The sequence below is a fragment of the Pseudoflavonifractor phocaeensis genome, assembly GCF_016901955.1.
GTDB lineage: Bacteria > Bacillota > Clostridia > Oscillospirales > Oscillospiraceae > Flavonifractor > Flavonifractor phocaeensis_A.
This window is the reverse complement of sequence record NZ_JACJLC010000010.1, coordinates 1-56127: the sequence shown is the minus strand read 5'-3', so window position 1 is coordinate 56127 and position 56127 is coordinate 1. Positions and strand designations below refer to the sequence as shown.

The 56127-nt window shown below is 61.4% G+C and carries 51 protein-coding genes, 1 other RNA gene and 2 other annotated features (1 of these 54 only partly in view); of the genes, 21 read left to right on the top strand and 31 right to left on the bottom strand.

From position 1 onward, the window contains the following. The 5 genes from H6B51_RS03990 to H6B51_RS03970 form a co-directional block, all read right to left on the bottom strand. Nucleotides 1-189, bottom strand: partial view of a ribosomal L7Ae/L30e/S12e/Gadd45 family protein gene (locus tag H6B51_RS03990; protein ID WP_204882448.1) — the 5' portion only. Its footprint begins 54 nt before the window's first position; the window shows 189 of its 243 coding nt (coding positions 1-189); the start codon lies at nucleotides 187-189; its stop codon lies off the left edge, out of view. 223 nt (nucleotides 190-412) lie between these two features. Continuing rightward, nucleotides 413-1807, bottom strand: a complete 1395-nt coding sequence (locus tag H6B51_RS03985; RefSeq protein ID WP_204882447.1) for a YfcC family protein — start codon at nucleotides 1805-1807, stop codon at nucleotides 413-415. A gap of 47 nt (nucleotides 1808-1854) precedes the next feature. Continuing rightward, the gene (locus tag H6B51_RS03980) at nucleotides 1855-3081 is read right to left on the bottom strand and encodes a M20 metallopeptidase family protein (RefSeq protein WP_207753834.1); all 1227 of its coding nucleotides are present in this window, start codon (nucleotides 3079-3081) and stop codon (nucleotides 1855-1857) included. Nucleotides 3082-3119: 38 nt separating this feature from the next. Further along, entirely contained in the window at nucleotides 3120-4709 is a 1590-nt protein-coding gene (locus H6B51_RS03975; RefSeq protein ID WP_243421122.1) for an amidohydrolase, read from the bottom strand. A 193-nt stretch (nucleotides 4710-4902) separates the two neighbouring features. Further along, nucleotides 4903-6243 (bottom strand): sigma-54 interaction domain-containing protein, encoded by a 1341-nt coding sequence (locus tag H6B51_RS03970; protein WP_204882446.1) that lies wholly within the window; start codon nucleotides 6241-6243, stop codon nucleotides 4903-4905. A 327-nt stretch (nucleotides 6244-6570) separates the two neighbouring features. Between H6B51_RS03970 and rpoB the strand changes: the two genes are divergently transcribed. The 5 genes from rpoB to H6B51_RS03945 all read left to right on the top strand — a co-directional run bounded on the left by rpoB (nucleotide 6571) and on the right by H6B51_RS03945 (nucleotide 16861). Next, the gene (gene rpoB / locus H6B51_RS03965) at nucleotides 6571-10281 is read left to right on the top strand and encodes a DNA-directed RNA polymerase subunit beta (RefSeq protein ID WP_204882445.1); all 3711 of its coding nucleotides are present in this window, start codon (nucleotides 6571-6573) and stop codon (nucleotides 10279-10281) included. Between the two features lie 22 nt (nucleotides 10282-10303). Continuing rightward, nucleotides 10304-14092, top strand: a complete 3789-nt coding sequence (gene rpoC / locus H6B51_RS03960; RefSeq protein WP_204882444.1) for a DNA-directed RNA polymerase subunit beta' — start codon at nucleotides 10304-10306, stop codon at nucleotides 14090-14092. Nucleotides 14093-14157: 65 nt separating this feature from the next. Then, a complete protein-coding gene (locus tag H6B51_RS03955) occupies nucleotides 14158-15531 on the top strand; it encodes a glycosyltransferase 87 family protein (RefSeq protein ID WP_207753833.1) in 1374 nt (457 codons plus the stop codon). Between the two features lie 85 nt (nucleotides 15532-15616). Next, the gene (locus H6B51_RS03950) at nucleotides 15617-15907 is read left to right on the top strand and encodes a hypothetical protein (protein WP_204882443.1); all 291 of its coding nucleotides are present in this window, start codon (nucleotides 15617-15619) and stop codon (nucleotides 15905-15907) included. Nucleotides 15908-15943: 36 nt separating this feature from the next. Then, nucleotides 15944-16861 carry a C40 family peptidase gene (locus H6B51_RS03945; RefSeq protein ID WP_204882442.1) on the top strand — a complete coding sequence of 306 codons (918 nt, stop codon included), beginning with the start codon at nucleotides 15944-15946 and terminating at the stop codon, nucleotides 16859-16861. A gap of 135 nt (nucleotides 16862-16996) precedes the next feature. Here H6B51_RS03945 and H6B51_RS03940 read toward each other — a convergent pair whose 3' ends face one another. The 4 genes from H6B51_RS03940 to H6B51_RS03925 all read right to left on the bottom strand — a co-directional run bounded on the left by H6B51_RS03940 (nucleotide 16997) and on the right by H6B51_RS03925 (nucleotide 19073). Then, nucleotides 16997-17347, bottom strand: coding sequence for a serine proteinase (locus H6B51_RS03940; RefSeq protein WP_204882441.1), 351 nt, complete (start codon nucleotides 17345-17347; stop codon nucleotides 16997-16999). A 98-nt stretch (nucleotides 17348-17445) separates the two neighbouring features. After that, nucleotides 17446-17862: a GtrA family protein gene (locus tag H6B51_RS03935; RefSeq protein ID WP_204882440.1), complete on the bottom strand. Its 417-nt coding sequence runs from the start codon at nucleotides 17860-17862 to the stop codon at nucleotides 17446-17448. After that, a complete protein-coding gene (locus tag H6B51_RS03930) occupies nucleotides 17843-18811 on the bottom strand; it encodes a glycosyltransferase family 2 protein (protein ID WP_204882439.1) in 969 nt (322 codons plus the stop codon). The genes H6B51_RS03935 and H6B51_RS03930 overlap by 20 nt, the downstream gene beginning before the upstream one ends. A gap of 58 nt (nucleotides 18812-18869) precedes the next feature. Then, a complete protein-coding gene (locus tag H6B51_RS03925) occupies nucleotides 18870-19073 on the bottom strand; it encodes a helix-turn-helix domain-containing protein (RefSeq protein ID WP_204882438.1) in 204 nt (67 codons plus the stop codon). A gap of 119 nt (nucleotides 19074-19192) precedes the next feature. Here H6B51_RS03925 and H6B51_RS03920 point away from each other — a divergent pair, with 119 nt between their 5' ends. Continuing rightward, nucleotides 19193-19471, top strand: coding sequence for a hypothetical protein (locus H6B51_RS03920; protein ID WP_204882437.1), 279 nt, complete (start codon nucleotides 19193-19195; stop codon nucleotides 19469-19471). Nucleotides 19472-19552: 81 nt separating this feature from the next. On the opposite strand, the gene H6B51_RS03915 is transcribed toward H6B51_RS03920, so the two are convergent. From H6B51_RS03915 to pyrB, 6 genes are all read right to left on the bottom strand, one after another. Continuing rightward, the gene (locus tag H6B51_RS03915) at nucleotides 19553-20263 is read right to left on the bottom strand and encodes a sigma-70 family RNA polymerase sigma factor (protein WP_204882436.1); all 711 of its coding nucleotides are present in this window, start codon (nucleotides 20261-20263) and stop codon (nucleotides 19553-19555) included. Further along, nucleotides 20263-20703 carry an anti-sigma F factor gene (spoIIAB, locus tag H6B51_RS03910; RefSeq protein ID WP_204882435.1) on the bottom strand — a complete coding sequence of 147 codons (441 nt, stop codon included), beginning with the start codon at nucleotides 20701-20703 and terminating at the stop codon, nucleotides 20263-20265. Before spoIIAB ends, H6B51_RS03915 begins: the two co-directional genes overlap by 1 nt. Nucleotides 20704-20718: 15 nt before the next feature. Next, nucleotides 20719-21024, bottom strand: a complete 306-nt coding sequence (locus tag H6B51_RS03905; RefSeq protein WP_204882434.1) for an STAS domain-containing protein — start codon at nucleotides 21022-21024, stop codon at nucleotides 20719-20721. 93 nt (nucleotides 21025-21117) lie between these two features. Beyond that, nucleotides 21118-21933, bottom strand: a complete 816-nt coding sequence (locus H6B51_RS03900; RefSeq protein ID WP_204882433.1) for a hypothetical protein — start codon at nucleotides 21931-21933, stop codon at nucleotides 21118-21120. 164 nt (nucleotides 21934-22097) lie between these two features. After that, nucleotides 22098-24743, bottom strand: a complete 2646-nt coding sequence (locus H6B51_RS03895; protein WP_207753832.1) for a valine--tRNA ligase — start codon at nucleotides 24741-24743, stop codon at nucleotides 22098-22100. A gap of 49 nt (nucleotides 24744-24792) precedes the next feature. Continuing rightward, nucleotides 24793-25006 (bottom strand) — a binding site (T-box leader). 76 nt (nucleotides 25007-25082) lie between these two features. Beyond that, nucleotides 25083-26141, bottom strand: a complete 1059-nt coding sequence (gene pyrB / locus H6B51_RS03890) for an aspartate carbamoyltransferase (protein ID WP_204882432.1) — start codon at nucleotides 26139-26141, stop codon at nucleotides 25083-25085. Between the two features lie 206 nt (nucleotides 26142-26347). Here pyrB and H6B51_RS03885 point away from each other — a divergent pair, with 206 nt between their 5' ends. After that, the gene (locus H6B51_RS03885) at nucleotides 26348-26890 is read left to right on the top strand and encodes a putative ABC transporter permease (protein ID WP_204882431.1); all 543 of its coding nucleotides are present in this window, start codon (nucleotides 26348-26350) and stop codon (nucleotides 26888-26890) included. Between the two features lie 46 nt (nucleotides 26891-26936). On the opposite strand, the gene H6B51_RS03880 is transcribed toward H6B51_RS03885, so the two are convergent. Continuing rightward, nucleotides 26937-27149, bottom strand: coding sequence for a hypothetical protein (locus tag H6B51_RS03880; RefSeq protein WP_204882430.1), 213 nt, complete (start codon nucleotides 27147-27149; stop codon nucleotides 26937-26939). A 125-nt stretch (nucleotides 27150-27274) separates the two neighbouring features. Here H6B51_RS03880 and H6B51_RS03875 point away from each other — a divergent pair, with 125 nt between their 5' ends. From H6B51_RS03875 to H6B51_RS03865, 3 genes are all read left to right on the top strand, one after another. Continuing rightward, entirely contained in the window at nucleotides 27275-27805 is a 531-nt protein-coding gene (locus tag H6B51_RS03875; RefSeq protein ID WP_204882429.1) for a gamma carbonic anhydrase family protein, read from the top strand. Further along, nucleotides 27802-28635, top strand: coding sequence for a DUF2238 domain-containing protein (locus H6B51_RS03870; protein ID WP_204882428.1), 834 nt, complete (start codon nucleotides 27802-27804; stop codon nucleotides 28633-28635). The genes H6B51_RS03875 and H6B51_RS03870 overlap by 4 nt, the downstream gene beginning before the upstream one ends. A 77-nt stretch (nucleotides 28636-28712) precedes the next feature. After that, entirely contained in the window at nucleotides 28713-28883 is a 171-nt protein-coding gene (locus H6B51_RS03865) for a DUF1540 domain-containing protein (protein ID WP_204882427.1), read from the top strand. Nucleotides 28884-28943: 60 nt separating this feature from the next. On the opposite strand, the gene H6B51_RS03860 is transcribed toward H6B51_RS03865, so the two are convergent. The 7 genes from H6B51_RS03860 to H6B51_RS18035 form a co-directional block, all read right to left on the bottom strand. Further along, nucleotides 28944-29822, bottom strand: coding sequence for an RnfABCDGE type electron transport complex subunit B (locus H6B51_RS03860; RefSeq protein WP_204882426.1), 879 nt, complete (start codon nucleotides 29820-29822; stop codon nucleotides 28944-28946). A gap of 15 nt (nucleotides 29823-29837) precedes the next feature. Further along, nucleotides 29838-30428 (bottom strand): electron transport complex subunit RsxA, encoded by a 591-nt coding sequence (rsxA, locus tag H6B51_RS03855; protein WP_204882425.1) that lies wholly within the window; start codon nucleotides 30426-30428, stop codon nucleotides 29838-29840. Then, nucleotides 30428-31072 (bottom strand): electron transport complex subunit RsxE, encoded by a 645-nt coding sequence (gene rsxE, locus H6B51_RS03850; RefSeq protein WP_204882424.1) that lies wholly within the window; start codon nucleotides 31070-31072, stop codon nucleotides 30428-30430. The genes rsxA and rsxE overlap by 1 nt, the downstream gene beginning before the upstream one ends. A gap of 14 nt (nucleotides 31073-31086) precedes the next feature. Next, a complete protein-coding gene (locus H6B51_RS03845) occupies nucleotides 31087-31641 on the bottom strand; it encodes an RnfABCDGE type electron transport complex subunit G (protein ID WP_204882423.1) in 555 nt (184 codons plus the stop codon). Between the two features lie 3 nt (nucleotides 31642-31644). After that, nucleotides 31645-32700 (bottom strand): RnfABCDGE type electron transport complex subunit D, encoded by a 1056-nt coding sequence (locus H6B51_RS03840; protein WP_204882422.1) that lies wholly within the window; start codon nucleotides 32698-32700, stop codon nucleotides 31645-31647. Next, nucleotides 32697-34043 carry an electron transport complex subunit RsxC gene (gene rsxC, locus H6B51_RS03835; protein ID WP_204882421.1) on the bottom strand — a complete coding sequence of 449 codons (1347 nt, stop codon included), beginning with the start codon at nucleotides 34041-34043 and terminating at the stop codon, nucleotides 32697-32699. Before rsxC ends, H6B51_RS03840 begins: the two co-directional genes overlap by 4 nt. 113 nt (nucleotides 34044-34156) lie before the next feature. Continuing rightward, nucleotides 34157-34285 carry a hypothetical protein gene (locus H6B51_RS18035; RefSeq protein ID WP_275967499.1) on the bottom strand — a complete coding sequence of 43 codons (129 nt, stop codon included), beginning with the start codon at nucleotides 34283-34285 and terminating at the stop codon, nucleotides 34157-34159. A 105-nt stretch (nucleotides 34286-34390) separates the two neighbouring features. Beyond that, nucleotides 34391-34610 (top strand) — a binding site (T-box leader). Between the two features lie 54 nt (nucleotides 34611-34664). Between H6B51_RS18035 and ilvB the strand changes: the two genes are divergently transcribed. The 3 genes from ilvB to ilvC all read left to right on the top strand — a co-directional run bounded on the left by ilvB (nucleotide 34665) and on the right by ilvC (nucleotide 38326). Beyond that, complete coding sequence (ilvB, locus tag H6B51_RS03830; protein ID WP_204882420.1) at nucleotides 34665-36374, top strand: biosynthetic-type acetolactate synthase large subunit; 1710 nt, start codon at nucleotides 34665-34667, stop codon at nucleotides 36372-36374. Nucleotides 36375-36388: 14 nt separating this feature from the next. Beyond that, on the top strand, nucleotides 36389-36946 hold the full coding sequence (gene ilvN / locus H6B51_RS03825) for an acetolactate synthase small subunit (RefSeq protein WP_087187708.1): 558 nt from the start codon (nucleotides 36389-36391) through the stop codon (nucleotides 36944-36946). Nucleotides 36947-37306: 360 nt separating this feature from the next. After that, nucleotides 37307-38326 carry a ketol-acid reductoisomerase gene (gene ilvC, locus H6B51_RS03820; protein ID WP_204882419.1) on the top strand — a complete coding sequence of 340 codons (1020 nt, stop codon included), beginning with the start codon at nucleotides 37307-37309 and terminating at the stop codon, nucleotides 38324-38326. A gap of 71 nt (nucleotides 38327-38397) precedes the next feature. Here the strand turns inward: ilvC and H6B51_RS03815 are convergent, their stop codons facing one another. Next, on the bottom strand, nucleotides 38398-40146 hold the full coding sequence (locus H6B51_RS03815; RefSeq protein ID WP_204882418.1) for a carbon starvation CstA family protein: 1749 nt from the start codon (nucleotides 40144-40146) through the stop codon (nucleotides 38398-38400). Between the two features lie 515 nt (nucleotides 40147-40661). Here H6B51_RS03815 and H6B51_RS03810 point away from each other — a divergent pair. The 3 genes from H6B51_RS03810 to H6B51_RS03800 are packed head-to-tail and all read left to right on the top strand — an operon-like array spanning nucleotide 40662 to nucleotide 45410. Beyond that, nucleotides 40662-42401: a zinc ribbon domain-containing protein gene (locus H6B51_RS03810; RefSeq protein ID WP_204882417.1), complete on the top strand. Its 1740-nt coding sequence runs from the start codon at nucleotides 40662-40664 to the stop codon at nucleotides 42399-42401. Then, nucleotides 42391-43053, top strand: coding sequence for an ABC transporter ATP-binding protein (locus tag H6B51_RS03805; RefSeq protein WP_204882416.1), 663 nt, complete (start codon nucleotides 42391-42393; stop codon nucleotides 43051-43053). Before H6B51_RS03810 ends, H6B51_RS03805 begins: the two co-directional genes overlap by 11 nt. After that, a complete protein-coding gene (locus H6B51_RS03800; RefSeq protein ID WP_204882415.1) occupies nucleotides 43041-45410 on the top strand; it encodes an ABC transporter permease in 2370 nt (789 codons plus the stop codon). The genes H6B51_RS03805 and H6B51_RS03800 overlap by 13 nt, the downstream gene beginning before the upstream one ends. Before the next feature lie 68 nt (nucleotides 45411-45478). Here the strand turns inward: H6B51_RS03800 and sdaAA are convergent, their stop codons facing one another. The 6 genes from sdaAA to H6B51_RS03770 all read right to left on the bottom strand — a co-directional run bounded on the left by sdaAA (nucleotide 45479) and on the right by H6B51_RS03770 (nucleotide 49477). Further along, nucleotides 45479-46348, bottom strand: coding sequence for an L-serine ammonia-lyase, iron-sulfur-dependent, subunit alpha (sdaAA, locus tag H6B51_RS03795; protein ID WP_204882414.1), 870 nt, complete (start codon nucleotides 46346-46348; stop codon nucleotides 45479-45481). 16 nt (nucleotides 46349-46364) lie between these two features. Beyond that, nucleotides 46365-47033 carry an L-serine ammonia-lyase, iron-sulfur-dependent subunit beta gene (gene sdaAB / locus H6B51_RS03790; protein ID WP_204882413.1) on the bottom strand — a complete coding sequence of 223 codons (669 nt, stop codon included), beginning with the start codon at nucleotides 47031-47033 and terminating at the stop codon, nucleotides 46365-46367. A gap of 324 nt (nucleotides 47034-47357) precedes the next feature. Further along, nucleotides 47358-47705: a transfer-messenger RNA gene (gene ssrA, locus H6B51_RS03785) on the bottom strand. A gap of 184 nt (nucleotides 47706-47889) precedes the next feature. After that, nucleotides 47890-48411 carry a peptidylprolyl isomerase gene (locus tag H6B51_RS03780; RefSeq protein ID WP_204882412.1) on the bottom strand — a complete coding sequence of 174 codons (522 nt, stop codon included), beginning with the start codon at nucleotides 48409-48411 and terminating at the stop codon, nucleotides 47890-47892. Between the two features lie 36 nt (nucleotides 48412-48447). Further along, on the bottom strand, nucleotides 48448-48921 hold the full coding sequence (smpB, locus tag H6B51_RS03775; RefSeq protein ID WP_204882411.1) for an SsrA-binding protein SmpB: 474 nt from the start codon (nucleotides 48919-48921) through the stop codon (nucleotides 48448-48450). A gap of 61 nt (nucleotides 48922-48982) precedes the next feature. Next, entirely contained in the window at nucleotides 48983-49477 is a 495-nt protein-coding gene (locus tag H6B51_RS03770) for a hypothetical protein (RefSeq protein WP_204882410.1), read from the bottom strand. A 376-nt stretch (nucleotides 49478-49853) separates the two neighbouring features. Here H6B51_RS03770 and H6B51_RS03765 point away from each other — a divergent pair, with 376 nt between their 5' ends. From H6B51_RS03765 to H6B51_RS03745, 5 genes are all read left to right on the top strand, one after another. Next, nucleotides 49854-50390, top strand: a complete 537-nt coding sequence (locus H6B51_RS03765; RefSeq protein WP_204882409.1) for an NUDIX domain-containing protein — start codon at nucleotides 49854-49856, stop codon at nucleotides 50388-50390. Between the two features lie 16 nt (nucleotides 50391-50406). Further along, complete coding sequence (locus H6B51_RS03760; RefSeq protein ID WP_204882408.1) at nucleotides 50407-51120, top strand: response regulator; 714 nt, start codon at nucleotides 50407-50409, stop codon at nucleotides 51118-51120. A gap of 130 nt (nucleotides 51121-51250) precedes the next feature. Then, on the top strand, nucleotides 51251-53041 hold the full coding sequence (locus H6B51_RS03755) for an ATP-binding protein (RefSeq protein ID WP_204882407.1): 1791 nt from the start codon (nucleotides 51251-51253) through the stop codon (nucleotides 53039-53041). After that, a complete protein-coding gene (locus tag H6B51_RS03750; protein WP_204882406.1) occupies nucleotides 53028-54374 on the top strand; it encodes a hypothetical protein in 1347 nt (448 codons plus the stop codon). Before H6B51_RS03755 ends, H6B51_RS03750 begins: the two co-directional genes overlap by 14 nt. Nucleotides 54375-54395: 21 nt before the next feature. Next, nucleotides 54396-55220 (top strand): hypothetical protein, encoded by an 825-nt coding sequence (locus tag H6B51_RS03745; protein ID WP_204882405.1) that lies wholly within the window; start codon nucleotides 54396-54398, stop codon nucleotides 55218-55220. Nucleotides 55221-55269: 49 nt separating this feature from the next. On the opposite strand, the gene H6B51_RS03740 is transcribed toward H6B51_RS03745, so the two are convergent. After that, the coding region (locus H6B51_RS03740; protein ID WP_204882404.1) for a transglutaminase domain-containing protein at nucleotides 55270-56127 on the bottom strand (858 nt) is incomplete at its 5' end.

The window sequence follows — 56127 nt, the reverse complement described above, 5'->3', positions numbered from 1 at the left end:
CAGTTCCTTCATCTGGGCCACCCGTTCCACGGGGATCCCCTTTTCCGCGCACAGGGTCTCCACCGGGGCGGTCACTCTGGGATCGGCGTCGCCCGCCAGGTAGACACAGGCGGCTTTCCCGTCGTTGATGGCTCTTTTGGTCTGCTTGACGCCGACCACCCTTGGTCCTTGCTTCAGCGCCGTCAACATCAGGACGCCTCCTTCCGGTCTCATGGGCCAAATCAGGAACTTTTCTCCTCTGTTCGGCCCTGGCAGGCACACCTGCGCAATTCCGGATTATATCATACCCCAAAAGGGAAGTCAATCAGAAAATCACTGGATTTCCAAGGCTTTTCCGCCTTTTCCCCGTCGGAATGCCGGAAGGGCGGCCCGCACGGAGCGGACCGCCCTTCCGGGGGGAGTCGGGAGGAAATCAGAAGGGCCCGTAGCCGATGGCGTTGGCGATGACGATCAGGATGAAGCCGGAGGCGATCAGGCAGGCGTAGACCTTCCAGGCGAACTTGAACCAGCGGCCGTAGTCCATGCCGCACAGGGAGAGCTGCAGCAGAGCGGCGGTGGGCCAGAAGGTGTTGGTGAAGCCGTCGCCGTACTGGTAGGCCAGCACCAGCACCTGCTGGTTGATGCCCAGCACCTGGCCCAGGGGCTGGAGGATGGGCATCATGACCACGGCCTTGCCGCTGCCGGAGGCCACGAAGAAGTTGAAGCCGGTGACGAACAGGAAGATGATGAGCAGGGTGATAACGGGGCTCTTGCCCTCCAGCACGCCGGAGACGGCGTGGATGATGGTGTCGGTGATGTTGCCCTCGGTGAGGAGCACGGACACCGCCCGGCTGAAGCCGATGACCATGGTGGGGGCGATGGTGCCCGCCATGCCCTTGCCGAACTCCACGCAGGCCTGGGAGGGGTTGATCCTGAAGAGGATGACGCCGATGATGGTCACGGGGAAGTAGATGGCGGCGATCTCCGGCAGGCCCCACTTCCACTGGAGGGAGCCCACCACGGTGAGCAGCACGGTGGCCAGGAAGAGGACGATGAGGACCACCCGCTTGCCGTCAAAGACCAGGCCCTTCTCAAACTCCATGGGAGCGGTCTGCTCCTCCAGATAGTTCTCGCCCATGATGCTGTTCTTGGGGTCCTTTTTGATCTGGATGCAGTAGCGCAGCAGGAAGAACAGGGCGATGACATAGAACACCACCAGGCCCACGGCGCGGAAGCCGATGCCGGAGTACATGGGCAGGCCCACCAGAGTCTGGGCCACGCCGGTGGTGTAGGGGTTGACCATGCCGCAGGTGAAGCCCACGGCGGTGGACAGCAGGATGACCGCGGTGCCCACCATCTTATCATAGCCCAGGGTGATGAACAGGGAGATGATAATGGGGTAGAAGGGATACAGCGCGTCCAGGTAGCCGATGACGCCCAGGCCAACGAACAGGGTGAAGAACAGCACCACCATGATGATGCCCTTGCCGTTGGTCTTCTGGATCAGGGCCTGGATGCCGGCGGAGAAGGCGCCGGTCATGTTGATGATCTGGATGCAGCCGCTGATCAGCAGCACGGAGCCGATGATGTTGGAGCTCTCCACGATGCCCTGATGCAGCGAAGTGAAGAACTGCAGAAAGCCCACAGGGGTCTGGTCGATATAGGTGAAGTTGTCGGGGTCCACGGCGCCGGTGACGGCGTCCCGGGCGTAGGTGCCGGCGGGGATGATGTAGGTCATCGCGGTGATGATGAGCATCAGAATCAGGATGACGATGTACACGTGGGGCAGACTAAAGCCTCTTTTCTTCTTTTCCAGTGTGTTTCCCATTCTCAAAAACCTCCTCTTGCGTGTTTCCGGCGGAGCCGGAGGGGTGGTTACTTACCGGCGTGTTTCTTCAGCCACTCCACGGCGCAGTTGGCCAGGATGGCGGAGCCCAGGGGGAAGGCGCTCTCGTCCAGCACCATGTTGGGGTTGTGCAGGGGGTAGTGGTCGGGGGCGCCGGCGCCCATGAAGGCGTAGAAGCCGGGCACCAGCCGGGTCACGTGGCCGAAGTCCTCGGCCCCCTTCATGGGAGGCACGGGCTTGACGTTGCCCTGGCCCAGGATCTCCTCCACGAAGGGGACCAGCTCCTCGGAGAAGGTCTGGTCGCACACGGTGCTGGGGGTCTTGAGCACCCGGGTGGTGTAGCTGCCGTGCCAGGCCGCCACGTAGTGGTCCAGAATTTCGGGGATGCGCTCGATCAGGTGGTCGTAGGCCTCAGGGCTCAGGGTGCGGAAGGAGACCATGATCTCCGCGGTGTCGGGGATGATGTTGGAGGCGTGGCCGCCGTTGAGGGCGCCCACCGTCATGGTGGCGAAGGCCTCCGGGTCCACCTCCCGGGGGATGAGCATGTTCAGGGCGGAGCACACCTGGGTGGCAATGTTCACCGGGTCCACCGTCTTCTGCGGCTCGGAGGAGTGGCCGCCCCGGCCCTGGATGCTGACGATAAAGGTGGCCATGGCGCCGGAGGCCACGCCGGGAGAATAGTCCAGCTTGCCCACTTCCACCTGGGGCCCCACGTGCAGGGCCATGGCGGCGTCCACCTTCGGATTCTCCAGCAGGCCGTCCTCCACCATGGTGCGGGAGCCGTAGCCCATCTCCTCGCCGGGCTGGAACATGAGCTTTACCGTGCCGGGGAGCTGATCCTCCATGTCCTTGAGGATGCGGGCCGCGCCCAGCAGCATGGCGGCGTGGGCGTCGTGGCCGCACATGTGGGCGGTATTCCCTTTGGCGGCAAAGTCCAGGCCGGTGGTCTCCTCCATAGGCAGGCCGTCCATATCGGCCCGCAGCAGGATGCAGGGTCCTTCCCCCTTGCCGATGAGGCCCACCACGCCGGTGGAGGTAGGGGCGTCGGGGTAGCCGGCGAACACCATCTTCTCCCGGTCCTCCTGGGAGTGGACCCCGCAGTCCCGGCAGGGGATCCCCATCTCCTTCAGCTGCCCCTTCACGTACTCCGCCGTTTTGGGGGTGTACACGCCCACTTCGGGGATCTGGTGCAGGCACCGCCGGTGGGCGATGATCTGCTCCTGGATGGCTTTGGCCTTCTCCAGCATCTGGTTCATAGAAAAACGCTCCTTTCTATGGTTCGCGGCGGCCCGCGTTACGCATGATACACAGTGATCCCGTTGAGCACGGTCTCCAGTACCTTCACCTGAGGGAAGGTCGCGGGGTCAATGGCAAACAGGTCCTGATCCAATACCACCAGGTCAGCCTGACGGCCCAGCTCCAGGGTGCCCCGGACCCCCTCGTCCCGGCTGGGCCAGGCGGCGTCGGAGGTGAACAACCGCACCGCCTGCTCCACAGTGAGGGCCTGCTCCGGCAGGTAGGTCTTGTCCCCCGCCCGGTTCTGCCGGGTGATGGCGGAGCGCATGTTGTCCAGCACGTCGAAGGGCTCCACCGGGCAGTCGGAGCCGCCGCTGACCCGGAGGCCCAAATCCTCCATTGCCTTCCAGTTATAGCAATCCTTTGCATGCTCCTCCCCCACCCGCTGGGCGATGATGTTCATATCGGCGTCGATGAAGATGGGCTGGATATAGGCCTGGAGCCCCAGAGCCTTCATCCGATCCAGCAGAGCAGGGGTGGTGGTCTGGGCGTGGACGATGCCGTGGCGATGATCCGGCCAGGGGTTTGCCTGCTCCGCCCCCTCCACCGCGTCGCACACCTTTTTCAGGGCCAGATCTCCGATGGCGTGGACCGCCACGTCCATGTGGGCGTCGTGGGCGGCTTTCACCCGGCGGAGCAGCTCCTCCTCGGTGTAAATGGGGATGCCGTGGTTGTCCCGGTCGTCCACATAACCGTCCACCATCTCGGCAGACTTGGCCCCCAGGGAGCCGTCCTGGAGCAGCTTGCGGGGGCCGGTACGGAAAAAGCTGGTGCGGTCGGCGGGATCGCTGCGCACCCCCTTGAGTCGCTCGAAGTCCTCCGGCTCCACCAGGCACTGCTCGTAAACCCGCACTGTCAAGGCCCTGTCGGCCTCCATCTCCCGAAAGATACCGATAAGTCGGATGGGATCCATGCCGGCAATGGCCATCAGGTCGTCGGAGTGGACGCAGGTGATGCCGGCGGCGTTGAGGGCCCGCTGGCCCTCGGTGATGAGCTGGCGCACATAGGCGTCGTCAGCCTGGGGCAGCACGTCCATGTACAGCCGGGCAGCATTCTCCCGGAGGATTCCCTTCTCAAAGTCCACCAGGGCCATCACCTCCGGATCCACATCTTTCAGCGCCCGGATACGCTCCAGCATTACCGAGTTGCAGGCGGCAATGTGGATGCAGGTGCGCAGCATGCACACCGGGATATCAGTGGAGATCCGGTCCATGTCCGCCCGGGTCAGCAGCCGACCCTCCTCCATGGTCTCCTGGTTCCAACCCATGCCAATGAGGTAGTCCGGGCGCTCCGCCTGGATCCGGGCCTTGCAGCGGTCCACCACCTCATCAATGGTCTTGACCCCGAAGAGGGGCACGTTCCGGCGGAACATAGCGTAGTGGAGCAGGTGCATGTGGGTGTCGTTGAAGCCGGGCAGCACCATGGCCCCGCCCAGGTCTGTGGTCTGATCCCAGCTCTGGGCCAGGCCCTCCCGGCTGGAGCCCAGAAAGACAATCTTGCCCTCCTCGGTGCCGATGGCCTCATAGCGGGTCATGGCGCTGTCCATGGAGGTGACAATGCCGTTGTAACGCAGGACCCTCATATCCATCTTCCTTTCCTCGTTTGTTTGATTTGTCTAAATTCAAATGCAAAGGCCGTGCCAACCTGCCCGCTCTCCACAAAAAAGCGCCAGACCGCCTGGGGCATAAGGGCCGGCGGGCTCCGGTCCCCTGCGCGGGCGCGGTCTGGCGCACACAATGCCTCCCGATGGGAGGCAAAATTTTTTGCACCGGCAAAATTTTTTACAGCAAAAATTTTTGCATCTTGTACTTCAGGTTCTGCCGGGAGATCCCCAGCAGCCGGGCAGCCTGGGACAGAGAGGTGGACTGCTCCAGGGCCTGGCGCACCAGCTCCCGCTCGTACCGCTCCACCGCCCGGGGCAGGGAGAACCCCTCCTCCAGCTGAACCGGCTCCGGGCTGTCCTCCGCCTGCCGGAGGGGCAGCCTCAGCCGCTCCTCCAGATATTCCGCCGTCAGCAAGCCGGACCGGGAGGCAGAGAAGGCCCCCTCCACCACGTTCTGCAGCTCCCGCACGTTGCCCGGCCAGCTGTACTGCTCCATCCGCCGGAGGGCCAGGTCGCTGATCCCCTCCAGCCGCCGGTCCATCTCCCGGTTGAACCGGTCCAGGAAGAACCGGGCCAGCAGGGGGATGTCCCCCGGCCGCTCCCGCAGGGGCGGCAGGGTGAGGCGTACCACCCCCAGGCGATAATACAGATCCTCCCGCATCCTCTTTTCCCGGATGAGCTTGGCGGGCTCCTCGTTCACCGCTGCCACGATACGCACGTCAAAGGGGATATCCCGGCTGCCCCCCAGCCGGCGCACCTTCTTCTCCTCCAATACCTTTAATAATTTGGCCTGGAGATTGATCTCCATGGAGTTGATCTCGTCCAGGAAGAGGGTGCCTCCGTCAGCCTCCTCCAGCAGGCCCTTTCGGGTGAGGGCGCCGGTATAGCACCCTTTCTCGGTACCAAAGAACAGGCTCTCCAGCAGGTTGGCCGGGATAGCGGCACAGTTCTGGGACACGAAGGGCTTGTCCGCCCGGCGGCCCTCGCTGTGGAGGGACTCGGCCACCAGCTCCTTGCCGGTGCCGGTCTCCCCATAGATGAGCACAGTAGAGTCCAGCTTGGCCGCGTCCCGGATGCGGGCCTTCAGGGCCAGCATGGCCGGGTCCTGGGTAATGATCCGGTCCAGGGTGGACACCCCCATCTCCCCCCGGATGATCCGCTGGTCGATGACGTGGAACTTGGAGGAGTCCATCACCCCCACCACCTGGTCGTCCACCACGATGGGCAGGGTGGTGGACTCCAGCAGCACCCGCTCCCCCCGGCGGTTGTTGATGTCCTGCAATACATTAAAGGTAGGCTTGCCCGTTTTCAGGGCCTGGAGGATGGTGCTGCTCTCCTCGTCCAGCTCGGGGTAGAGGTCAAAGATGTGCTTGCCCACCGTCTCACCGGACTGCCACAGCTTGTCCACAAAGATCCGCTGGAACTCCACGATGCCGTCCCTGTTGGCCAGCAGCACCCCGTCGGTGTCCTCGCACACCCGGATGATCTCGCCCAGCTGCTCCAGAAAGGGCTTCCACATACCCGATCCCCCCTGATAAAGAAAAAAATCTGGATCGCTCCAGATTTTCGCATGGTTATGGTTGACTTTCACAGCGGCGGCATGGTATACTTAAATGCTCTTATTTTCCAAACTGCGCCTACCATCCCATATTACGCTGGAGATAGTGTAACACAGGACAGGCAAAAGCGCAAGAGGAAATCAGGATATTTTATCAACGCGGCCGGGAGTTCGTCCCAGCCGTTCCCACCCCTATTTGTATGATTTGACGGAAAGCAGCAGGCCAAATCGGGGCCTTCCCCTGGCGGGATCGGCTCCAGACATTGAAATCGAGGTGTTTTTTCTACGATGGTCAAGGACGTCTACTTTGGCAAGACCCTCCGCAAGAGCTTTGCCCGCCATGAGGAGATCCTGCAGATGCCCAACCTGCTGGAGGTGCAGAAGAACTCCTACCAGTGGTTCCTGGACACGGGACTGCGGGAGGTCTTTAAGGATGTGGCCTCCATCACCGACTACGCCGGCAACCTGGAGCTGAGCTTCATCGACTACTCCATGGATGAGCCCCCCAAATACTCCGTGGAGGAGTGCAAGGCCCGGGACGCCACCTACGCCGCCCCCATCAAGGTGTGGGTGCGCCTGCGCAACAAAGAGACCGATGAGATGAAGGAGCAGGAGATCTTCATGGGGGATTTCCCCCTGATGACCAAATCCGGCACCTTTGTCATCAACGGCGCCGAGCGGGTCATCGTCTCCCAGATCGTCCGCTCCCCCGGCATCTACTACTCCCGTACCGAGGACAAGACGGGCAATGTGGTGTACGCCACCACCGTCATCCCCTACCGGGGCGCCTGGCTGGAGTATGAGACCGACCTCTCCGACATTTTCTATGTCCGCATCGACAAGAACCGCAAGCTGCCCATCACCTGCCTGATCCGGGCGGTGGGCCCCAAGACCGACCCCGAGATCCTGGAGCTCTTCGGCAACGACCCCCGCATCGTTGCCACCCTGGAGAAGGACGCCTGCAAGACCTATGAGGAGGCCCTGCTGGAGATCTACCGCAAGCTGCGCCCCGGCGAGCCCCCCACGGTGGACTCCGCCGAGAGCCTGCTGGGTGCCCTCTTCTTTGACCCCCGCCGGTACGATCTGTCCGCCGTGGGCCGGTATAAGTTCAACAAGAAGCTGTCCATCTGGACCCGCCTGTCCGGCCATACCCTGGCCATGCCGGTGGTGGACCCCATGACCGGCGAGCTGCTGGCCGAGCCCGGCGAGACCCTGACCCGGGAGCGGGCCATGGAGCTGGACGCCAAGGGCGTCAACGAGGCCGTGCTGGACCTGGACGGGGTGCAGGTGAAGGTGTTCTCCAACCACATGGTGGACATGAAGAACTTCGTGGACTTCGACCCCGCTGAGTGCGGCGTCACCGAGAAGGTCCGCTTCACCGTCCTCCAGGAGCTGCTGGCCAACTATTCCGGCGAGGAGCTGAAGGACGCCATCAAGGAGCGCATCGACGATCTCATCCCCAAGCACATCATTGTGGATGACATCATGGCCTCCATCAACTATCTCAACTGCCTGGCCAATGGGGTGGGCAACGCCGACGACATCGACCACCTGGGCAACCGCCGCCTGCGCTGCGTGGGCGAGCTGCTCCAGAACCAGTTCCGTATCGGCTTCTCCCGCATGGAGCGGGTGATCCGGGAGCGGATGACCATCCAGGACCTGGATATCGTCACCCCCCAGTCCCTCATCAACATCCGCCCCGTCACCGCCGCCATTAAGGAATTTTTCGGCTCCTCCCCCCTGAGCCAGTTCATGGACCAGACCAACCCCCTGGCCGAGCTGACCCACAAGCGCCGTATGTCCGCCCTGGGCCCCGGCGGTCTGTCCCGTGACCGGGCCTCCTTCGATGTGCGAGACGTCCACTACTCCCACTATGGCCGCCTGTGCCCCATCGAGACCCCCGAAGGTCCCAACATCGGTCTGATCTCCTATATGGCCTCCTACGCCCGCATCAACCGGTACGGCTTCATCGAGGCTCCCTATCGGAAGGTGGATAAGGCCACCGGCTTCGTCACCGACCAGGTGGAGTATATGACCGCCGACATGGAGGACGAGTTCACCATTGCCCAGGCCACCGAGCCCTTGGACGAGAACGGCTGCCTGAAGAACGCCCGTATCACCTGCCGCCACCGCAACGAGATCATCGACGTGGACCGGGACCAGGTGGACTATATCGACGTGTCCCCCAAGATGATGTTCTCCATCGCTACCGCCCAGATCCCCTTCCTGGAGAACGACGACGCCAACCGGGCCCTGATGGGCGCCAACATGCAGCGGCAGGCCGTGCCCCTGCTCACCACCGAGGCCCCCATCGTGGCCACCGGACAGGAGCACAAGAACTGCGTGGACTCCGAGGTGGCCATTCTGGCCGAGGAGGACGGCGTGGTCACCAAGGTGTCCGCCCAGTACGTCACCGTCCGGTACGACAGCGGCCGGGTGGAGGAGTATAAGCTCACCAAGTACCTGCGCTCCAACCACGGCACCTGCATCAACCAGCGGCCCATCGTCAACGCCGGTCAGCGGGTGGAAAAGGGCGAGGTCATCGTGGACGGCCCCTCCACCTCCAACGGCGAGATCGCCCTGGGCAAGAACATCCTCATGGGCTTTATGACCTGGGAAGGCTACAACTACGAGGACGCCATCCTGCTCAACGAGCGGATGGTGAAGGAGGACGTGTTTACCTCCATCCACATCGAGGAGTACGAGACCGAGTCCCGCGACACCAAGCTGGGCCCCGAGGAGATCACCCGGGACATCCCCAACGTGGGCGACGACGCTCTGAAGGATCTGGACGAGCGGGGCATCATCCGGGTGGGCGCCGAGGTCCACGCCGGCGATATCCTGGTGGGCAAGGTCACCCCCAAGGGCGAGACCGACCTCACCGCCGAGGAGCGGCTGCTCCGGGCCATCTTTGGTGAAAAGGCCCGGGAGGTCCGCGACACCTCCCTGAAGGTGCCCCACGGCGAGAGCGGCATCATCGTGGACGTGAAGGTCTTTACCCGGGAGGCGGGCGACGAGCTCTCCCCCGGCGTCAACATGGTGGTCCGGGTGTATATCGCCCAGAAGCGGAAGATCTCCGTGGGCGACAAGATGGCCGGCCGCCACGGCAACAAGGGCGTGGTGTCCCGCATCATGCCCCAGGAGGATATGCCCTTCCTGCCCGATGGCACCCCCCTGGACATCGTGCTGAACCCCCTGGGCGTGCCCTCCCGTATGAACATCGGTCAGGTGCTGGAGGTCCATCTGGGCTATGCCGCCAAGACCCTGGGCTGGAAGGTGGCCACCCCCGTCTTCAACGGCGCCGACGAGAAGGACATCGCCGAGACCCTGAAGATGGCCGGCCTGCGCCCCGACGGCAAGAGCTGGCTGTATGACGGCCGCACCGGCGAGCGGTTTGACAACCCGGTCACCGTGGGCTACGTCTACTTCCTCAAGCTCCACCACCTGGTGGACGACAAGATCCACGCCCGCTCCACCGGCCCCTACTCCCTGGTCACCCAGCAGCCTCTGGGCGGCAAGGCCCAGTTCGGCGGCCAGCGCTTCGGCGAGATGGAGGTGTGGGCCCTGGAGGCCTACGGCGCCGCCTACACCCTGCAGGAGATCCTCACCGTCAAGTCCGACGACGTCACCGGCCGTGTGCGCACCTACGAGTCCATCGTCAAGGGCCACAACGTGCCCAAGCCCGGCGTGCCCGAGTCCTTCAAGGTTCTGGTCAAGGAGCTGCAGTCCCTGTGCCTGGATATGAAGGTGCTGGACGACCAGGGCAACGAGATCGAGCTGAAGGACGACGACGAGGATACCTACCAGCCCGGCAAGTTCCGGGACGACGATGACGACTTCTACGGCTACAACGCCGGTGGGGAGTCCGATTTCGCCGCCGCGGGCTACACCCTCAAGGAGGGCAGCGACGACGACGACCTGGCTGTGGAAATCGAGGACGACAGCGATGACGATTACGACGAGTCGGACGACTACTCCGACGGCGACGATATGGAATAACTAAGGGAGGACGCGCAGAAATATGAGTTACGCTGAATTTGACGCCATCAAGATCGGCATCGCCTCCCCGGAGCAGATCCGTGAGTGGTCCTACGGCGAGGTGAAAAAGCCGGAGACCATCAACTACCGCACCCTGAAGCCGGAACGGGACGGTCTGTTCTGTGAGCGCATCTTCGGGCCCACCAAGGACTGGGAGTGCCACTGCGGCAAGTACAAGAAGATCCGCTACAAGGGCAAGATCTGCGACCGCTGCGGCGTGGAGGTCACCCGGGCCAAGGTCCGCCGTGAGCGGATGGGCCACATCGAGCTGGCCGCCCCCGTGTCCCACATCTGGTACTTCAAGGGCATCCCCTCCCGGATGGGCCTGTTGCTGGATATCTCTCCCCGCATTCTGGAAAAGGTCCTGTATTTTGCCAGCTATATCGTCACTGACCCCGGCTTCTCCCCTCTGGCCAAGAATCAGATCCTCTCCGAGAAGGAATACCGTGACATGCGGGAGAAGTACGAGGACGACTTCGAGGCCGGCATGGGCGCCGAGGCGGTGAAGAAGCTGCTCCAGGATATCGACCTGGAGGAGCTGTCCACTTCCCTCCGGGCCGAGCTGAAGGACGCCTCCGGCCAGAAGAAGGCCCGCATCGTCAAGCGTCTGGAAGTGGTGGACGCCTTCCGCATCTCTGGCAACAAGCCCGAGTGGATGATCATCGATGTGCTGCCTGTCATCCCCCCCGAGTTGCGCCCCATGGTGCAGCTGGACGGCGGCCGGTTCGCCACCTCCGACCTGAACGATCTGTACCGCCGGGTCATCAACCGCAACAACCGTCTGAAGCGGCTGATCCAGCTCAACGCCCCCGACATCATCGTCCGCAACGAGAAGCGGATGCTGCAGGAGGCTGTGGACGCCCTGATCGACAACGGCCGCCGTGGCCGCGCCGTCACCGGCGCCAACAACCGGGCCCTCAAATCCCTGTCTGATATGCTGAAAGGCAAGCAGGGCCGGTTCCGTCAGAACCTGCTGGGCAAGCGGGTGGACTACTCCGGCCGTTCCGTCATCGTGGTGGGCCCCGAGCTGAAGATCTATCAGTGCGGCCTGCCCAAGGAAATGGCCATCGAGCTCTTCCGCCCCTTCGTCATGAAGAAGCTGGTGGAGGACGGCCTGGCCAACAACATCAAGTCCGCCAAAAAGATGGTGGATAAGGGCAAGGCCGAGGTTTGGGACGCCCTGGAGTTCGTCATCAAGGACCACCCCGTCATGCTCAACCGCGCCCCCACCCTCCACCGTCTGGGCATCCAGGCTTTTGAGCCCGTGCTGGTGGAAGGCCGGGCCATCAAGCTCCACCCCCTGGTGTGTACCGCCTTCAACGCCGACTTCGACGGCGACCAGATGGCCGTCCACGTGCCCCTGTCCGCCGAGGCCCAGACCGAGGCCCGGGTGCTGATGCTGTCCGCCAACAACCTGCTGCGGCCCCAGGACGGCGGCCCCGTCACCGTGCCCACCCAGGACATGGTGCTGGGCTCCTACTACCTGACCTATGAGAAGTACGCCGAGCACTCCGCCGAGGAGACCTACGCCGACGTGGCCGCCGTGAAGGCCGCCCTCAACGAGGGCGCTCTCAACCCCGGCGACCTGGTGTGGGTGAAGAACCCCAATTCTCTGGACGACATCCCCACCTACGCCGGCATCTGCGCCGAGACCGAGGACGGCCAGCTGCCCCGGGAGGTGTTCCACACCTTCGCCAGCGACATCGAGGCCCGCCTGGCCTATGACGAGGGGGAGCTGGAGCTCCATGTGCCCATCCTGGTTCGCCGCTCCGCGGAGGTGGACGGCCAGACCCGCTACAAGCTGGTGCGCACCACCGTGGGCCGGCTCATCTTCAACGAGGGCATCCCCCAGGACCTGGGCTTCGTGGACCGCAGCGATCCTGAGCAGATGTTTGAGCCGGAGATCAACTTCGTCACCGGCAAGAAGCAGCTGGGCAAGATCATCGACAAGTGCATCGTCAAGCACGGCTTCACCAAGTCCGCCGAGGTGCTGGACACCATCAAGGCCAAGGGCTACAAGTTCTCCACCCGGGGCTCCCTCACCGTGTCCATCTACGACATGACCATCCCCGAGCGGAAGTATGGCCTTATCGAGAACACCGAGAAGGAGATCGTCAAGATCGAGCGGCAGTACAAGCGCGGCTTCCTGACCAACGACGAGCGGTACCGCCTGGTGGTGGAGGCCTGGGAAAAGACCACCAAGGACGTGACCGACGCCCTGATGGCCGGTCTGGACCGGTACAACCCCATCTGGATGATGGCCGACTCCGGCGCCCGTGGTAGCTCCGCCCAGATCCGTCAGCTGGCCGGCATGCGCGGCCTGATGGCCGACACCTCCGGCCGCACCATCGAGATCCCCATCAAGTCCAACTTCCGTGAGGGCCTGTCCGTGCTGGAGTACTTCATCTCCTCCCGAGGCGCCCGGAAGGGCATGGCCGACACCGCTCTGCGTACCGCCGACTCCGGTTACCTGACCCGCCGCCTGGTGGACGTGTCCCAGGAGGTCATCATCCGGGAGGACGACTGCGGCACCGACGACGGCATCATGGTCAGCGAGATCGTGGAGAACGGCCAGGTCATCGAGACCTTCGGCGAGCGGCTCAAGGGCCGCTACCCCGTGGAGGATATCTGCGATCCCCAGACCGGCGAGGTGCTCTTCGACCACCACACCATGCTCAAGGCCGACGACGCCGCGGTGCTGGAGGCTCACGGCATCCACGAGGTCAAGATCCGCTCCGTGCTCACCTGCCGGGCCCGCAGCGGAGTATGCTCCAAGTGCTACGGCATCAACCTGGCCATTGGCGAGCCTGTGGGCGCCGGCGAGGCGGTGGGCATCATCGCCGCCCAGTCCATCGGCGAGCCCGGTACCCAGCTGACCATGCGTACCTTCCACACCGGCGGCGTGGCCGGCGGCGATATCACCCAGGGTCTTCCCCGTGTTGAGGAGCTGTTCGAGGCCCGCAAGCCCAAGAAGATGGCCCAGCTGGCCGAGGTGGGCGGCACCGTCACCCTGGAGGAGGCCAAGCGCAACTCCATGTGCAACCTGACCATCACCGCCGACGACGGTGAGACCGTCACCTATATGCTGCCCTACGCCGGCCTGCGGGCCAAGCACGGCGACAAGGTGGAGAAGGGCTTTGCCCTCACTGAGGGCGCCCTCTATCCCCAGGACGTGCTTCGGGTCCGGGGCATCCACGCGGTGTACGACTACCTGATCCAGGAAGTGCAGAAGCCCTACCGTCAGCAGGGCGTGGATATCAACGACAAGCACATCGAGGTCATCTGCCGCCAGATGATGCGCAAGGTCCGAGTAGAGGATGCCGGCGACTCCGACCTGCTCTCCGGCTCCACCATTGAGCTCATCGAGTTTGAGGACGCCAAGGCGGCAGTCCAGGCCCGCATCGACGCCGGCGAGACCAATGACGGCCTGGAGCTGCGGCTGCCCACCTGCACCCGCCTGCTCATGGGCATCACCAAGGCCTCTCTGGCCACCGACTCCTTCCTGTCCGCCGCCTCCTTCCAGGAGACCACCAAGGTGCTCACCGAGGCGGCCATCAAGGGTAAGGTGGACCACCTGCTGGGCCTGAAGGAGAACGTCATCATCGGTAAGCTGATCCCCGCCGGCTCCGGCCTGTCCATGTACCGAAAGTACGACCAGATGAACGACGAGGGCATCGCCCAGAGCGGTGAGGCTCCCGAAGAGGAAATGCTGGTGGAAGAGGATGCCACTCCCGCCGGGGAGATGGAACTGACTGACAGCGCGGAATTCTGATCCCGACTTTTTTGGGGGCGTCGCGTCAAGCGGCGCCCCCCTTGCTATGAGCCTGAGGTACTGTCATGAATCGAATCACTCCATTTTCCCTTTCCGCCAGCGGCGCCGGTCTTGCCCTGTTGGGTTTGAGTTTGCTCCCTTTGTCCGCCCTATCCCAGGGGGGCCTTTTCACCAGCACGGTTCTGTTCCTGACCTTTGTCGTTCTGGCGGGTTTGGCCCTGTTGCTGCTCGGCCGGGCCGGCTACGCCCCGGAGCAGCTGTGTATTTCCCTGTTGCCCATTGGCCTTGCCTTTTTCCTGCGCTCAACCATGCTGGATTATGCCTCGGAAGATTATCAAATTTTCCTGGCTCAATGGGCCGCCTTTTTCCGGGACAACGGCGGCTTCTCCGCCATCAAGCTTCCTGTGGGCAATTACAATGTGCCCTATCTTTATTTCCTGGCCGCCATTTCCTACATTCCCCTTCCCGACCTCTACCTCATCAAGCTTTTTTCCATCTGCTTCGATGTGGCGCTGGCCTGGGGAGGGCTGCGATTGGCAGGGCGGTTTTCCGGACAAAACAAGCTGCCCCCTTTGATTTGTTTCTGCGCTCTGCTGCTGCTGCCCACCGTCATGCTTAATGGAGCCTACTGGGGGCAGTGTGACGCCATCTATGGGGCACTCACCATCCATGCCTTAGCCTGTACACTGGAAGGCAAACCCAAGACCTCGGCCGCCCTGGTGGGGATCGCCTTCTCCTTTAAGCTGCAAACGGTATTTATCCTCCCCCTGTGGGCCATTTTTTGGATAGCCAAACGCACCCGCTTCCGGGATCTTTTGATGGCCCCCGCAGCCTATGCCGTGACCTGCGTGCCCGCTCTGCTGCTGGGCAAGCCCCTTGGAGATGTGCTGGGGATATATGTGGGACAAACCATGGATGGAGCTGGTTCTCTCAATTATAACTGCGGTTCCATCTATTCCTTTTTGCCCCATGGCGCCCAGGTGGACGAGACTGCCTGGGCCCGGCTTGGCATTCTGGCAGCTTTCCTGCTGGTGGCCATCCTGCTGGCAATCGCCTTTCTGTTTCGGGATCGGCTGGACGACGGGACACTGCTGCTGTGCGGGATGGTGCTGACCATTGGGGTCCCCTTCTTGCTGCCCTATATGCATGACCGCTACTTCTTCCTGGCCGATGTGCTCACTTTGACCTGGGCCTGCGCCTCTCTTCGCGGGCTGCCGGCGGCTGTGCTGGTGGAGCTGGCCTCACTCAGCGCCTATCTCACTTACTTCCGGATGAAATACACCCTGCTCATCTACCTGTGCGATCAGGTCTTCACCATGCTGGGAGAGAGCCTGATGGTACTGGCCGCGCTGGTGTGGAGCTGTCTGGTTTTGGCAAAACACCTGTCCACTTTCCCTTCTCCAGGGGGTCAAGGCGGGAAAAATCCAACAAATCTCTAAAAAACGGTTGACGTATCAGAAACAACGTGTTACAATTTGGTTACAGTTTTTAAAAAGCAGTTACAATTCCATGAAGGAGGCCAAAATGGCAACCAAAACCATTCCTCTCACTTATAAAGGCCACCCTCTTCGCCGTAAGGACAGTTTGATTTATTACGGCAGCATGGCCGAGAAATATATCATCATGCTCCAGATCCTGGATCAAAAGAAGGAGCAGGACCTGGATGTGGCCACTCGGGTGTCCGTCCAGCTCCAGCTTACCGACCCCGACCTCAAAAGCCGGGACCGGGTGGTAAAAAAGACTGAAAAGGACAGCCTGTACGCTGCCATGGACGTGGCGTCTGTCTGGCTGACCCGGGCCCTGTCCGGTAAGTAACTCACACCAAAGACTACGAATGGAGGAAAACTACCAATGATAAGACCTGCCAAGCTTCTGCGCACCGCCTTCCTGACTGTCGCTCTCTCCGCCGTATGCGTGGTGGCCGCTTCCGCCGCCAGCCTGGGCGTGGGCACTGTCAACACTGACGCTCTCCGCCTCCGCGCCGAAGCCAGCACCTCTTCCACCATCCTGGCCACTGCCTCCAAGGGTGATACCGTGGTGATCATGGAGAACGCTGGCAATGGCTGGTACAAGGTGAACTACAACACCATCGAGGGCTATATGTCCGGCGGCTACCTGAACGTCACCGCTACCGCCAACGTGACCATTGGTTACGGCAAGGTGGATGTGGGCAACACCGTCCTCAACGTGCGCAGCGGGCCTGGCACCGGTTACAGCAAGGTGACCTCCCTCAGCGACGGCACTGTGGTGTCCATCGTGGGTATCAGCAACGGCTGGTATAAAATCACCACCTCCGGCGGCGTCACCGGCTACGTCAGCAGCGAATACATGGACATCTGCAAGAGTTCTGCCGGTTCCCGTGGTGAGACTACTTCCACCAGCACCACCACCTCCAGCAGCATGGGACAGCAGGTCGTGAATTACGCGCTGAGCTTCCTGGGTACCCCCTATGTGTACGGCGGCAACGGCCCCAGCTGCTTCGACTGCTCGGGCTTCACCAATTACGTGTATCGCCACTTTGGTTACATACTCAACCGGGGCGCTTCCTCTCAGCTCCAGAACGGTACTCCTGTTTCCAAGAGCGATCTTCAGCCCGGCGATATCGTGTTCTTCCGCTATAACACTTCTTACCCCGCCTCTCACTGCGGCATCTACATCGGCAACGGTCAGTTTGTCCACGCTTCCACCAATAAGTATCAGGTGCAGATCAGCCAGCTGACCAGCGGCCACTACGCCAACGTGTACCTCACCGCCCGCCGCATTCTGTGATCTTTGCTTGGCAGGTAAAATCAAAGGAATGTGATCCGCTCCCCCGCTTATACAAGCGGGGGAGCTTTTTATTTCAAAATGAAAACGTATCGCCCCCGCCGAAAACCCGGCAGGGGCGATACGTTTTATGTTCCATTATTCCTCTGGCGGGACGTCCGCATCCTCCACTTTGGCGGTAGACTGGATGATGTCATCGTCAGAAAGGACGCCTTCCTGCTTGAGTTGAGCGATACGGGCCTTGTTTTCCTCAATGGTGGCCTTGGCCTGGGTGATCCGCTGGCAGAGAGCCTGATAGGCAGGCTCGGGAGCTCCGCCCCGCTCGGCGTAGTACAGCTTGCCCATCTCCAGATAGGCCTTGCGGATGGCGTCCTCCTCCCCGGAATTGCTCAGAGACAGCCGGGTGATCTCCATCAGCTGCTTGGACTTGGCCATGCCGGCCCGGCCCAAATCGGTGGCTTTGTCTTTCCACTCATCAAAAAATGCCATGGCAACTTCCTCCTTGGGGGTATCCCCTGAGATGCTGGCCTTATTTTAACCTGAAATATCTGCGGACGCAAGGGCAGGCCGTCGAAGTTCACACAAATTTAAGGGTTGGCACGGTTTCCCTTCTGAAAGGCGAAAAAACGCTGGCCAAAATAGTTCAAAATGGTGTACAGAGCCATGCCCCCCAGCTTGGTGAGCCGCTCCTGCCATACCGGGTCCATGCCGGTGCTGCCCAGCACCCAGCCGGCAATGGGCTGGGCCAAAGCGTAGGCCACCACATAGCACACTGCCACATTGATGGCAAACTTCACCGCCGAGCGCAGAAAGGTCTCCTCGCTGTGGAAGGTAAAGTGCCGGTTGAGGAAAAAGCTCATCACCGCCCCGGCCACATAGGCGATGGCGGTAGAGGGCCAGTAGCCCAGCCCCTCCAGCAGGAACATGAGCACCATGGACAGCAGGGTGTTGCCCACCCCCACCAGCAGGAATTTAGGGATAGAATTATCGATCAGCTTGGCCATCTCTGTCCTCCAGTACTTCCCGCAGCAGGAAGCGGGGCCGCGCCTTGCTCTCCAGGTAGATCTTGCCGATGTACTCTCCGATGACCCCCAGAGAGAGCAGGATCAGGCCGCCGATGGCCCACACCGAACAGATCATGCTGGCCCAGCCCAGGATGGTCTCCCCCATAGCCCAGCGGACGATGGAGTAAATGAGCATGGCAATACTGACCAGGAACACCACAAACCCCAGGCCGGTGATCATCCGGATGGGTTTTACCGACAGGGAGGTGATGCCCTCCATGGCAAAGGAGAGCATTTTTTTCAGGGGGTACTTGCTCTCTCCGGCGAACCGCTCGCCCCGCTCATACTCCACGGTGCCGGTGCGGTAGCCGATCATGGGTACAATGCCCCGGAGGAACAGGTTGACCTCCTTGAACTGGGCCAGCCCCTCCAGGGCCCGTTTGGACATGAGCCGGTAATCGGCGTGGTTGAACACGGTCTCCGCCCCCATGGCGTTCATCAGCCGGTAAAACCCCTCGGCAGTAAAGCGTTTGAAGAAGGTATCCTTCTTCCGGGAGGAGCGCACGCCGTAAACGATATCGCACCCGGCGTAGTACTGATCTACCATGGCATCCACCGCGTCGATGTCGTCCTGGAGGTCGGCATCCATGGAGATGGCCATGTCACACCGGTCCTTGGCGGTCATAAGCCCGGCCAGCAGGGCGTTCTGGTGGCCCCGGTTGCGGGTCAGGTCGGCTCCGGAAAAGAGGGAGCATTCCTGATGGAGTTTGGAGATGATCTCCCAGGTCTTGTCTTTAGAGCCGTCGTTTACAAAAAGCACCCGGCTCTCCCTGGAGATCTTTCCCGCCGCCATCAGCCCCTCCAGCTTTTCCCGCAGCCGGCGGGAGGTCTCAGGAAGGACCTCCTCCTCGTTGTAGCAAGGCACAACGATATAGAGTATGTCTGCCATTTTTTACATCTTCCTTGTCTATAGTATTGTCTATCCTATTATCTTTAGACGTAAAAAGCTATGAATTGGTTTCCTCCTGTCCAAACAAAGAGATCTCCAGAATCTCGCAGATTTTCATCAGCGTGGGGAGGGTGGGATTGCGCACGCCAGTCTCAATTTGATTCATATAGGGCTGTGAGATCCCCACCATCTTCGCCAGTTGATTTTGGCTTATCCCTTTCTCCTGTCGTCTTTCCCGAATCAATTCTTTATAATCTTTCAATCGCTCCACCTCGCTTGTATTATATAGCTGTCAGCAATAGGTGTAAATTATTGCTTTATGCAATAATTCTTGTTGACACATATATTGCAATATGCTATAACCGTAGTGAGGTGAACGCTATGGATGTCCCCTTTTTCCTTCTGGAGCAGCTCCAATCCCGCCTGCTCCATGAAAAACTGTCCTGTCTGCCCTCCTATCGGAAGGCCAGGCAGGACAGCCAAGCCCTGTGGCAGTCATTTTGCGCCCATCAGCCCTCGGAGGCCCGGGAGCAGGCGCTGGACCTGCTGGACAGCCACGGAGCCGTCAGCGCCCTGGCGCAGGACGCCGCCTTCTGCCTGGGCCTCCAGCTGGGCCTGGAGCTAGGGCGGCTGGAACGATTTTGGGAAACGGATGGATAAGCCACGTGCGGATGTGGGCATCCGTCCCTACGGCCATCACCACCGTCCATCGTAAAGGCAGCCTTCATGGTCGCCCGCCCCCTACTCTTCCAGCTTGCGCCGAAGCTTGTCCACCGCCCGGCGCTCGATACGAGAGATCTGGACCTGGCTCACCCCCAGCACCCGGGCGGTCTGCTCCTGGGTCATACTCCGGTAGTACCGCAGCAGGATGACCTGCCGCTCCCGGTCGGGCAAGCTGTCGATGGCTCCCCGGAGGGCCTCCCGCTCAACGATACCCTCCTCCATGCCGTCGCTGCCCAGAGCGCTCTCCAGGGTAAGGCCGTCCCCGGTCTCCATCTGGAGAGAAGCCACCGGCAGTCCCGCCTCCTCGGCGGCAGCGATCTCCTCCCGCTCCAGCCCGGTTTCCGCCGACAGCTCGGTGAGGGTGGGCTCCCGGCCCAGGGCGGCGGTAAGCTTTTCCCGGGCCGACTTGATCTGAGCCCCTCTCTCCTTCAGCCCCCGGCTCACCTTCACCGGCCCGTCGTCCCGGAGATACCGCCGGATCTCTCCGGCGATCTTGGGCACGGCATAGGTGGAGAACTGGCAACCGAAGGCCGGATCGAACCCCCGTACCGCCTTTACAAAGCCCAGGCAACCCAGCTGGTACAGGTCCTCCGGCTCCACACCCCGGCCGAAGTACCGGCGGACGATAGACCAGATCAGCCCGCCGTTTTCCTCAATGAGCCGGGCGCAGGCCTCGTTGTCCCCTGCCCGGGCGGCGGCCAGCAGGTCGGGGGTATCCGCCACGCCCATCAGGCGCCGCCCACCCGGCGGGAGATCTTCCGGCGGAGGGTGACCGCCGTCCCCTTTCCGGGAGTGGAGCGCACCTTTACCAGATCCATAAAGCTCTCCATAATGGTAAAGCCCATACCGCTGCGCTCCTCTCCTCCGGTGGTGTACATGGGTCTGCGGGCCTGCTCCACATCGGGGATGCCTACCCCCTTGTCCTTGATCTGGATCTCCAGGGTGTTGTCCCCGAATAGCCGCAGCCGCATAGTCACCAGCCCAAGCCTGTCCGGATAGGCGTGGACGATACAATTGGTGACCCCCTCGCTCACCGCTGTCTTGATGTCGTTGATCTCCTCCAGGGTGGGGTCCAGCTGGGCGGCGAAGCAGGCCGCCGTGGTGCGGGCAAAGCCCTCGTTGGCTGACCGGCTGAGAAAGGTCACCACCGCCTCATTGATCGCTTTCATTATGTATGTCCTCCCTCATTCAATGTTGATCAGCCGCTCCAGGCCGGCGGCCCGCAGCACCTTGTCCGCCTGCTCCGGCACACCCACCACCCGCAGGGCGCCATCCCAGGCCAGGGTCTGCCGGTAGACCCGCAGCAGGACGGCGATCCCCGAGCTGTCCATAAAAGTAACCCCTTTCAGATCCAGGGTCACCTGGGTGGGCATCACCAGCTGGAGCTGGCGGTCCAGCTCGGCCAGGATCTCCCTGGCCCGGTGGTGGTCCACCTCTCCCTCAATGGCGGCGTATAAGCGCCTGCCCTCCGCCCTGCACGTCACTGCCATGGCCTGTCCCTCCCAAGCATAAAAAATCGCGGTATACCAAATATTGGTATACCGCGATGGTATCACAGTTGTCCCGCCGATCCTGTCGAACCCTTAACGGACCAGGGAAAAATCGGTAAAAATCCACCGTTCCCCCACCTTTTCATAGGGGAATTCGTAGGTCTCGGAGCCGGTAACCGCCCCGTCCTGCTCCGGGTCCACCACTTCTACGGTGACCCGCACCACCAGGCGGTTAGGGTCATCCCCCCGCACCACCTGGGTAAACTCACCGCCCCGGTAGATATTGGCGCCCCGACCTCCATCCTGGACATAGAGGGCTCCATCCAGATCAATATACTGGGTCCCACCGTAGGGCAGCAGACTCTCCACCAGGTCGTCGGAGAACAGGCCCTTCAAATAGCCCCGAAGGCTGGCTGTGCTGTCCATGCCGGGCTGGTCCACCCGGTAATAGGTCACGCCATTCACCTCCCGGCTGTCCGTGGCGTCAAAGCTCATAGGGGCGATGCGGAACCAGGCATAGGCCTCCTCCGCCATGCGATAGGCCTCCAGCACGGTCTCGTCGTCCGGGCCCTGGACCGCCGGGGTCTCGGTGACCACAGGCTCGGCGGTGGGCTGGCCGGTAGGCTCGGCAGTGGGTTCCGTGGTGGGCTCCAGATCGGGATCCTCCGTGGGGCTGACCAGAGGCTCCACCACCGGGGGGGTGGTGGCCGAAACAGGGCTTTGCGCCGGGGTGTTGGTATGGACGGGGATGGGAGCGGGCGTCGTCTCCGGCTCCCGGCTGGTCTGAGGCGTGGTCACCTGCCCAGGCTGCTCCGGGGACGGAGAAGGCTTCGTGTCCTGGCCTCCACAGGCGCTGAGACTCCCGACCAGTACCAGCAGCAGGACTGCCAGCGGCAGCAGTTTTTTCACGGTGTTTTGCCTCCTTCCCGGGGTGTGGATCATTGATTTCATTATTTTATCCCAATCAGTTTAAAATCACAACCTCAGTTGCGTGACAAAGAGTGACAATATGGACACAGAAACGCCGCCATCCGCATTCGATGGCGGCGTTTCTCTTGTTTTCAACTCTTTTATCAACTCAGGGACGCGGCGGACTCCTCCAGCTTGGCAATGAGGGCCCGCAGCTTCTCCGCCCGGTCCTGCTCAGCCTCCACCACGTGGGCGGGCGCCTTGTTCACAAAGCCGGGGTTCTGGAGCTTGGTCTCCAGCTTGTCCAGCTCCTTGCGGTTCTTGTCCAGTTCCTTGGCGACCCGGGCACGCTCCTTGTCCAGGTCCACCAACTCGGCCAGAGGCAAAAAGAGCTTGGCGGCATGGGTAATAACGGTGACCATGCCCTTGGCTCTCTCGCTGTCAGCATCCACCTCGGCCACATTGGTCACCGTGACCTCGCTGGCGTAGGCCAGGCGCTTGAGGAAGGGGATGCCGGCGGTAAAGACCTCCCGCTCCAGGGTGGCCACGGTGAGGTGGGCCTTCTTAGAGGGAGGCACGTTCATCTCGGCCCGGCGGGTACGCACCGCCCGGATGGCGTCCATAATGAGCTCCATGGCCTTCTCCTCCTCCGGGAACGCCAGGTTGAGGTGGAACTCCGGCCACTGCTGGAGCATCAGGTAATCCCCTTCGTGGGGCAGGGCCTGCCAGATCTCCTCGGTGATATAAGGCATGAAGGGGTGGAGCAGCTTGAGGGTCTGGGTGAGCACATAGCACAGCACCTGCTGGGCCCGCTCCTTGGCCCCCTGGTCCTCGCCCTGGAGGCGGGTCTTGGTCAATTCGATATACCAGTCGCAGTAGGAGTCCCAGATAAAGTCGTACACCTTCTGGGCGGCCACGCCCAGCTCATAGCGATCCATGTTCTCAGTGATCTCGGGGATGACGCTGTTGAGCTTGGACAAAATCCACTTGTCTTCCAGCTCCAGCTTCTCCGGTAGCTCACACTTGTCGATGGTCAGATTCATCATCAGGAAGCGGCTGGCGTTCCAGATCTTGTTGGCGAAGTTGCGCATGGCCTCGCACCGCTCGGTGTAGAAGCGCATGTCGTTTCCGGGGGAGTTGCCGGTGACCAGGTTGAAGCGCAGGGCGTCGGCGCCGTACTGGTTGGCCATCTCCAGGGGGTCGATGCCGTTGCCCAGGGACTTGGACATCTTTCTGCCCTTGTCGTCCCGCACCAGGCCGTGGATGAACACGGTGTGGAAGGGGGGCTTCTTGGTGTGTTCGCAACCGGAGAAGATCATCCGGGCCACCCAGAAGAAGATGATGTCGTAGCCGGTGACCAGCACGTCGGTGGGATAGAAATACTTATAATCCTCGGTCTCCTCGGGCCAGCCCAGAGTGGAGAAGGGCCACAGGGCAGAGGAGAACCAGGTGTCCAGCACGTCCTCCTCCTGCTTGATGTTCTTGGAGTGGCAGTGCTCGCACTCGGTGGGATCGTCCTCAGACACGGTGATGTGGCCGCACTCCTGGCAGGTCCAGGCGGGGATCTGGTGGCCCCACCACAGCTGGCGGGAAATACACCAGTCGTGGACGTTTTCCATCCAGTTGGTGTAGGTCTTGGAGAACCGGTCGGGGACGAACTTGACCTCCCCCTCGTTCACCACCCGCAGAGCCTCCTGGGCCAGGGGCTTCATCTTCACGAACCACTGGGCGGAGATCAAGGGCTCCACGTCGTTGTGGCAGCGGTAGCAGGTGCCCACGTTGTGCTGGTGGGGCTCCACCTTCACCAGGTAGCCCCCCTCCTCCAGATCGGCCACGATGGCCTTCCGGGCCTCGTAGCGGTCCATGCCGGAGTACTTGCCGTACCCCTCCACCACCTTACCGTTGTCGTCCAGCACCCGGATGGTCTCCAGGTTCTGACGCAGACCCACCTCGAAGTCGTTGGGGTCGTGGGCGGGAGTCATCTTCACGCAGCCGGTGCCGAACTCCATGTCCACGTACTCATCGGCCACGATGGGCATCTCCCGGCCCACCAGGGGCAGGATGCACTTCTTGCCCACGATATCCTTGTATCGGTCGTCGTTGGGGTTGACGGCCACGCCGGTGTCGCCCAGCATGGTCTCGGGCCGGGTGGTGGCCACGATGACGTACCGGCCCTCCTCACCCTGGATGGGGTAGCGGATGTGCCAGAAGTTGCCCGGCTTGTCCTGGTACTCCACCTCGGCGTCGGACAGGGCGGTGACGCAGTTGGGGCACCAGTTGATGATGCGGGAGCCCTTGTAAATAAGGCCCTTCTTGTACAGGGAGACAAATACGTGGCGAACGGCCTTGGACAGGCCCTCATCCATGGTGAACCGGGAGCGGCTCCAGTCGCAGGAAGCGCCCAGCTTCTTCTGCTGCTCCACGATGCGGTTACCGTACTTGTTCTTCCAGTCCCACACCCGCTCCAAAAACTTCTCCCGGCCCAGGTCGTAGCGGGTCAGGCCCTCGTTCTTGCGCAGCTCCTCCTCCACCTTGATCTGGGTGGCGATGCCGGCATGGTCGGTGCCGGGGACCCACAGGGCGGCGTAGCCCTGCATCCGCTTGAAGCGGATCAGGATGTCCTGGAGGGTGGAGTCCATGGCGTGGCCCATATGGAGCTGGCCGGTGACGTTGGGGGGCGGCATAACGATGGTGAAGGGCTTTTTGTCCGGGTCACGATGGCCCTTAAAGCAGCCGTTCTTCTCCCACATCTCGTAGATGCGGCCCTCCACCTCCTGGGGTTCGTAAACCTTCGGAAGCTCTTTTTTCATCTGTAACACTCCTTTTCGGGGCAAAACAAACGGTCCGCCCCAAGCTGTAGCTCAGGGCGAACCGATCAAGTCCGCGGTACCACCTGAATTTCCTCAAAGCTGAGGACACTCATTGCCTCTGTAACGGGAGAACCCGCCGTTTCTTACTGGCTTCGGAAACGGGACTCCGGGACCACCTTCCCCCACGCCGCCGGGGAGCCTTGCACCAACCGGCTCCTCTCTGTACCTTTCGCGGGGGTACTCCTTCCCATCCTGGTCTTTGGATGATAGTATATGCATTTTTCGGGGAATTGTCAAGGGGGACGCTCCCCTCCGCTCACCGCAGACGCTCCCCTCCGCTCACCGCAGCTCCTTGTCGCAGTAGGCGCAACAATCCACCCCGCCGGTCTGCTTCACCAGGGGGGGCAGGTAGTGCTCGGTTTGGGTAATACAGTTGGGGTTGGAGCACAAGGGCTTGGTGCCGATCTCCACCGGGGCGGGTTTGGCCCGCTCCTGGTTGGCCAGGTCGGTGAGCAGCGCCATGCGGGCGTACATGCCGTACCGGGCCTGGTCAAAGTACACCGCCCGGGGATCGTCGTCCACGTCGATGGAGATCTCGTCCACCCGGGGCAGGGGGTGCATCACCAGCAGGTCCTTCCTGGCCCGGTCCAGCTTGCGGCGGGTGAGGACGTACACGCCCTTGCACCGCTCATACTCCAGGGGGTCCACAAAGCGCTCCCGCTGGATGCGGGTCATATAGAGCACGTCCAGCTGGGGCATGACGGTCTCCAGACCGGTGACCTCCACGAACCACAGATCATGCTCCCGCATAAAGGCCCGGATATACTCGGGCACCGCCAGCTCCCGGGGGGCGATGAGATAGAATTTGACCCCCTTGAACTTTGCCAGTGCCTTGATGAGAGAGTGGACAGTGCGGCCGTTCTTCAAATCGCCGCACAGGCCCACCGACAGACCGTCCACGCCCCCCCGCAGGCGGGTGATGGTGGTCAGGTCGGCGGTGGTCTGGGTGGGGTGCATGTGGCCGCCGTCGCCGGCGTTGATGACGGGCACGTCTGAATAGAGGGAGGCGGCCTTGGCTGCCCCCTCCTTGGGGTTACGCATCACCACCACGTCGGCATAGCCGGAAACCATTTTGATGGTGTCCTTCAGAGTCTCGCCCTTGGCGGTGGAGGTGGACTTGGGATCGGCAAAACCGAACACCGTACCTCCTACCCGCAGCATGGCCGTCTGGAAGGAAAAGTTGGTCCTGGTGGAGGGTTCATAGAACAAGCTGGCCATAACCCGGCCTTTGCAGGCATCCATAAAATCAGCGGGGTGGTCCATGATATCGCTGCACCGCTGGTACAGGGATTCCCACTCCGCTCTGCTCAGGTCTCCAAAGTCGATCAAATGCCGCATGACGCTTCATTTCCCCTTTTGAATTTTTTCTATCGTATCATATTTGCCCCTCCTTCTTCAAGAGCGGAATTGACAAATTTCCATCCTTTTTCCCAGACCCCTTTGACGAGGAACGGTCCCGGACGGAATTGCCGGTTCCAGCGAAGATTGCCGCACATATTCCGCCCCGCCGGGACCACACTAGAATGCGCAAAGGAGGGCGGAGTGTGGTTTGGTTTTGGTATTTTCTCATCTACAGTTTTCTGGGCTTTTTGCTGGAGGTGGCCTATGCACGCTCCACCGGGGAGCCCAAGCAGGACCGGAAGTGCAGCCTGCTGCTTCCCATCTGTCCGGTGTACGGTCTGGGGGCCCTGGGCCTGCTGGCGCTGCCGGAAGCGGTGCGCGGGAATCCTCTCCTGCTCTTTCCCGCCGCGGTGCTGCTGTGTACCGGGGTGGAATGGCTCACCGGCTGCTTCTATGAGAAGGTCTTTCTTGTGACCTTCTGGGACTACTCCCATCTGCCCATGCACCTGGGCCGGCACGTGTGCCTGCGCTTTGCCCTGTACTGGGGTGCTCTCGCTGTGGCGATCTACTGGCTGCTTCATCCCTGGGTAGCCTGGCTGGCGCCGCGCATCCCCGCCTGGCTGACGCCGCCGGCGGCGACATTCCTGCTGGTGGATACCCTTCTGACCGCCATGCTTCTCCGCCGGACCAGGGATACCAGCTCCCTGCGGTGGTATCTCCGGCTGTCCCGCCACAGTACCGCCTAAAAAAAGGCGATCCCCCGCCCCAAGCTTCGTTGGAGCGGGGGATCATTTACGCCCGTTTCAGCTCGTTGAGGGTCTCATCGATCTTCTTCTGTGATACGTAGGCCTGGGCCACGGACAGAATCTGCTCCAGGGTGATGGAGCGGGCCGCCCCCAGGATGGGGTGCTTGAACAGCATGGGGAACCGGCGCTGCAGCACGGTCCGACTGGCCGGATTGTCCAGCAGCTCCCCCACGGTGATCTGATTGCGTTTGAGTTCCATGGTTTCCACCTCCCCTTTATCTTATGCGCCCCCCTCCAGATTTGACTTGCAGTTTTTCTGGGTGAAAGCTATAATGAACTCACTGTATCACAAGCGGTAATCTGAACAGGGAGGACATCGATTCCATGATCCAGACCTTTGAGGGGAAATACCCCAGCATCCATTCCCAGGCCCGGGTGGCCCATAGCGCCGTGGTGGTGGGAGATGTAGAAATAGGGGCCCAGTCCAGCATCTGGTACGGAGCGGTCCTCCGGGGCGACGAGTGCTCCATCCGGGTAGGGGTAGGCTCCAACCTCCAGGATAACTGCGTGGTCCACTGCGACGACGGCTGCCCCACCGTAGTGGGTGACCATGTGACGGTGGGCCATGGGGCTATTCTCCACGGCTGCACGGTGGAGGACGGCTCTCTCATCGGTATGGGCGCCATCCTGCTTAACGGCTGTGTCATCGGGGCGGGCAGCCTGGTGGCCGCCGGAGCTCTGGTGACTCAAAACACCATCGTCCCACCCGGCAGTCTGGTGGTAGGCTCCCCCGCCAAAGTAAAGCGGTCCCTGAGTCAGGAAGAGCTGAAGGGGCATCTGGGCTCGGCGCAAACCTATCAGACGCTGTCTGCTTCTTTGCTGCCGCCCGCCGGTGAACAGGAGAGCGGCCTATGAAGCATACACATCCCGAGCGTCCCAGGTTGAGGGACCAGGTCAGGGCCAGGCCGGGCGTTACCATCGTCTACGTCACCCTCCGCGCCCTGGTGATCGCGTCCCTGGTGGCCCAGGTGCTCCATCGCAATTATGAAAATGTGTTCCTTTGTGTACTTACCCTGTTCCTGTTTACCCTGCCCTCCTTTATCGAGCGATCGATTCGCATCGACATTCCGGATACGCTGGAGATCATCATTCTCCTGTTTATTTTCGCCGCCGAGATCCTTGGGGAGATCCAAGCCTACTACATCCAGTATCCCGGATGGGACACCATGCTCCACACGCTCAACGGCTTCCTCTGCGCCGCCATCGGCTTTTCCCTGCTGGATATCCTTAACCGGAATGAAAAGCTGAAATTCAGTCTGACGCCGGTCTATTTGTCCATCGTGGCCTTCTGCTTTTCCATGACCATTGGGGTGCTGTGGGAGTTCTTTGAGTTCTTCATGGACCAGACCTTCCTGCTGGACATGCAGAAGGACACGGTGGTACATTCCATCGGTTCGGTGATGCTGGACCCCGCCGGAGGCAATGTGCCGGTGTCCATCAAAAATATCACCGACGTAATCGTGGTCACCGCTGACGGCGCCCAGCAGTCCCTGGGCCTGGGGGGCTATCTGGACATAGGCATCATCGACACCATGAAGGACCTGCTGGTCAATTTCATCGGCGCCGTGGTCTTTTCCACCATTGGCTATTTCTATGTAAAGAACCGGGGCAAGGGCAAGTTCGCCCCCCAGTTTATCCCCACCGTAGTACTGGAGGACGAGGATCCCACCAACCCTTCCGCCTGATTTTTTAAAAACGGCGTATAATCCTCCCCGGGACGGCCATACTAAGGGCGTACCACGGAATCAAGGAGGTAATCGCAATGAACCAGACCCCGAACAACAGCATCAAGTGCTCCGTGTCCAACTGCGCCCATCACTGCCAGGGCCAGAACTACTGCACCCTGAACGAGATCAAGGTGGGCTGCTGCGAGCCCAACGCCACCAAGTGCGCCTCCACCGAGTGCGCCTCCTTCCAGCTGGGCAACCACTGAGCAAACCGGCCGTAAGGGCAAAAAAATTCCGCGTCCCGATGGGACGCGGAATTTTTTTACTTATTCCTTGGGCTGAGCGGCAGCCTCCGCCTTGGGGGCGGCCGGCGCAGCCTTGGGGGCAGCCGGCTTCACCTCGGGCACCTTGCCGTCCACGGTGATCAGCTTGCGGGGGCACTTCTGGGCGCAAATACCGCAGCCGATGCACTTCTCGTAGTCGATAACAGCCAGGTTGTTGACCATGGTGATGGCTTCCTTGGGGCAGTTCTTGGCGCACAGGGAGCAGCCGATACAGCCGTTGTCGCACACCTTCCGGGCGTCCACACCCTTGTCGTGGGAGGAACAGGGGATGGTGACGTGGCGGCGGGTCTTGTAGGGCTCCAGGGCGATGATGTGCCGGGGGCAGGCGTCCACGCACTTGCCGCAGGCCTTACACTTCTCCTCGTCCACCTTGGCCACGCCGTCGATGACGTGGATGGCGTCGAAGGGGCAGGCCTTTTCACAGGAGCCCAGGCCCAGGCAGCCGAAGGAGCAGCCCAGGTCGCCGCCGCCGGGGAGCTTGGAGGCCGCCACACAATCGTGGAGGCCCACATAGTTGTACTGCTTATAGTTCTGACCGCAGCCGGTGCAGTGCACCTGGGCGATCTGCTTCACAGAAGCGCCGGCGGACACGCCCATGATCTCGCCGATCTGGGCAGCCACAGCCTCGCCGCCAGCAGCGCAGGCGTTGACAGGAGCGATTCCTTTGGCAACAGCGGCAGCATAGCCCGAGCAGCCGGGAAAGCCACAGCCACCGCAGTTGGCGCCGGGCAGACAAGCCAACACAGCCTCTTCCTTGGGATCTACCTCAACAGCGAACACCTTGGCGGCCACAGCCAGGACCAGACCGAAGATGGCGCCCAGCACAGCCAGGACGACCACAGCATAAATCACAGTTTCCATACTTTTCCGCCCTCCTTAACCAAAGACCTTCAGGCCGGAGAAGCCCAGGAAAGCCAGGGCCACCAGGCCGGCGGCCATCAGGGCGATGGGGAAGCCTTCAAAGGCCTTGGGGCACTCGGAAAACTCCATCCGCTCCCGGATGGAAGCAAAGATGACGATGACCACCAGGAAGCCGATACCGCCGGTGACGCCGTACACCACACTGGTGATGAAGTCATAGCTGTTCTGGGTATTCTGGAGCACCACACCCAGCACTGCGCAGTTAGTGGTGATCAGGGGCAGGTACACGCCCAGGGCCTCATACAGGGAGGGCATGGACTTCTTCAGGAACATCTCAATGAACTGTACCAGAGCAGCAATGACCAGGATGTAGGTCACAGTCTGCATGAAGCCCAAATCAAGCTTCATGAGGATGAACTCGTTGATGGGCCAGCAGATGGCGGAGGCCAGCCCCATAACGAAGATAACGGCAAGGCCCATACCGGAGGCGGTCTCCACCTTCTTGGACACACCCATGAAGGGGCAGATGCCCAGGAACTGGGCCACGATAAAGTTATTGACCAGGATGGCGCCCAGGGCCACGGTAAACAGTTGTGCCCAATCCATTACTTGGCCACCTCCTCAGTCTTTTTCTTGCTGTCCTTGGGGCGGAGCATGTACTGCATGGCAGCGATGAGGCAGGCCAGGGTAATAAAGCCGCCCACCGGCAGGATCATACCCAGGGCGGGAATCCCCTCGGGGATGATCCGGATGCCCTCGCCGCCGTTGAGCAGACCGCCGCCGAAGGTGCCGTTGCCCAACAGCTCGCGGATGACGCACATGATCACCAGGATCACGGTGTAGCCCAGGCCCTGGAACACGCCGTCCACCGCCGAAGCCACCACACCGTTCTTATAGGCGAAGGACTCAGCACGGCCCAGGATGATACAGTTTACCACGATCAGGGGGATGAACAGGCCCAGACTGGCGGACAGATCGGGCAGAAAAGCCTGAAGGCAAAGGTCAACAATGGTAACAAAGCCGGCGATGACCACGATAAAGCAGGCGATCCGGATGTTGTTGGGAATGATTTTCCGCAGCGCGGCGATGATGATGTTGGCCAGGGTCAGGATCACCAGCACGGACACGCCCATACCCAGACCGTTGAACAGAGTGGTGGTGATGGCCATGGTGGAGCACATGCCCAGCAGCTGAACGGTAACGGGGTTCTGATAGAACATACCGTCCATAAATTGCTTTTTCACATTCATTACTCGTACCCTCCTTAGCCCATGCTGGCCGCGGCGGCAATGGCGGAGGTGACCGCCTCGCACACGCCGCGGGAGGTGATGGTAGCGCCGGTGATGGCGTTGATCTCGCCGCCGTCCTTGGTCACAGCCACAGTACCGGTCTTACCGATGAACTGATCGGCAAAGGCGGGCTTACTGGCGTTGGAACCCAGGCCGGAGGTCTCGCCGGTGCTGACGATGGAGGTGCCGGTGCAGGCACCGGAGGCGTCCACACCTACCATCACAGTGAAGTTACCGCTGAAAGAGGTGGCGGGCTTCACCTGCACCACGTAGCCGGCGTCGCCGGCACTGTAAATGTTCAGCACGCTAGCGTCGCCGCCGGTGTACTGGTCGGTGACCTCAGTATAGCTGTCGGCAGGAAGCACATCGGACATGGCCTTCTCCTGCTTCAGCCGGGCGTTCTCTTCAATAAAGGGCTTGGTCACATAGTTGGTCAGACCCAGCAGCAGGGCGGTGACCGCACAGATGGCAAAGAGCACGATGACCAGAGTGGCCATGCCAGTCTCTTTCTTCACAGCAGTTTCACTCATGGCTTAGCCCTCCTTTCCGGCCTTGGCCTTGGCGGCGGCCTTCATTTCCTTGGTGACGCCATAGCGGTTGGGCTTGCCCACCTTGTCAATGAGCCACACGCAGCAGTTCATGATCAGGATGGAGTAGGAGACGCCCTCGGGATAGCCGCCGAAGTAGCGGATGAACACGGTCAGCAGGCCGCAGCCGATGCCGAAGATAATTTCGCCCTTCTTGGTGACGGGGCTGGTCACATAGTCGGTGGCCATGAAGAAGGCACCCAGCATCAGACCGCCGGTGCACAGCTGATAGGCCATCCAGGTCAGCCGGTCATTGCCGCCCATGGGGAAGATAAAGGTGAGCACCGCCACAGTGGCGATGTAAGCCACAGGGATGCGGGCCCGGATCACCCCCCGCCAGATCAGGTACAGGCCGCCCAGCAGCAGCATGAGGGCGGACACCTCGCCGATACAGCCGCCCACATTGCCCACAAAGGCGTCCAGCAGGGAGGCCTCAGGCAGCAGGCCGCCATGCATGAAGTCGGCAGACAGGGGGGTGGCGCCGGTGACGATGTCGGCGCCGGTGAGGGTGACGGACCCGGAGAGCAGGCCGGCCCACTTGTCGGTGCCGATTCCGGGAACGATCCAGGTGGTCATGGCCACGGGATAGCACAGCATCAGGAAGGCCCGGCCGCCCAGGGCGGGGTTCATAAAGTTCTGGCCCAGGCCGCCAAAGAGCTGCTTGACCACCACGATGGCGAAGAAATCGCCGATGATGAGCATCCAGTAGGGCAGGGTGGGCGCGCACACGAAGGCCAGCAGCACGCCGGTGACGGCGGCGGACAGGTCCTTGTTGGACATGGACTTTTTCATCAGCTTGCGGTAGCCCCACTCGAAGAACTCGCAGGCCACCACGGAGATCAGGGTGGCCACCAGGGCCCGGGGCCCGAAGAACACCACGCCCATGACCAGGGCGGGCACCAGGGCGATGAGCACATCCCTCATCAGGTTCTGGGTATCGATGGGAGAGGCCACGTGGGGGGACGAGGCCACCGTCAGATTCAGCTTCTTTTCCTCATTCATGCTTTGGCCGCCTCCTTTGCCGCTTTTTCCTTGGCCGCCAGGTTCCGCAGTTCACCCTTGGTCACCCGGAAAGACTGGACCAGATGGATGCGGGCGGGGCAGATGTAGTTGCAGGAGCCGCACTCAATGCAGTCCAGCACGTTGAGGGCTTCCGCCTCTTTCCACATGCCCTTTTCGGCGTACAGGTGCATGTACACGGGGGTCAGGTGCATGGGACACACGTTGACGCACCGGCCGCAGCGCAGGCACACCTCTTCCTCTACCACGGGAGCGGCCTCACGCTTGGTGAGGCAGAGCACGGCGTTGGTGCCCTTGATGCAGGTGACGTCCAGGTTGTACTGGGCGATGCCCATCATGGGGCCGCCGGTGAGGATGCGCTCGGGGGCCTCTTTGAAGCCCTTGGCCTCATCGATCAGGTGCTGGAAGGACACGCCCAGAGGCACCCGCAGGTTCTTGGGCTCCTGGATGGCGTCGCCGGTGACGGTAAGTACCCGGTGGGTGACAGGCTTGCCCTCCACTACGGCGTCATACACGGCGGCGGCGGTGCCTACGTTGAACACGGCGCAGCCCACATGGGCAGGCAGGCCTCCGGGGGGCACCTCACGGCCGGTGATACGCTGGATGAGCTGCTTCTCAGCGCCCTGGGGGTACCGGGTCCGCAGGGACTCCACAGTGATGTCTCCTCTGCCACCCACCAGGTTGCGCAGGTGCTCGATGGCGTCGGGCTTGTTGGCCTCCACGCCGATGACGCCGGTCTTAAGGCCAAAGCACTGCATGAGGATCCGCAGGCCGGCGATGACCTTCTCGCCGTTCTCCAGCATGAGCCGGTGGTCGGCGGTGATGTAGGGCTCACACTCGGCACCATTAAGGATGACGGTATCCACCTTGCCGATGCCCGAGCTGATCTTCACATGGGTGGGGAAGCCAGCGCCACCCATACCGGTGAGGCCGCCCTCCTTGATGATGTTGACCAACTCGTCGGTGCTCAGCTTGGTATAGTCGGGATGAGGAGTAAGCTCGGAGCCCCAGGTATCCTGGAAGTCGTTCTCGATCACCACCGACATGCATTTGCCGCCGCCCACGTAAGGCCGGGGCTCAATGGCCTTGACCTCACCGGACACGGAGGCGTGGATGGGGGCGCCCAGACCGGCCACCTCGCCGATCTTCTGGCCCACCTTCACATGGTCTCCCACGGCGACAATGGGTTTGCAGGGGGCACCGATATGCATTGCCATAGCGATGACCACCTGCTTTGGAGCGACGCTGAGAGGCGCCGTCTCCTTGTGGCGTGCCAATTCCTTCCGGTCATGGGGGTGCACGCCGCCGTAAAAGCTTTGCTTCATAGGTCCACCTCGCAAATCTGACCCACACACGGGGTACTGTTTTGAGTTGTTTGACCGGTATCTCAAACAGAATTATCATACAGCATATTGGTGTGAATGTCCAGTTAAAACCATCAAATTTCCTTTTGTTTTTCAAGTAAACCCGCAAGTTTTTCTGAACTTGCGCTGATTTGGGCACATATTCCCTCAGTCCACTCATTTTCTAAACTTTTTAGTTTATTTTTGTTCACTTCCCATTGCATACCCTCGGTTCTTTCCTGCTTTAATTGGTTAAAATGCAGAAGTTGCAAAACTCGGATTGACAAATCTCCCCGGGGCGGCTATCATATTGACTAATCTTTCATAGCCCAAAGGCGATGATCGGGACAGTACGGACGGCGCGAACGCGCAGAGAGGGAGCGGCTGGTGTAAGCTCCCGGGAGGCCGCTCCGGAAGGTCACCCGGGAGCCGCCCTGCCGAGCTCGGTAAGCAGGGCCGTTCGCCCCACGTTATCGGGGAGAGAGTGCGCGGGGTCTCCCCGCGAAATTAGGTGGTACCACGGAGCATCATGGCGGCTTCGTCCTATGGGACGAAACCGCCATGTTTTGTTTTTCCCTATTCTACCAAAGGAGGTACAGACCTATGAGAATGAAAACCGCTCAGATCCTGATGGAATGTCTGCTGGAGCAGGGTGTGGACACCGTATTCGGCTACCCCGGCGGCACCATTCTGAACGTATACGACGAATTTGAGCTCCATGGCTACAAGGACAAGATCCGCCATATCCTCACCGCCCATGAGCAGGGGGCCTCCCACGCCGCCGACGGCTACGCCCGCTCCACCGGCAAGGTGGGTGTGTGCTTTGCCACCTCCGGCCCCGGCGCAACCAACCTGACCACCGGCATTGCCACCGCCTACTACGACTCCTCCCCCGTTGTATTTATCACCTGCAACGTCAGTGAGAACCTCATCGGCAAGGATTCCTTCCAGGAGGTGGATATTACCGGCATCTCCATGCCCATCACCAAGTGCAACTATCTGGTAAAAGACCCCAACACCCTGGCCGACGTGCTGCGGGAGGCCTTTGCCATCGCCCGCACCGGCCGCCCCGGCCCCGTGCTGGTGGATATCGCCAAGAATGTCACTGCCGCCGAGGCCGACTATGAGCCCCTCCCCCTGGCCGAACACCCCAACCACGGCCGTCTGGCCGCCATGCTCCGCCGGGCCAGCCATGAGCTGAAGGCCCCCGAGCCCGACGCCGGGGACATCCAGACCCTGCTGGACATGATCGAGGAGGCTCAGAAGCCCCTGGTACTGGTGGGCGGCGGCGTCATCCGCTCCAAGGGCGCGGTGCCCCAGTTCCGCAAGTTCATTGAGACCCTCAACGCCCCGGTGGCCTCCACCATCATGGGCGGCGGCGCCTGCCCCGGCAACCATCCCCTGTTTACCGGCATGATCGGCATGCACGGCTCCCACGCCTCCAACCACGCCAGCGACCAGTGCGACCTGCTCATCGCCGTGGGCTGCCGGTTCTCCGACCGGGTGGCCACCGATCCCGCCACCTTCGCCCCCAACGCCAAGATCGTACATATCGACATCGACCGGGCGGAGATCGACAAGAACGTGGTCACCGATCACCACATCATCGGCGACGCCCGCCGGGTGCTGGAGCTGCTCAACGCCAAGCTGCCCGCCCACGACTACCCGGAGTGGAAGGAATGGGTGTTCTCCCACAAGGAGGTCCCCCTGAAGAAGGACGAGATCCTCCACCCCCACGAGATCCTGGAGACCATCCAGGAGGTTACCGACGGGGACGCCATCATCACCACCGATGTGGGCCAGCACCAGATGTGGTGCGCCCAGTACTACCACTTCTCCCGCCCCGGCCAGCTCATCACCTCCGGCGGCTTCGGCACCATGGGCTTCGGCCTGGGAGCCGCCATGGGAGCCGCCATGGGCAATCCTGGCAAGGTGGTGGTCCAGTGTACCGGCGACGGCTGCTTCCGCATGAACTGCCACGAGCTGTGCACCGCTGAGCACTACAACATCCCGGTCATCACGGTGATCTTCAACAACCGTACCCTGGGCATGGTGCGTCAGTGGCAGAATCTGATCTACAACAAGCGGTTCTCCCAGACCGACCTGGACCGGGGCCCCGACTTCGTCAAGCTGGCGGAGGCCTACGGCATCCAGGGGGAGCGGGCCGCCAACCAGCAGGAGTTTGAGGCCGCCTTCCGCCGGGCCGTGGCCGCCGGCCGTCCTTACGTGATCGAGTGCGCCATCGACAAGGACGCCATGGTCCATCCCATGATCTCCGCCGGTACGCCGGTCACTGACTTTATTCTGGACTGAGGAGGGTGTGGAAAATGAATGAGATGAATGCCACCCGCCGCACCCTTTCGGTGCTGGTGGAAAACGCCGCCGGCGTCCTGTCCCAGGTCTCCCGGCTGTTCTCCCGCAAGGGCTATAACATTGAGTCCCTGGCCGTGGGCACTACCGATGACCCCACGGTGTCCCGTATCACCATCGAGGTGTGGGCCGACGCCCCCATGATCGAACAGATCATGAACCAGCTGCGCAAGCAGTATCCGGTGTACTCCGTCCAGGAGCTGAAGCCGGAGCGTTCCATCCGCCGTGAGCTGGTCATGTTCAAGGTGAAGGCAGAGACCCACGATATCCGCAACGAGGTCATTCAGATTGCCAACATCTTCCGGGCCTCCATCATCGACGTGTCCCTGAAGTCCCTTACCCTGGCCCTTATCGGCGACGAGACCAAGGCCGAGGCCATGCAAAAGCTGCTGGAGGCCTTCGGCATTCTGGAGCTGGTGCGCACCGGCATGGTTGCCCTGGAGCGGGGCGCCTATACCATCGAGGACGAGACCAAGGAGCAGACCGAGTTCAACCTGGGCAAGAATTTCCTGTAACGTTTCTATCGGTCTGCTCCTGGCCGCCAACGGCGGCCCGCCGCTGTGCGGCGTCCAAGCGTTTTGCGCAGCAAAACCTTGCCGCAGGCGGAATTCATTTCCGCCGAGGAGGTCAAATCCGCCCGAAGGGCTCCCAAATGCGCAGGCGCATTTGGGAAGGCAGACCGAGTTTAACCTGGGCAAGAATTTCCTCTAAGAATAAGAAACAGCGTGGAGATATGGTATCCGGCAAAGCCGGATACCATATCTCCTATCTTCACTCTTTTTTTCAAGATTGTATCACAGTTATCATTCTTTTTCCCGCTGCTGTGTTATCATCGTTGCAAGCTAGCGAAACCTATTTACAAGGAGTGTATCACAATGGCCAAGATGTATTATGAGAAGGACTGCGACCTGTCCTATCTGAACGGTAAGAAGATCGCCGTCATCGGCTACGGCTCCCAGGGCCACGCCCATGCCATGAACCTGAAGGATTCCGGCTGCGACGTGTGCGTGGGCCTGCGGCAGGGCTCCAAGAACTGGGCCAAGGCGGAGGCCGCCGGGCTCCAGGTCAAGACTGTTCCTGAAGCCGCTCAGTGGGGCGACATCGTCATGATCCTCATCAACGATGAAGTCCAGGCCGAGGTGTACAAGAAGGACATCGCCCCTTACATGACCGAGGGCAAGGCCCTGGCTTTCGCCCACGGTTTCAACATCCGCTATCAGCAGATCGTGCCGCCCGCCGGCGTGGACGTGTTCATGGCCGCCCCCAAGGGTCCCGGCCACACCGTCCGCTCCACCTACGTCAATGGCAAGGGCGTGCCCTGCCTGGTGGCCGTGGAGCAGAACGCCACCGGCAACGCCTACAAGATCGCCCTGGCCTACATCGCCGGCATCGGCGGCGCCCGGGCCGGCGTCATGGAGACCACCTTCCACGATGAGACCGAGACCGACCTGTTCGGTGAGCAGGCTGTCCTGTGCGGCGGCGTAGTGGACCTGATGCGCTGCGGCTTTGAGACCCTGGTGGAGGCCGGCTATGAGCCTGAGAACGCCTACTTCGAGTGCATCCACGAGATGAAGCTCATCATCGACCTGATCAACAAGGGCGGCGTGGCTGCCATGAACTACTCCATCTCCGACACCGCCGAGTACGGCGAGTATGTGTCCGGTCCCCGGGTCCTCCCCTATGAGGAGACCAAGAAGAACATGAAGGCCGTGCTGGCCGACATCCAGGACGGCACCTTTGCCGGCAAGTGGATCGCCGAGAACAAGAACGGCCGTACCTTCTTCAACTCCAAGCGGGCCGCGCTGAAAAAGCACCAGATGGAGATCGTGGGCGAGGAGCTGCGCAAGAACATGATCTGGGGCGGAGATACCGACCTGGACACCGCCTCCAACTGAATTTACCGAAAAGGGGCTGTTGCATTGAGTTGCAACAGCCCCTTTCGCTTTTATTGCTTGGATGGAGATGCTTATACGCTCTGTTCCGCTGGGACCTTTTCCAGCAGCTTGCGCACCCCCTGGACCACCACGACCACGCCCAGGGCCAGGATGAGCACAGCAAAGATGAGCTGGAGCCCGGCGCCCCAGGCGGTGAGCACGCTGGCGCCGTCCACCGTGGTGGTCATTCCGGCCACCCACTGGTAGGTGCCGTCGGTAATCCCTGCCACCAGTTTGCCGATGGTGATGCCCAGGGCGGTGAAGGTCACCGCCGCCATGGTGAACAGAGGCACCCATAGCATGAAGTTCTTCCGCTTGGTGCGTTTGAGGAACACGGCGCAGGCCAGGAAGGCCAGGGCGGACAGCAGCTGGTTGGAGGCGCCGAAGAGGGGCCAGATGGAGTCGTACCCCGCCTGGGTCAGCAGGTAGGCCAGCACCAGCGTGAGAACGGTGGCAAAATACTTATTGGTGAGCACCCGACGCAAAAGGCTCATGTCCTGCGCCCCAATGGAATCGTCCTGGAACAGCTCCTGGAAGGAAAGCCGGCCCACCCGGGCCACTGAGTCCAGAGAGGTGAGGGCGAAGGCGGACACCGACAGGTTGATGAGGGTGAATACCACATCCTGGGGCAGGCCCAGCACCGCCAGAAAGTTGGTCACCCCACCGGCGAAGATCTGGGTGGGAGTGGCGTAGCCCAGGGCGGCGGTCTCGGCGGAGGAGGAGAAGGAGGCCACGGCGATGAGAGCGATGACCGCCAACATAGACTCCATCAGCATGGCCCCGAAGGACACAGGGAGCATGGACCGCTCGTTTTTGATCTGCTTGGAGGCGGTGCCTGAGGACACCAGGGAATGGAATCCGGACACTGCGCCGCAAGCGATGGTCACGAAGAGGAAGGGGAACAGGCTCTGGCCGCCCACCACAAAACCGGAGAAAACAGGCAGGTTGACAGCGGGCCGAGCCACCAGGACCCCCACCACCGCGGCCACGATCATGGCGATAAGCAGGTAGCTGTTCAGGTAGTCCCGGGGCTGGAGCAGGATCCAGATGGGAGCCACCGAGGCGATGAGCACATAAATAAACACCAGGATATGCCACTGGTTCAGGCCGATGTACAGGGGGAACTGGAGCCCCAGCACAATGGCCGCCACCAGCATGACCAGGGCAATGGCGGTGTTGACCCACTTGTTCCGCTTACCGTAGCGGAGCAGCAGGCCCAAAAGAATCGCCTCCACAATGAAGATCATGGACGTGGTGGCCACCGATCCGTTGGCCGGCACAGGGGTCATGACCCCGTCCGCCGCCGTCTGGAAGCCGTTAAAGGTGCCCGCCACGATATCCACAAAGGCTGCCACCACCAGAATGGAGAACAGCCAGCAGAACAGCAGGAAGAGCTTTTTCCCTGTCTTGCCGATGTAGGACTCAATGATGTAGCCGATGGTGCGGCCTTTGTTCTTCACCGAGGCGTACATGGCGGCAAAGTCCTGGACGGCGCCGAAGAACACACCCCCCAGCAGGATCCACAGCAGCACCGGCAGCCAGCCGAAGCCGGAGGCCTGGATGGGTCCGTTGATGGCGGCGGCTCCCGCAATGGACGCGAACTGGTGGCCAAAGACCACGTTGGTGTCGGCGGGGACGTAATCCACGCCGTCCTCCAGCTCATAGGCCGGGGTCTTGGCCTTGGGGTCGATGCCCCAGGTTTTTGCCAGATAGCGGCCATACAGCAGATAAGCCGCCAGCAAAACCACGATGGCGATGATCATGATGATCAGACCATTCATCACTATAACCTCCTTCCGGCCAGAGAATGAGCTCCGGCCTGTTCCATTCCCGCCCCTGGGCAGAAACTTTCCCTATTTTACCAAACCGGGTCCCGCTTGTAAACAAGCGCCTACCCACATAGGTGTTTTGCGCTTATTTAAACCATATATTGTCATTTTTACAGTCACCCATCCGACTCCCGCTTTGGCTCTGGCACCAATCTAAAAAACTGTTGATGGAGTATCACCCAATATCTCCAGGCCAGGAACAGGAAAACAACTCCCGGGCAAAGCCTTGGACTTCCCTGTGTTTTCAGGTTGATTTCAACATACTACCGCAGAGCGGACAGTACAATAGTCAGGCGTACCCCCCCCCACCCCGGACAGGACCGTGTCTGTCGGCGTCCATTTCAATGGCACATTTTGTTACTTTATGTTGACTTCCGAAAGATCTCAACGTACAATCATAGTGTGTGTGGACGCCTCAGGACGTCCAGGCAGCAAATCCGCTGCGACCGTTTCAGGGAGGAATGTGTATGAAAATCTGTCCCAACTGTGGCCGTCAGGCCCAAGATGCCGACACCTTTTGCCTAAAGTGCGGTACGACCCTGGCCAATCAGCCCGCGCCGGACAAGGAGTCCATATTCTGCATCAATTGCGGGGAAAGACTGCCTCCGGACTCTGCCTTCTGCGTCAACTGCGGAACCCCCGTCCATCAGGTCTCCACCCCCCAGGCCCCTTCTCCGTCGAAAGTCCAAACGGCGGAGAAGCCCCCGGTGGACCCCAAGGCCCGCAAACGCAAGATCACCATCGGCATCGTTGCCGCCGCGGCTGTGGCGGCGGTGGTAGCAGGTGTGCTGGTGATCCCGTCTCTCTTCCAGTCCCCTGCCAAGCAATTTGTATCCCGCCAGCAGGAGCTGTTCCTGGACCGGGCCCTGGCCGCGTTTGAAGAAGGGGTGGACACCTTCGGCACCGGCCAGTTCTCCTCTGACCTGACCATCACCGCCAATACGGACAGCAGCGTCATCAACGAGTACCTGCGGGATTCCTCCATCGGGCTGAAACTGGATCTGGACCAGAACTCCTTCCAGGCCGACGCGTCCCTCACCCTGATGGGCAGCCCCATCCTCTCCGGCTATCTGTCCTACGACCAGGGCAGAGCGAGTTTCTACTTGCCCGAGATCCAGGATACCTATTATACCCTGGATTTGTCCGATACCATCCGGACCGTCTCTGGTCAGGAGGTGGACCTGAGCGGTCTGACCCTGCCCCAGCTCTCGGGCAAGGAGTGGCGTTCCCTGATCCAGTCCTATCTGGATCTGGTGTGCGCGGTGGTCACCGAGGAGAATGTGACCGTGGATAAGGACGTCTTCTTCTATCTCTCCCACCTGGGAGAGGAGTGCAAAGGGACCCGGTACCGCTTCCAGCCCAAGGCTGAGGATGTGGAACGTATGCTGCGCACCCTGGCCCAGTCCCTGCGGGAGGACGATAACCTGCGGGAACTCATCCTGAAGGTGGTCAATCCCGACATGCTTACCGAGGCCTTTGGTCCCGATATCTTCCAGGGGTATGACCTGGAGGCCCAGCTGGACGACGCTCTGCTGAGCCTGGCGGATGAACTGGAGCGATATGCCGCTGATATCGGCCGACAGGTGGAAGAATCCGGCTTTACCTGGGACCTCTATCTGGAGGGCGGGGAGGTCCGTATGATCCAGCTGTACACCAGTCAGTCTGACAGTGTGGTGGCCTATGAATGTCTGGGCCGGGAGGCCGACGGCCGGGAAGAGGCCTTTTACGTCACCGCCTATGGCGAGACGCAGCTGTCCGTCAATCACACCTACACCAAAAAGGGGACCGCCTCCAACGGCACCCTGGACGTTACCGTCCCCTATGGCAACGTGTTCGGCCTGAGCTACGACATGGACACCGGCAAGAAATCTCCTCTGGGCATCCCCCAGGGCTCTTTCCGGATCTACAGCGACCAGATCTCAGGCAGTCTCTCCCTGGAGGTGGCGGACACCGGCCGGGGGAGCGTAGAGCACACCCTCCGGCTCCAGATCGACCCCAGCTACGTCGGCGGCACCTTCGGCAGCCTGACCGTGACCATCGACGCCACCGAGACCTCTTCCGTAAAGGCCCCCGCCGTCTTGCCCCAGGACATCAGCAGCTACAGCTATGATGAGTACGGCGCCCTGTTCCAGGAGCTGGGCGACGCCGTCTATCAGGATCTGATCCGCAACCTGGAGCCTCTGATCTACAGCAGCTATGGCTGGTAATCCTGTACTGTGTACTCTGCGGCAGGTGGAGAAACGGTATCCGGGCCTCACTGTCCCCGCCCTGGGCCCCCTTTCGCTGACTCTGGCTCAGGGCGAGGTGCTGGGGATCAAGGGCTCCAACGGCGCCGGAAAAAGCACTCTCCTGGCCATATTGGCCGGGGTGCTCCGTCCCGATGCCGGCCAGTATGTGCTGGCCCCCCAGGCGGTGGGCAAGGTGGCCTACGTTCCCCAGGAACTCTCTCTCTACCATACCCTCACCGGCCTGGAAAACCTGCGGTTCTGGGGGCTGGCCTGCGGGCTGCCCCCCAGAGCCATTTCCACCCGCAGCCGCTGGCTTCTGGAGCGGCTGGACCTGAGCGAAAAGGGCAGGCAGCCGGTCTCCTCCTACTCGGGCGGCATGCGCCGCCGTTTACACCTGGCCACAGCCCTGATGATCACTCCCAGGGTCCTGCTGCTGGATGAGCCCACCGTGGGGGCGGACGCCCGGTCGGTGGAGCTGATCCTGTCCATGGTGGAACATCTGCGGGATATGGGATGTGCCATTGCCCTGATCTCCCATCAGCCCGGCGAGCTGGAGCGGGTCTGTGACCGTGTCCTCACCCTTCAGGCGGGTCGCCCCATACCGGAGGAGGGAACCCCATGTCCGGATTGAAAGCCGCCCTCTATAAGGATCTGAAGCTGTTTCTCAGCGGCTCCGGCGCTGCCGCCCTGCTCCTGCCCTTTGTGCTGCTGCTGGCCCTTTGGCTGGGCCTGGGGGATTTGACCACCCAGAGCTATGTACAGCCCTTCCCTATCGCGGTGCGGGATGAGGACGACACCGTCATGTCCCGCTCCCTGCTGGCCCAGATGCGGCGGATCGAGCTGTTTTCCCAGGTGACTGTCCTGGAAGAGGAGTCCGATGACCTGCAAGCCCTCCAGGAAGGGGCGGCGGCGGTCATCACCATTCCCAAAGATTTTTTCTACGACCTCTACACCATGACAGACTGCCCTGTGTCCATTATTCTGAATGAGGATATGCCCCTGGAATCCGCCCTGATCTCCTCCATCTTTCGCTCAGTAATGGATATTATCCGGGGTAATCAGGTGGCCTCCTCCGCTGTCTACAAGCTGTGCTACGGAACCCTTTCCCAAGAGCAGCAGCAAGCCCTCTACAATGAGGCCTCTGTAAACCTGCTCCAGGATGCTCTGGGCCGTCAGGGCGTCTTTGAAAATGAGGCTGTACAGACGGATCTCCAGGGCGCCCTGGAGCGCAGGCCGGCCGCCTGTGTCCTGTCGGTGCTGGCTCTGTTTTTCTCTATCTCCGCCGTCAAGACACTTCCGGAGGAGCTGGGTCTGGGCGTACTGCCCCGGTACAGGGCCCTGGGCGGCTCCATGGCAGCCTTTATCTGCTCCAAATTCCTTGTGGCCTGTCTGCTGACTCTTCCTACTCTGATTCTGATGTTGGCCGTCTTTCGCCCGGCGGCCCCGCTCCTGTTTCTGGCGCTGGCCCTGCTCCTGCTGGTCGCGGCCTTCGGTCTGCTGCTGGGGCTGGCAGCCTGGCTAAGGGATCCCTCCTCGGTGCAGCGTTGGGGCAACCTTCTCCTCTTCCTGTCCCTGGTGCTGGGCGGGACTCTGTGGTCCCGTCATCTCCTGACCAAACCCCTGGCCCTGCTGGGAAAGTTCACCCTGCCCTATTATGCCTCTCTGGGTCTGGAAGCCGGAGCGGCAGGGCTGGGATGGGAGGAGCTGCCCGGCCTGCTCTGGCCCCTGCCGGTCATGGGTGTTGCCGGGCTTCTGGCCGCTCTCCTGGCTCTGAATCGGGCCTCCCGGTCAGGACGCCCGGTCATCTCCTCCCATGTGGAATCCTCCGAGCCCGTTGCTGGAGAACGCCCACAGTTCAGCGTCAGACCGCACGCTTTCTTGTCCAGGCTCGCCGGCCTGTCCGCCTTTAAGCTGAGAGCCATGGCAGGCGGGTGGCGTGGCCTTATCGCTTTGCTGGCAGTGGCCGCACTGTGCGGGAGCGCCGCCGCCTCCGTCCAGACAGGCGGCAGGCAGCAGCTCTGCCTGGCGGTGTGCGATCTGGATCAAAGCGCCGCTTCCCAGGAACTGCTCCAGCGGCTGACCGGGCGCGCCGAACTCTCCCTGCAGCTCTGTGGCCCGGAGGAGGGGCGCTACCTGCTCCTGCTGGGCGAGGTGGAGGGCCTGCTCACCATCGGGGAGGGCTACGGGCAAGCCCTGTCCGATGACGGACAGATTCCCTTGCGCTACGAAGGGGCGGCCGCCGCGGTCTCCCTCCAGGGCGCCCGGGAGATCGTGGCCGGCCAGGTCTCCGTTCAGCGCAGCCGGGCCCGGGCAGAGTGGGACGCCCAGGTTCATTTGGGCCGCTCCCTGACCGCCGCGGAATCCGCCAGGCTCCAGGCGCTGATGGATGAGACCGAGGCCTCCATGCCCCCGCTGTACTACCAGCAGACCCAAAGCGGCGCCCAGGCCCCCCTTCCCTTTGTCCCCAGCCAGCTCAGCTTTGCGGCGCTGATGGTCCTGTTCACCCTCCTCACTGCCGCCGCCTGGACCGGCGGACGGGACGGCCGTCTGGTGGAGCGGCGCATGTGGGCCCTCCCCTTTGGCCGGGCCCTTTCCTACGGCAGCGATTGTCTGGCCCTTACCGCCCTGGGCCTGCTGACCTCCCTGGCCGTCATGGTCCGCGGCGGCGGCACCGGCCTGTGGGCTATCTGCGCCGCCATCGCCTATGCCGTTTGCGTCTCTGCTCTGGCTCTGGCCCTTATCCGGGTCACCCAGACGGATGGACGGATCGACGGGCTGGCTCCCTTCCTTGCCCTGATCCTGTGTCTGCTCGGCGGCTGCTTCCTGGACCTGTCCCAACTCTCCCCCGCGCTGCTGGGGGTGTCCCTGCTCACCCCACCCGGCCTGGCCCTTCAGGCCTCCCGGGGCCTCTGGCCCTGCTTGCTGGTCCTGCTGGGGGCCGCCGCGGTCCTCTTCGCCCTGGGCATCCGGCTCAGGCCCAAACATTAAGGCACAAAATAAACCGGCCCCGGCAGAGGGATTTCTCCTTCTGCCGGGGCCGATTGTTTGTCTGAAGGTCAGCCGCAGCCGCCGCACCGCTGACAGGCAGCGGGCGTGGCGGCACAGCCTCCCAGGGCAGTCTCCCGCAGCTCTGAAGGGAGCCGGCGGCCCACATTGTACATGGCCGCCAGCATCTCATCAAAGGGGATGAGCTGAGGCACGCCGCTGAGGGCCAGCTCGGCGGCCACCAGGGCGTTGGCTACTCCGGCGGCGTTGCGGCTCTGGCAGGGGTACTCTACCAGCCCCCCCACCGGGTCGCACACCAGGCCCAGCATATTCATCAGCACGGTAGAGGCCGCGTCCAGACACTGGCCAGGCTGACCGCCCATCAGTTCCACCGCGGCGGAGGCCGCCATAGCGGCGGCCACTCCCACCTCAGCCTGGCAGCCTCCCACAGAGCCGGCCACAGTGGCGTTGCGCATGGCCAGATAGCCCACGGCGCCGGCGTTGAACAGTCCGTCCAGCAGACGCTGATCTGGAATATGATATTCCTCCTGAAGCGCCAGTAGCAAGGCCGGCACCACTCCGGAGGACCCAGCGGTAGGCGCAGCCACGATAAGGCCCATAGAGGCATTGACCTCCAGCACCGCCATGGCGTAGGTCACCGCCCGCTGGAGCACCGGACCGCAAATAGCCCGGTTTTGGGCGGCGTGGGCGGCCAGCCTCTGGGCCTCCCCACCGATAAGCCCACCCATGGAGCGTTGGACGGTTTTGATAGGGCGGGCGGTAGACTCTCTCATGATCTCCAGTACCCGGCTCATTCGCCCCCGGATCTCGTCGTCCGTGGTCTCCCCCAGCGCACACTCCCGGCGGCGCATAACCTGAGAGATCCGGCAGTCCTCTCTGGCACACAGGGCCAGCAGCTCTGCTCCGCTTCTGAAATCCATAAAACAGCCTCCCCTCCTACGACTGTACCAGCATCACATCACGGATGTTGGGATTGCCCCGGAGCTGGCCGGAAATATCATCTGGCAGATTCCCGTCCGACTCGATGATGCTGTAGGCGGTATATCCCTTGGCCTCCCGGAAAAGGCGCATGAAGGCGATATTCACATTATGCTCGCTGAGTACCTGAGTAATGTGGGCCACCACGCCCGGCGTGTCCCGGTGGATCACGATGAGGGCGCTGTACTCTCCGGTAAAGTCCACCTCCACCCCATTGATGCGGACGATCTTCACCTTGCCGCCCCCCAGAGATACCCCGCGTACCGTCATCACCTGACCGGCGGCATTTTCCATACAAATATCCACCGTGTTGGGGTGTAGATCGGTCTCGGTCTCATTGGACGTAAAGGCAAAGGTCAGTCCCCGTTCGTTGGCGATCCGAAAGGACTCCCGGATGCGCAGATCGTCGGTGTCAAACCCCAGTATCCCGCCCAGCAGGGCCCGGTCGGTGCCATGTCCATGATAGGTCTTGGCAAAGGATCCATAGAGGGTAAAGTCTACCCGTTTCAAGGGTGGCGCGATCAGCTTCCTGGCCAAACCGGCAATGACCGCCGCCCCGGCGGTGTGGGAGCTGGAGGGGCCCACCATATTGGGCCCCAACACATCGAATACACTGATAAAAGACATGAGCTCTCCCCTTTTCTCCTTCTTTCCCAATATCTTCACGACTGACGGCCGGCCCGCTCCTATCAAGGATAGCCGTTTTATAATAACATCAGCCTGACAAATGGGATCGACACTTCATTCCTTGTTCCGTAAGTGGTATGATCTTACCTACAAAATGATTGAGGCAACAGGATCCAAGGCTTTGTATATCATTATATTAAATGTGGGTGAAAATTTCAAAGAGAGCATCGATGTCGCGCCGTCCTCCTTGCCGGCCCCAGGCATCCGGAAAAGCACAAATCCGAACCCCGCACCGAGTGGCGCAGGGTTCGGATTTGCTGCTTGTGGTGGAGGCGGGGGGAGTCGAACCCCCGTCCGAAAACGCTTCCTCGGGAACCTCTCCGGGCGCAGACGGTCGGTTACATTCCCTTATCCTGACGCAGGCCGTCAAACTTCAGGACTTGGTAGCTTCATTGTTCATGGTGCGCTCAAAGCTTTGCGCACACACGTGCACCACTCATCGACGCCCCGTTCCGGCTCGTGGTCCTTCCGGACAGGACGGCCGCTAATTAAGCAGCGGCGAGAACGACGTTATCGTTGTTCTTTAATTTATAAGTTGCCCGTTTTTAGGATGTCAGGCACATCCGCCCGCTATTCCCGCCCCCACGTCCCCGTCGAAACCAGTACGCCCCCGCGTTGTCGCAAAGTCCGCTCCATTCGGGACGCCCAGGCCTGGGCATCCCTCATTTCGCTCCCTTGCTCCTCCGCTTCCCGCCGGACCCGCTTACGCTGGGCTCCGGCGGGAGATGGGAGGTTGCATTCACTGGTTGGAACAACGATCCCGGTCTGTGGACCGGCGGTAGAACTCAAATGATACTCAGCACTTCTCGGGCGCGGGATAGTCCACGCCAAAGGTCTCCACGGTGACGGACTTCATCCGCTGGTCCTCGTAGGGGCGGTCCATCCGGTCCCGCTTGGTGCTGACAATGGCGTCGGCCACATCCATGCCCTCGATGACCTTGCCAAAGGCGGCGTACTCCCCGTCCAGATGGGGGGCTTTCTCCACCATGATGAAGAACTGGCTGCCAGCGGAGTTGGGGTGCATGGCGCGGGCCATGGACAGCACGCCCCGGTCATGCTTCAGGTCGTTTTTCACGCCGTTGTGGGAAAACTCCCCCTTAATGGAGTAGCCGGGGCCGCCCATACCGGTGCCCTGGGGACAGCCGCCCTGGATCATGAAGCCGGGAATCACCCGGTGGAAGATCAAGCCGTTATAGAAGCCGGACTGCACCAGGCTGATGAAGTTGTTGACCGAATTAGGGGCCACATCGGGATAGAGCTCGGCCACCATCTTGCCGCCGTTTTCCATTTCAAAGGTAACAATGGGATTCTGAGCCATGTATATCATCCTTTCCGTGGGGGTACTGCCCCCAAATCAATAGCCGCCCCGGCGATGGGCCTTCATGGTACGGTCCATCTCCCGTTTGGCGTCCCGGGCGGCGGCGGATTCCCGCTTGTCGTACAGCTTTTTGCCCTTGGCCAGGCCCACCTCCAGCTTCACCCGAGGCCCCCGGAAGTAGATAGACAGGGGGACCAGAGCATATCCGTCCTGCTTGACCTTGGCAAAAAGCTTCAAAATCTCCCGTTTGTGCATCAGCAGCCGGCGAGTGCGCAGCGGATCCTTGTTGAAGATATTGCCCTTCTCATAAGGGCTGATATGCATCCCGTGGACGTGCATCTCACCATCCTTGACGATACAAAAGGAATCCTTCAGGTTGACATGGCCCTGGCGGATGGACTTGACCTCGGTACCTGCCAGCTCGATACCCGCCTCATACTTTTCCTCGATAAAGTAATCGTGATAGGCCTTGCTGTTCTTGGCGACCACCTTCATGCCCTTGTGCTCCATACCGCCACCTCCCGCCAGGCCAGATGCCTTGGAAATATATTATATCACATCTGTCAATAGGTCAGACAGGAAAATCACCGGCCAATGCAGACAGGGCGTGGGAAGGCAGTACCATCTGACCGTATTCGGCCAGCCAGGCCTCCAAATGGGGCCGGTGGGTCTCGGTGCGGCCAAACTCACTCAGCCGGGCCGCGGCCCCGGATTCCTCCTGCGGCAGGGAGAGCCACCATCGCCCCGCCCACCATAGCAGGGCGCCGTCAGGCAAGGGCTGGTCCAGGTATCGGGCCCCGGCAGCCGCCAGCTTCAGATTGTCAAAGGACAGCCAGTGCTGTTCGGCCCGGCCCACCCGCGCAAACACCAGTACCCCACAGGATTCCGGGTAGGCCTCGATCTCGATGCTCCCCTCCAGGCGGATACCCGCCTGACGGAAGGCGGTCCGAGTCAGCTCCAGGGCCTCCTCCAGAGTGAGGTCCTCCGGGGTGAGACCGCGCTCCGCCAGGTCGGCCGGGGTGATGTACAGGGCAACGCTGGCGCTGCCGATGGGTTGGATGGTCATAGGCATCTCCTCCATTCGCTGCTCTCTATTATATGGGACGAGGCCCAGCCTTGGATAGCTGTAATGTTTGGGGGGAATGGAAAAGCTCAGGGTGGCGCAAAAAGGGAAGGTATGGTATAATAGCCGCAAAGCGGCTATTATACATTTCATTTCAGCCGTTTTTCTCGCCCCTTCCGGGGCAACCGAAAAACCTGGCAAGACACCATCCCGGCCTTGCCGTTATGGTATCTTAGCCGCAAAGCGGCTATGATACATTTCATTTCAGCCGTTTTTCTCGCCCCTTCCGGGGCAACCGAAAAACTTGGCAAGATACCACTCCGGCTTTGCCGTGGTGGTATATAACATCTATCCGTTGGAAGAAAAGGGGATATGCAGGATGGAACTGTGGGAAAAGACCGTAGAGAGCAAAACGCTCTTCGAGGGGAAAATCATCACCGTCAGACTGGATCAGGCGGAGCTTCCCAACGGCCAGCTGGCCGGCCGGGAAGTGGTGGAACATCCCGGCGGCGTGGCCATCCTGCCCCTGTTTGACGACGGCACCGTCAGCATCGTGCGTCAGTTCCGCTACCCCTTCCAGCATGTGGTCACCGAGCTGCCCGCCGGCAAGCTGGAGCGGGGGGAGGACCACCGTCCCGCCGCCCTGCGGGAGCTGGAGGAAGAGGTGGGGGTACGCTGCGGCAAGCTGACCTACCTGGGCTGTCTGTACCTCTCTCCCGGGTTCTCTACAGAGGTACTTCACATGTATCTGGCCCAGGAACTGACCCAAGGAGACTGCCACCCTGACGAGGACGAATTTCTGGAGGCGGAGCGGGTGCCCTTTGCCCAACTGCTGGAGCAGGTCATGTCCGGCGAGATCGTGGACGCCAAGACGGTAGCCCTGGTGCTGAAGGTCAAGCAGCTGCTGGATCTGTAAGGACAGGAGGTTGACCATGAACAAGCGCATTCTGATTGTGGAGGATGAAAAGAATATCGTCGATATCCTCAGCTTCAACCTGTCCAAGGAAGGCTACGAGACCCTGGAGGCCTACGACGGCCAGGCAGGACTTCAGCTGGCTCTGGAGCAGAATCCCGACCTGATCCTGCTGGATCTGATGCTTCCCAAAATGGACGGCTTTGAGGTATGCCGCTCCCTGCGGCGGGAAAACCGCTCCACCCCGGTGATCATGCTCACCGCCCGGGAGGAGGAGACCGACAAGGTGCTGGGACTGGAGCTGGGAGCCGACGACTACATCACCAAGCCCTTTTCCATGCGGGAGCTGCTGGCCCGCGTGAAGGCAAACATCCGCCGCAACGAGATGGCGGCGGGGATGGCCGCTCCGGCTGCCCCTACGGCCACTGGCAAACGCATCGAGCTGGGTCGGATCTCCATCGACCCGGAGTTGATGGTGGTATATAAGGATCAGCACGCCCTGGAGCTCACCCAGCGGGAGTATGAGCTCATCAAATTCCTGGGGGCCCAACCCGGCAAGGTGTTCTCCCGGGAGGCCCTGATGGAGCACGTTTGGAACTATGAGGGTTATGTGGGCGACGTGCGGGCGGTGGATGTGGCTATCCGCCGTTTGCGGGAGAAAGTGGAGGATGATCCTGCTTCTCCTCAATTCGTAGTCACAAGACGGGGTCTGGGTTACTACTTCAACGCCTGACCCTGGCGGCGTTTCCGGCGGGCCGATGAGGGCATCGGCCCCTACGGTACAGGAAAGACTCGTTTTCCTTGGGGCGGGGGCTTGCCCCCGCCCCATTTTTGAACTTTTTACGAGAGGAGTGGTCCACGGCATGTTCCGCAGCCTGCACATGAAGCTGATGCTCATCATGACGCTGCTCATTATCCTGCTGATGACCGTTGTGGGCGCGTTCCTCATCAACTCTGTGGCCAACTACTATACCCAGGATTTTTACAGCCAGATGGCCTCCGCCTTCCAGGACGAGGTATTTTGGGCCGACCTGAGCACTCCCAATCCCGGAGAGGAAAACGGGGCGGCCAGTATCGCCGAGATCCTGAAGACCTACAACGGCACGCTTGGGGTGGACAACCGCAGCCGGAAATACTACGTTCTGGATGGTACCGACGGCCATTGGCTGGCAGGCTCCGACGAGCAGGACGCCCACCAGGCGGTGGATCTGGATTCCCGCAACCTGATGCGGGTACTGGCCGGCAAGGAGAAGAGTGACGACAGCAATCCCTCCGCCGCCTATATGGATGTGGCGGTGGCGGTGCAGCGGGGAGACGAGCGGTATATCATTTACGTCCGGGACGACGGCACCAACGCCGCCGCCTTGAACAGCGAACTCATCACCCTGATCGTGGAGGCTCTGGTCTTTGGGCTCATCATTTCGGTGATGTTGTCCTTCCTGCTGTCCAAAACCCTGATCACCCCCATCGAACGGCTGACAGAAGGGGCGGAACGGGTGGCCCACGGGGACTTTTCCCAAAAAATCGAAGTGGCCTCCCGGGATGAGATCGGCATCCTCACCGGCACCTTCAACGACATGGCCAAGCAGCTCCACCACACCCTGGAGGAGGTGGAGAACGAACGCAACAAGCTGGGCACGCTCTTTCTTCACATGACCGACGGCGTGGTGGCCTTTTCCCGGGACGGGGCTGTGATCCAGTCCAATCCCGCCGCCGAGGACATGCTGGGCCGCTCCATTCCCATCGGTGGCAGCGAGAACTACGACACCCTCTTCTCCGACATCGCTCCCCTCCAGGGGGTGCTGGCGGTGGAGACCCCCGGCTATCTGGACGGTGTGCGCAGCGTGGGAGGCAAAAGCCTGGAACTGCTGCTCACCCCCTTTGACCAGGAACGGCTGGGCGGCGTGCTGGTGGTCATCCACGACGTGACCGAACAGCACAAGACGGAAGAGATGCGCCGGGAATTCGTGGCCAATGTGTCCCACGAGCTGCGCACCCCCCTGACCAATATCCGCTCCTATGCCGAGACCCTGGTGGACAATGCCGGGGAGCTGCCCCCCAATACCGAAAAGAGCTTCCTGGGAGTCATCCTCAATGAATCCGACCGTATGACCCACATCGTTCAGGATCTGCTCACCCTGTCCCGGTTCGACTCCGGCCGCTCGGAGCTCAATCTGGCCCCCTTCTCCTTCCGCCAGGCGGTGGAGGACGTGTACAACGCCATCCTGATGGAGGCTCAACGCCACGGCCACCAGGTGGAGCTTAAGCTGTCCGAGGGCATCCCCCAGATCGTGGGCGACCGGGAACGCATCGTCCAGGTGATGATGAATGTGGTGTCCAATTCCATCAAGTATACCCCCGACGGCGGTCACATCCGCATCTCCGCTGGCCAGTGGCCGGGGAAGGTATGGATGGAAGTGGCCGATGACGGCATCGGCATCCCTCAGGCCGACCGGGCCCGCATCTTTGAGCGGTTCTACCGGGTGGACAAGGCCCGTTCCCGGGAGTCCGGAGGCACCGGCCTGGGTCTCTCCATCGCCAAGGAGATCATCGACCGGCACGAAGGCGTCATCGAGCTGCTGGACCGGCCCGGCCCCGGCCTTACCGTACGCATCACACTTCTGACGGAGGGTCCCCGCCATGGAAAGGAGTAACGGCCGCCGCCGGCGGAACCGGGGATTGGAACGGCTGAAGAGCCTGCTTATCCTGCTGCTGTCCCTGTCCGCCCTGTATCTCACCCTGCTGGCCCTGGTACCCAATCGGACCTCTGCCAGCCCTATCGCCCTGGCGGAGGCCCTCTCCGCCCTGCTGAATCCTCAGCAGTCCCAGTCCACTCCCGCTGCCGGGACCCAGACCTCGCTGACGGTTTCCGCACGGCCAACACGTATGTCGGTGTATGACGGCACCCAGCGGTTTTCTCTCCAGTACGACGCCGCCAATGTGGACCGCCTGTACGACAGTCTGGGGATCCTGCTGGGCGAGGCGCTTGCCAGTGCCAAGGCCCCGGCACAGGTCCCCGAGTCGGAGTGGCGGGCCGCCCTCCGTTCTCCCGGGGTTTGGTTTGACTTTTTGGGCGTCATTCCCCTGGACACCCTGTGCGCCTGGACCGGAGAAGGGGTATATAATCCCCTGCTCAATGGCTCAGCCCGCCAGCTCACAGTAGCCCTGGAACCCGATCAGCAGGTGGCCCTGTATTATCATAATGAGGATGACGGCCTGTATTATACCTGTGAAACCTCTGTGGCCTTTGAAAACCATATGGACACCCTCATCTCGGGCTACGGAAGCAACGGGGTATCCTTTGCCTTTGAGCTGGGGGACTCCAACGGCTATAGCGGATTGGACCCCTATGTATTGGTCTCCTCCGCTTCCCTTGCCCCCCAGGTATACCGTGCTGTCAACCCTCTCTCCGGCCTGGACGAGACCATTATCGAGGAGATCCAGACCGCCTTGTCCTTCCATACCTCCTACTACCCCATCCCAGACGGCATCCGCATCCGGGAGGGCCAGGAGACCCTGGAGCTGGGCAGCGACGGTCAGGTGAGCTATACCACCGCGGAGGACACCCAGTCTCGCTATCCCCTGGAGGACAGCCTGGTCAACGGCACCACGGAGCTCATTGAGACCACCTATGCCCTGGCCATCGGCACGGTGGGCCGGTATTGCGGCTCTGCCCGGCTCTATCTGATGGGCCTGGAGGAGACGGCGGATGGTCTGGAGGTACGCTACGGCTACTGTCTCAACGGCTCTGCCGTCAATCTGTCCGACGAGGGCTGCGCCGCCCGTTTCACCGTGGAGGACGGACAGCTCACCGGCTTTACCCTCACCTTCCGCCGGTATGAGGAGAGCGGGCAGACCAGTCTGGTGCTGCCCGAACGTCAGGCTGCCGCCGCCCTGGAGGCACTGGACGCCCAGGAGACAGAGCTGGTGCTGTGCTACTGGGACAACGGGAGCGACACCGTCCAGGCGGGCTGGGCCGCTCAATAACACCGGAAAGGGGGGACTGCCATGGAATGGTCCAAGCTAAAAAACGTAATTCTGCTCATGCTGGTGCTGGTAAATGCCGCTCTGCTGATTCTGGTAGGGGCCCAGACGCGCCGGGCCAGCCGCTACACCGAGGAGACCAGGCAGGCCGCCCTCACCGTACTGGAGCAGGGAGGCATCTCCTTTGATTTGGAGGACTTTCCAGACGATTTGAGCCTCCCCTTCCTCACTGTAACCCGAGACCGCACCGGAGAAAGCGCGGTAGCCTCCGCCCTGCTGGGCCAGGTGACCCAGGAGGAGGGCAGCGAGGTGCGCTCCCGGTATAGCGGCAGCGGCGGTACCGCTGAATTTTCCATGAACGGAAGCTTCTCCATTGCCCTGGAGCCCGGAACGTGGGCGCTCCAGGCCGGGGAGGACTACCAGCAGGCCAGCGCCGACTGTCTTACCGCCATGGGCTTTTCCGGACTTTTGGAGTCACAGGCCGTACAGGACGGGGAACAGGTACTCACTTACCGGCAGCAATGGGACGGCTACCCTCTTTTTTCCTGCCAGGTCACGCTCCACTGGTCCGACGGTCAGCTGCTGCTCGTCGAGGGGCAAAGACTGGATGGCAGCGCCACACTGTCCTCCAACACCGGGCTGCTCTCCACCTCCAGCATCCTGATCCGCTTCCTGGCCGGGCTCAACGAGGGAGGGTACGTGTGCAGCCGCATCACCGATATGACTCCCGGCTATCTGTCCTCCGGCCTGTCCCGCTCGGTACAACTCACCCCGGTATGGCGAATCGCCACCGATACCGGCGTTTACTATATCAACGGACTTACCGGGGACTTCACTTCCCTGGAATAAGCACGAAAAGTGCCCGCCGCGATCGCGGCGGGCACTTTTTGCCGGGCGCTTACAGCCCGTCCGGATAATCGGTGGTACTGGCAGGCAGATGGGGATACGCCACCCAGCTGTGTCCGTAGAAATGGTCGTCGGACACCAGGAAATATTTATAGGAGATATAGGTCACCTGATCGGCCCATGTGGGATCGGCATTATACCACACCCCATCGACCTTCACCTTCACCCACCCGTGGGGGCCGGTCTCACCCTGGGAGTTGGTGCCCTCGCCGGACACATATCGGCATTCGATCCCGCTGAGGTAGCACAGCAGGTCCATGGCCTGGGCATAGCCCTGGCACACCGCTTTGCCGTTCACCAGGGCTCCGTAAGCGGTGTGGCTCACGTCCCCCTGATCCACATAGGTCACTGTATCGCACAGATAGTCATGGAAGGCCTTTACCCGTTCATACTCGCTCATGGTGGCGTCCGTCAGGGAGTCGTGGACCTCCACCGCCTTCTGATACAGGGCCATATCCTGGCTGGAAAGCGTGTCCAGCTTACCCTCCATATAGGCCATTACCCGCACGCTGTCGTCATAGGTGATCTTTAGCGTCAGCTGCCCGCCATTGACGCTCCAACTGCCATTCATGGTCTTTACATCGGTAAACCGGCCCTCCTGCAACTGCTCCCCCAGCAGATCAAAGCAGAATTCTTCCTGTCCTCTGGGAACCTGGAAGATAACTTGGGGCAACCGTGCGTCCATCATCTTCAGGAAAGCGTTCATCAGCTCCGAGGTGCTGGTGATGGTGGCAGTATTGCTCACGTTGTTGTATACCGGACCAGGGGTAAAGGCAGGCGTAGGCGTGGGATCCGGGGTAGGCGTGGGAGTGGGCGTGGGCGTTACTGTGGGTGTGGGTGTGGGCGTGGG

What these genes read in the sequence shown, in the direction of transcription:
- H6B51_RS03875 (WP_204882429.1), top strand. Translation starts at nt 27,275, where the DNA reads ATGATCCAGACCTTTGAGGGGAAATACCCCAGCATCCATTCCCAGGCC.
- H6B51_RS03765 (WP_204882409.1), top strand. Translation starts at nt 49,854, where the DNA reads ATGGAACTGTGGGAAAAGACCGTAGAGAGCAAAACGCTCTTCGAGGGG.
- H6B51_RS03750 (WP_204882406.1), top strand. Translation starts at nt 53,028, where the DNA reads ATGGAAAGGAGTAACGGCCGCCGCCGGCGGAACCGGGGATTGGAACGG.
- H6B51_RS03920 (WP_204882437.1), top strand. Translation starts at nt 19,193, where the DNA reads ATGGATGTCCCCTTTTTCCTTCTGGAGCAGCTCCAATCCCGCCTGCTC.
- H6B51_RS03985 (WP_204882447.1), bottom strand. Translation starts at nt 1,807, where the DNA reads ATGGGAAACACACTGGAAAAGAAGAAAAGAGGCTTTAGTCTGCCCCAC.
- ilvB (WP_204882420.1), top strand. Translation starts at nt 34,665, where the DNA reads ATGAGAATGAAAACCGCTCAGATCCTGATGGAATGTCTGCTGGAGCAG.
- H6B51_RS03865 (WP_204882427.1), top strand. Translation starts at nt 28,713, where the DNA reads ATGAACCAGACCCCGAACAACAGCATCAAGTGCTCCGTGTCCAACTGC.
- H6B51_RS03940 (WP_204882441.1), bottom strand. Translation starts at nt 17,347, where the DNA reads ATGGCATTTTTTGATGAGTGGAAAGACAAAGCCACCGATTTGGGCCGG.
- ilvN (WP_087187708.1), top strand. Translation starts at nt 36,389, where the DNA reads ATGAATGAGATGAATGCCACCCGCCGCACCCTTTCGGTGCTGGTGGAA.
- ilvC (WP_204882419.1), top strand. Translation starts at nt 37,307, where the DNA reads ATGGCCAAGATGTATTATGAGAAGGACTGCGACCTGTCCTATCTGAAC.
- H6B51_RS03980 (WP_207753834.1), bottom strand. Translation starts at nt 3,081, where the DNA reads ATGAACCAGATGCTGGAGAAGGCCAAAGCCATCCAGGAGCAGATCATC.
- smpB (WP_204882411.1), bottom strand. Translation starts at nt 48,921, where the DNA reads ATGGAGCACAAGGGCATGAAGGTGGTCGCCAAGAACAGCAAGGCCTAT.
- H6B51_RS18035 (WP_275967499.1), bottom strand. Translation starts at nt 34,285, where the DNA reads ATGCAATGGGAAGTGAACAAAAATAAACTAAAAAGTTTAGAAAATGAG.
- H6B51_RS03895 (WP_207753832.1), bottom strand. Translation starts at nt 24,743, where the DNA reads ATGAAAAAAGAGCTTCCGAAGGTTTACGAACCCCAGGAGGTGGAGGGC.
- H6B51_RS03915 (WP_204882436.1), bottom strand. Translation starts at nt 20,263, where the DNA reads ATGGGCGTGGCGGATACCCCCGACCTGCTGGCCGCCGCCCGGGCAGGG.
- spoIIAB (WP_204882435.1), bottom strand. Translation starts at nt 20,703, where the DNA reads ATGAAAGCGATCAATGAGGCGGTGGTGACCTTTCTCAGCCGGTCAGCC.
- rsxC (WP_204882421.1), bottom strand. Translation starts at nt 34,043, where the DNA reads ATGAAGCAAAGCTTTTACGGCGGCGTGCACCCCCATGACCGGAAGGAA.
- rsxE (WP_204882424.1), bottom strand. Translation starts at nt 31,072, where the DNA reads ATGAATGTGAAAAAGCAATTTATGGACGGTATGTTCTATCAGAACCCC.
- H6B51_RS03950 (WP_204882443.1), top strand. Translation starts at nt 15,617, where the DNA reads ATGGCAACCAAAACCATTCCTCTCACTTATAAAGGCCACCCTCTTCGC.
- pyrB (WP_204882432.1), bottom strand. Translation starts at nt 26,141, where the DNA reads ATGCGGCATTTGATCGACTTTGGAGACCTGAGCAGAGCGGAGTGGGAA.
- H6B51_RS03905 (WP_204882434.1), bottom strand. Translation starts at nt 21,024, where the DNA reads ATGGCAGTGACGTGCAGGGCGGAGGGCAGGCGCTTATACGCCGCCATT.
- H6B51_RS03770 (WP_204882410.1), bottom strand. Translation starts at nt 49,477, where the DNA reads ATGACCATCCAACCCATCGGCAGCGCCAGCGTTGCCCTGTACATCACC.
- rpoB (WP_204882445.1), top strand. Translation starts at nt 6,571, where the DNA reads ATGGTCAAGGACGTCTACTTTGGCAAGACCCTCCGCAAGAGCTTTGCC.
- H6B51_RS03810 (WP_204882417.1), top strand. Translation starts at nt 40,662, where the DNA reads ATGAAAATCTGTCCCAACTGTGGCCGTCAGGCCCAAGATGCCGACACC.
- H6B51_RS03840 (WP_204882422.1), bottom strand. Translation starts at nt 32,700, where the DNA reads ATGAATGAGGAAAAGAAGCTGAATCTGACGGTGGCCTCGTCCCCCCAC.
- H6B51_RS03760 (WP_204882408.1), top strand. Translation starts at nt 50,407, where the DNA reads ATGAACAAGCGCATTCTGATTGTGGAGGATGAAAAGAATATCGTCGAT.
- H6B51_RS03880 (WP_204882430.1), bottom strand. Translation starts at nt 27,149, where the DNA reads ATGGAACTCAAACGCAATCAGATCACCGTGGGGGAGCTGCTGGACAAT.
- H6B51_RS03755 (WP_204882407.1), top strand. Translation starts at nt 51,251, where the DNA reads ATGTTCCGCAGCCTGCACATGAAGCTGATGCTCATCATGACGCTGCTC.
- H6B51_RS03935 (WP_204882440.1), bottom strand. Translation starts at nt 17,862, where the DNA reads ATGGCCAAGCTGATCGATAATTCTATCCCTAAATTCCTGCTGGTGGGG.
- H6B51_RS03930 (WP_204882439.1), bottom strand. Translation starts at nt 18,811, where the DNA reads ATGGCAGACATACTCTATATCGTTGTGCCTTGCTACAACGAGGAGGAG.
- H6B51_RS03870 (WP_204882428.1), top strand. Translation starts at nt 27,802, where the DNA reads ATGAAGCATACACATCCCGAGCGTCCCAGGTTGAGGGACCAGGTCAGG.
- sdaAA (WP_204882414.1), bottom strand. Translation starts at nt 46,348, where the DNA reads ATGGATTTCAGAAGCGGAGCAGAGCTGCTGGCCCTGTGTGCCAGAGAG.
- H6B51_RS03945 (WP_204882442.1), top strand. Translation starts at nt 15,944, where the DNA reads ATGATAAGACCTGCCAAGCTTCTGCGCACCGCCTTCCTGACTGTCGCT.
- H6B51_RS03745 (WP_204882405.1), top strand. Translation starts at nt 54,396, where the DNA reads ATGGAATGGTCCAAGCTAAAAAACGTAATTCTGCTCATGCTGGTGCTG.
- H6B51_RS03860 (WP_204882426.1), bottom strand. Translation starts at nt 29,822, where the DNA reads ATGGAAACTGTGATTTATGCTGTGGTCGTCCTGGCTGTGCTGGGCGCC.
- H6B51_RS03955 (WP_207753833.1), top strand. Translation starts at nt 14,158, where the DNA reads ATGAATCGAATCACTCCATTTTCCCTTTCCGCCAGCGGCGCCGGTCTT.
- H6B51_RS03780 (WP_204882412.1), bottom strand. Translation starts at nt 48,411, where the DNA reads ATGGCTCAGAATCCCATTGTTACCTTTGAAATGGAAAACGGCGGCAAG.
- H6B51_RS03815 (WP_204882418.1), bottom strand. Translation starts at nt 40,146, where the DNA reads ATGAATGGTCTGATCATCATGATCATCGCCATCGTGGTTTTGCTGGCG.
- H6B51_RS03975 (WP_243421122.1), bottom strand. Translation starts at nt 4,709, where the DNA reads ATGGATATGAGGGTCCTGCGTTACAACGGCATTGTCACCTCCATGGAC.
- H6B51_RS03970 (WP_204882446.1), bottom strand. Translation starts at nt 6,243, where the DNA reads ATGTGGAAGCCCTTTCTGGAGCAGCTGGGCGAGATCATCCGGGTGTGC.
- H6B51_RS03845 (WP_204882423.1), bottom strand. Translation starts at nt 31,641, where the DNA reads ATGAGTGAAACTGCTGTGAAGAAAGAGACTGGCATGGCCACTCTGGTC.
- H6B51_RS03805 (WP_204882416.1), top strand. Translation starts at nt 42,391, where the DNA reads ATGGCTGGTAATCCTGTACTGTGTACTCTGCGGCAGGTGGAGAAACGG.
- rsxA (WP_204882425.1), bottom strand. Translation starts at nt 30,428, where the DNA reads ATGGATTGGGCACAACTGTTTACCGTGGCCCTGGGCGCCATCCTGGTC.
- rpoC (WP_204882444.1), top strand. Translation starts at nt 10,304, where the DNA reads ATGAGTTACGCTGAATTTGACGCCATCAAGATCGGCATCGCCTCCCCG.
- H6B51_RS03800 (WP_204882415.1), top strand. Translation starts at nt 43,041, where the DNA reads ATGTCCGGATTGAAAGCCGCCCTCTATAAGGATCTGAAGCTGTTTCTC.
- sdaAB (WP_204882413.1), bottom strand. Translation starts at nt 47,033, where the DNA reads ATGTCTTTTATCAGTGTATTCGATGTGTTGGGGCCCAATATGGTGGGC.